Raw genomic sequence first — 57086 nt, forward strand, 5'->3', positions numbered from 1 at the left:
CCTGGATCGTGGTCGGGCCGGAGAAGCGGCCGGTGCCGGTGAGCTTGAGGGTGCCCGGTCCGGCCTTGGTCAGGCTGGTCGGGCTGGTGCTCTGCAGGATGGCGCCGGCATAGGCGGTGCTGGCCGAACCCGTGACCGTGAGGGCGCCGTTGGCGATCACGCCGGAGGCCGGACCGGAGAGGCTGGCGAGGGTGAGCGCGGTGCCGCCGAGGTCGAGCGGGCCGGCATTGGTCAGGCTGGTCAGCCCGGCGAGCGGCCCGGTGAACAGGAGGCTGCCGGCGTTGGTCAGCGCGCCGTCGAGCCGGCCGGCGAGGCGGGCGGTGCCGGTGTTGGTGAGATCGGTGGTGAGGCTGCCGTCGCTGATGAGCAGGCCGGCATTGCCGAGGCCGGCCGGCGCCGAGAGGCTGGCATTCTGGGCGAGCGCGACGGTGCCGGCATTGGCGAGCGGCCCGGCGAGGCTGTAGGCGCCGGTGACCGCCAGGGTTGCGCCGGCGGCGTTGGCGAGGGCGCCGTCGCTGGCGACCGTCCCGGAGACCGCGAGGGTACCGGCGTCGTTGCGGATGGCGCCGTCGATCCGGCCGGCGCTGGCGAGCACGGTGCCGGTGTTAATCAGCCCGCCCGAGACCGTACCGCGGGTGGTGAGGCTGCCGCTGTTCGACACGCCGCCGGTGATCGTGCCGGTATTCCGGGTCCAACCGGCGTTGGTCAGCCCGCCGGTGATCGTGCCGCTGTTGGTGATGCTGCCGGCATTGCCGAGGCCGGCGGGGGCCGTCAGGCTGGCGGTCCGGGCGATCGTGACGGTGCCGGCATTGGTGAGCGGCCCGCTGAGGCTGTAGGCGCCGGCGACCGCGAGCGTCGCGCCCGCGGCGTTGGCGAAGGTGCCGGTGCTGGCGACCGTCCCGGAGACCGCGACGAGCCCGGCGTCGTTGCGGATGGCGCCGTCGATGCGGCCGGCGCTGGCCGTCACGGTGCCGGTGTTGATCAGCCCGCCGCCGATCGTGCCGCGGGTGGTCAAGACGCCGGCATTGGTCACGCCGCCGGAGGCAAGCCCGGCATTGGCGAATGTGCCGTCCGGACCGACCGAGACCAAGGATACGAGGCGGCCGGTCGCCGTGAGCGCCAGCGTTCCGGCCGCCACCGTGGTGCCGCCGGTATAGGTGTTGGCCGCCGTCAGGACCGCCGTGCCGGCGCCGTCCTTCCGGAGGAAACCCGGCTGGGCCCCGTCCGCGATCACGCCCGCGAAGGACGAGCTGCCGGTATCGATGCGCAGGCCGCCGCGGCCATCGAGGGTGGCCGGACGCGCGGTGGAGAAGCCGTCCTGCCGCACCTCCAGCGTCCCGCCGTTCGCGAAGGAAAGGCCGCCGCCGGCCGCCCCGAGATTGGCGTCGCGGGTCACCGCCAGGGTGCCGACGAAGATCGTGGTGCCGCCCGTGTAGGTGTTGTCGGCCGTCAGATCGAGGGTGCCGTATCCGACCTTCATGAGCCGGCCGGATGTGGCCCCATCGGCGATCACGCCTCCGAAGACCGACGCGGTGCCGCGGTTGGAGCCCAGCACGCCCAGGCCGTCGAGGGTCACCGGCCGCGTCGTGGTGAAGCCGTCTTGCCTGATCTGAAGGAAGCCACCGTCACTGAGGGTCAGGCCGCCGCCGGCCGCACCGAGGTTGGCGTCCCGGGTCACCGCCAAGATGCTACCATGTACGGAGGTCCCGCCGGTGTATGTGTTGTCGGCGGTGAGCCGGAGGGTGCCACGCCCGGTCAGGGTCAGCGATCCGGGTTGCGCGCCGTCGGCGAGCACCCCGACGAAGGTCGAGAGCCCGGTATCGATGCGCAGGCCGCCGTGGCCGTCGAGGGTGACCGGCCGCGCGGTGGAGAAGTCGTCCGCCAGGACGCGCAGCCAGCCGCCGCCGCCGAGGGTGAGGCCGGTGCCGTCCGCGCCGAGATTGGCGTCGCGCCACACGGCCAGGTTGCCGCCATAGACGCTGGTGCCGCCCGCATAGGTGTTGGTGCCGGACAGTTCGAGGGTGCCCGCGCCGGTCTTGATCAGGCCGCCGACGCCGGAGATGTCGTTGGCGAAAGTGCCGTAATAGGCTTGGCCGTTATAGGTTGTGTCGACCGTCCACGCGTAGGTGAACTGCCCCGGACCGTCGATCGCCTTGCCGAGATTGAGCAGGCCCCAGCCGTAGACGTCATTCGGCTTGTCGGCCGGCCCGTCGCCGAGATGGGTGGCGGTGGTGAACAGCGTCTGGGCGATCTCAGGTGCCTTCAGGAACGGGAAAGCTTGGCGCAGCACCGCAGCCGCGCCCGCCACATGGGGCGCCGCCATCGAGGTGCCGGTCTCTTCGGCATATCGACCGCCGGGGATTGTCGACAGGATCGCCGTGCCGGGGGCAGACATGCACCAGTTGGCCGTGACGCCACATTGATTGCTGGACGCCTGGACCGCGCGGTTCCGATCGATGTTCACGACCGAAATGATGTACCCGTTCAAACTCGAAAAATCGGTGTCCGTCCGCACATTACCATTTCTGTCGATAAATCGATAGACGTTCGTGCCAGCGTTCTCCGGCCGAACGTACGGATATAGGGAGGCGCCGGAAGCGTTTTTCCAATTGTACTGATTTATAATTGAATGCTCATTGCCGGCGGCAAAAACCATAAGCACGTCGTGATCGGCTGCTCGCTTGAGCGAATCATATTCCTTCAAGGATTCTCTATAGCCATACTCTTGATAAACGGTCGTGGAGTAAGAAAAGCTCGGCCCATAGCTGCCGTTCAGGATCCGCGCGCCCTTCGCGGCTGCATAGTCGACGGCCCCGTTGACATCCGATCCGGTCGGCTGCTGTCCGTATTTCCGTTTGATGACCTCCGCATCGGACGGTGTGGTCGGATCGTCAGGATCACGGATGATCGATATGATGGCGCCAAGATTTAAAATCTTGCTGTCAAAGGCGACACCCATCATCCGGCCGCCGTCCGGAGACGCTCCGATCGTCCCCGACACATGCGTCCCGTGGACGTTGGGGTCGAACAGGATGGTACTGTCCAGCAGCCCGACCGGGGTCCAGAAGTTGCGGGATGCATCCAAGATCCGGCCGGCGAATTTCGGGTGATCCGGATCGATCCCGCTGTCGATGACCGCGACCGGAACGTCGAGGCCGGTAAAGCCACGCGCGTAGGCACCGGCGGCGTTGATAGCCCCGAGCCCCCAATCGCCGTTGTAGGCGTCCCACGCCCGGAAGTCCGCGGCTGTTAGTGGGTGACCTGCGGCGTCCAAAGTAGACGGTGAAGGCTGCGGCCGCACCCCGTCATCCTCTGCGAAGACCGGCCCCAGGGCAATCGTCAGCGCGGCAAGAGAGCATCCAAGCAGTAATCCGCCTCTGGACGACCCGAACCGGGTCGCGGCGCGATGTAAAACATGTCCCTTTTTCCCTGAGACGGCGCCATAAACTGCCCTGTCTTGCCGATGATCCATCGCGCAGCCCCCCGATAAGCTTGCAAGAAACACTGGCGGGCGCGTTATCAATGGCAACCATGCCATGCTGTAACCCATATGCTACGGTCTAACCTGGGATTTTCATTTGGAACTGCTTTGCTCTCTTCTGGGACGGAAAGTCCCGTGCCGTCGCTTCTGAACCGTCGGACGCCGGCTGGCTGGCAACATGACTCGGCCTCGTCCGCGCCGAATCGCACGTGGTCTAGGTCCTGCGATGGTCTAGAACATTCATCGCGATGGATCGGATCCGATGAGGCCTACATCGGCCCCAGTCGTTCCGGCCCCGAATCGGAGATTCGAGCGAACAGATTATCTGTCCCGTAGGCACAAGCACTTATCAACGAAAACAAAAATACGCGTTAGGCTTCACCGATGTATCTCGAAAACACAGATCCGGGCTCCGCAACACCGCGCTCCGGCGACTCCGTCCAGGGCGGCGGGATCGCCTGCCTGCGGTTCGAGCCGCCGCAGGATCCGCAGGATCTCGGCCGGGCGTGGCAGGACCACCTCGCCCCCATCTTCGCGGTGAGCTTCCGGCCCGAGACCGACCTGACGATCCCGATCGCGATGCGCAGCTATCACCTCGGCGACCTGCTGGTCGGCGACGTGATGGCGCCGGCCCACACCCTCGTGCGGTCGTGGGAGATGATCCGCCGGCAGGGCCTGGATCATCTCCTGCTGCAATTCTATCGCCGGGGGCAGAGCCGCGTGGAGGCCGGCCCGCGCACCGGCCCCGTCACCGAGGTCCAGGCCGTCGTGTTCGACCTCGGCCAGCCCGTGCGCATCGTCGCGGACGCGGTCGACGCCACCAACGTCCTGATTCCCCACGCCCTCCTGGAGCAGCAGGGCTGTCATCCGGAGGGCCTGCACGGTCGGTCCCTCGACCATGACGGCGACCCGTTCGGGCGCCTCGTCCATAGTTTCGTGGCCAACGTCGTCGCCTGCGGCGACCTCCTCGATCGGCGGGAGGCCCTGGCGGCCGCGGCGGCGATCACCCAGCTCTGCGCGACCTGGCTGCGCGGCAAGGCGGCCGACCGGCCCACCCACAATCCGGATGCCCGGATCCGGATCCGCCGCCTCGTCGAGGCAGAGCTCGGCAATCCGAAACTGACGCCGGCTCTGATCGCGGCGCGGCTCGGCCTGTCGCGCTCGGCGCTGTACCGGCTGTTCGCACCGCACGGCATCGTCGCCTATATCCGCGACCGCCGCCTGATGGCCGCCATGCGGATGCTGGTGCGGGACGACGGGCCGCAAGCCGCCCGCGTCGCGCAAGTCGCCTACGCAGTCGGCTTCTCGGATGAGCGGACGTTCCGGCGCGCCTTCAAGCGCCGGTTCGGCTTCGTGCCCAGCACCGTACCGCAGCACCCGGAGGTCGATCCGCAGCGCGCGCCGGGGGCGGTCCTGCGCGACTGGATCGAAAGTCTCTGAACACCCAGGCCAGGATCAGTCGCGCGGCGGACGAGCCGCACGCACCGCGGCCCGGCGGCAAACTTCGGCCGGCGGGTTCCTGTTGTCGCGACAGAGGGGCATGTGTCCAGCAAGCAGACACAGAGCGTCCGATTTCACGACACTTTCCCTGTCCTGTCCGGCGCCCCGGCGGCGATCACGAAAAATTAGGTTCCGCCCCGCCAAGCCTGCGGCCCGATTGCGGAACTCGGCGGCATCCGGGGCGTCGGGCCGTTCGCAACGTGTGCGGCCGCTTCATCGGGGCCCATCCGGAGGGCGCGATGGCGGGCGGGACAGGCGGATCGATCGGACGGGCGCACGCGGTTCCCCGCGGCGCGGCGGTGCCATGAGCGGAACCCCCGGCGTCTTCGCCTTCGCGCATATCGGCGACCTGCACCTGGAACAGCCGGGCGACCGGAACGCCGTCGATCTCAGGACGATCCTCGACGAGGTCGAGGGCCTCCACAACCACGGCCTCCTCGACTTCGCCTACCTGCCGGGCGACCTCGCCGAGGACGGGCGGGCGGCCCAGTACGACATCCTGACCGCGGCCCTGGCGGCCCATTCGGCGCTTCCGGTCCGCCTGATCGCCGGGGATCACGACCGCCAGCACGGCAGCATGACGGATTTCGATGCGCTGTTCGCGCAGGTGATGGGCAGCCGACAGGGTGGCCGTCACCAGCCCCGCGGGCACTACCTGCCCCGGCCGCAGACCCCGGTCTATATTCCGCACTACTACTACGCCGAGACGTTCGCCGGCGTGCGCTGCCTGTTCCTCGACATGATCAGCGCCGGCTACGGCCGGAAGGGATTCGGCCTCGATTTCCGGCTCGGTCCCTGCCAGGTCGATTGGTTCCGAAGCGAACTCGCGGCGGCCGACCGGGACGGCCTGCCCTGCGCGGTCTTCACCCACACCTATCCGGACGACCTCACCGGGCCGGACGAGAGGGCCACGCTGGCGGGCCTGATCCGCGGCCACAATGTCCGCCTCGTCGAGATGGGCCACACCCATTACAACGAGCTCGCCCATGACGGGCGCACCCTCTACGCCTCGGCCCGCTCGGTTGGCCAGAACGAGGACGGCTCGGTGGGCTACGCGGTGGCGGCGATCGACGGCGCCGTGACGAGCTGGCGGTTCAAGCCGCTGGACCGAAAGCTGCCCTTCGTGATGATCACGAGCCCGGCCGACCGGCGCCTCGCCACGGAGCCCCTGGCGGCAGGCGGGACGATCACGGTGCGCGCCCTCGTGCTCTCGAACGCCCCGCAGGCGGACTGGTCCTGCCACGCCCGCGTCGACGGCGGCCCGGCCCATCCGATGCGTCCGGTCGGTCCGCGCATCGTCGAGGCGCAGGTTCCGTGGCCGGGCGGCGCGCACCGTCTCTCGGTCACGGCGGCGGACGGCACGGGCGGCAGCGACACCGAGACGATCGAGCCCGTGTCGTGCGGATTCACCCCGCCGCCCGCCCCGGAGCGACCGGGCAGCGATGCGTTCCGCACGCAGGCCTGGCCCGGCAAGGGCATCCGCGGGGACCAGCTCGGCCCCAACCGCAACGGCCGGGACTGGTAGCCGGCCCCACCCGAAACGCTGCAGACATCCGTTTCCCAACTCACCCGATACAGGACCACCGGAACCGATGGGCGCGCTGACGCTGTCCCCCAACATCACGACCTGGGCGATCACCGCCCTCGCGACGCTCGGCGTCATCCTGCGGCCGTTCTCGTGGCCGGAGGCGATCTGGGCCGTGCTGGGCGCAGGCGCCCTCGTCGCCCTCGGGCTGCTCGCCCCCGCCACCGCCTGGGAGGGCGTGCTCAAGGGCACCGACGTCTACCTGTTCCTCATCGGCATGATGCTGATGTCGGAGGTCGCCCGGAAGGAGGGCCTGTTCGACTGGCTGGCCTCGATCGCGGTGCGCGCCGCCCGGGGCTCGGCGACCCGGCTGTTCACCCTGGTCTACCTCGTGGGCACCGTCGTCACGGTGTTCCTGTCGAACGACGCCTGCGCGGTGGTGCTGACGCCCGCCGTCTACGCCGCCACCAAGGCCGCCAAGGTGGAGAACCCGCTCCCCCACCTGTTCGTCTGCGCCTTCATCGCCAACGCGGCGAGCTTCGTGCTGCCGATCTCGAACCCCGCCAACCTCGTGGTCTTCGCCGACCACATGCCGCCGCTCATGCGCTGGCTCGGCCTGTTCGCGCTGCCCTCGGTGCTGGCCATCGCGACGACCTACGCGGTGCTGCGCCTGACCCAGGCCAAGACGCTGCGCGGCCAGAGCGTGGCGACCGATGTCGAGGCCGTGTCGCTCTCGCGCACCGGCCTCGTGGCGGGGATCGGCATCGTGGCGACCGGCGGCGTGCTGATCGGCGCCTCGGCGCTCGGCCTCGATCTCGGCCTGCCGACCTTCGTGGCGGGCCTCGCCACCACCGTGGTCGTGCTGCTGCTCAAGCGCGGCGGCCTCGTGGAGGTCGCCAAGGACGTGTCGTGGAGCGTGCTCCCGCTGGTGGCCGGCCTGTTCGTGCTGGTGGAGGCCCTGGAGAAGACCGGCGTCCTCGCCATGCTGGCCAACCTCCTCAAGGGCTACGCCCACGCCGCCCCGGAGGCCACCGCCTGGGGGGCGGGCGGGCTGATCGCGGTGCTGTGCAACCTCGTCAACAACCTGCCGGCCGGCCTGATCGCGGGCGCCGCCGTCCACACCGCCCAGGTGCCCGAGAAGGTCGCGGGCGCCATCCTGATCGGCGTCGATCTGGGGCCCAACCTCTCGGTGACGGGCTCGCTCGCCACGATCCTCTGGCTCACCGCCATCCGCCGCGAGGGCCAGGATGTCGGCGCCTGGACCTTCCTGAAGCTCGGCCTGCTGGTGATGCCATCGGCCCTCGTGCTGGCTCTGGCCGGCCTGCTGCTCATCTGAACCCCGAACCCAAGGTCCGCGCGCGTGACGGCTGCCCTCCTGTATCCCTTCATCCTGGTGGCCGGCGCGCTGCAGGCCATCGGCAACGCCATGAACGCGCAGCTGCGCGGCAAGCTGGTCAATCCCTGGCTCGCCGCGACGGTGTCGTTCCTGCCGATCGTCTTCGTGTTCGCGACCCTGTTCTTCACGATGCCGACGCCGCTGCCGAACCTCGCCTCCCTGAGCAAGATGCCCTGGTACGCGCCGCTCGGGGGCGTGGCCGGCGCGGTGGCGGTGTTCGGCGGGCTCGCCTTCATCGACAAGGTCGGCGCCGGGCCGTTCAATGGTCTGACGCTGACCGCCAACATCCTCACCTCGCTGGCGATGGACGCCTTTGGCCTGTTCGGCCTGCAGGCCTCGGGCTTCAAGCCGATGGCCTGGCTCGGCGGCCTGCTGATGGCGGTGGGCGTGACCTTCATCGCGCGCTCGGGCGGCAAGAAGGACGGCGGCGAGAAGGGCGTCGGCGGCAAGCTGCTCTACCCGTTCATCCTCGTGGCCGGCGCCCTCATGGCGATCGGCGTGGTCTGGAACGCGCAGCTGCGCGGCGCCCTGGAGAATCCCTGGCTCGCCGCCACGGTCTCGTTCGTGCCCGTGGTGTTCGTGTTCGCCCTGGTGTTCCTGCTCCGCCCCTCGCCGCTGCCGACCCGGGAGGACGTGGCGGGGGTCCGCTGGTGGATGCCGCTCGCCGGCATCACCGGGGCGGTGGCGGTGTTCGCCGGGCTGCTGTTCGTCGACAAGGTCGGGGCCGGCGCCTTCAACGGCCTCTTGATCACCGCCAACCTGATCACCTCGGTGGCGCTCGACCATTTCGGCTGGTTCGGCATGCGGCAGGTCAAGGCCGGGCCGCCGCGCCTGATTGGTGCCGCCCTGATGGTCGGTGGCATCGTCCTGATCTCGCTGTTCTGAGCGTCCGGGATGCCGGCCTTCCCCACCTGGCTGCTGCGCCGCGAGGTCCTGCTCCTGGCCGGCGCAGCCCTCCTGGGCGCGGGCGGCGTGGCGGCGTGGGTCCTGCTCCAGGCGACGGTTCTGACCATCGCGGTCGCCCCCCGGGACGGCACCGAGCCGGAGCTGATCAAGGCCTATGCCGATGCGCTGGATGCCGGCCACGCGGGCGTCCGCCTGAAGATCCTCCCCTTCGACGACGTGCGCGAGAGCGCCGCCGCCCTGCAGGACGGCCGGGCCGACCTCGCGGTGGTCCGCCCCGACGTGCTCCTGCCGACGAACGGGCTGACCCTGGCGATCCTGCGCGATCAGGCGATGATCATCGCCTCGCCGGAGCAGGCCGGGATCCGGAGCTTCCCGAAGCTCGCCGGCAAGCGAATCGGGATCGCGGCCCACCGGGACGCCGATCTCTGGCTGCTGCGCAACATCCTCGGCTATTACGGCCTCACCCTGGAGGAGGCGGCCGGCCTCGCGCGGGATTCCACGGTCCTGCTGGTCCCGGTCGACCAGGAGGCGGTGGCGGGCGCCTTCCGCGAGAAGCGGATCGACGCCTTCGTCAGCATCATCGCGCCCTCGGCGCCCAAGGCGCTCGCCCTGGTGGGGGCCGTGCAGGGGCTCGCCCGCGGCGGCAAGGTCGCGTTCGTCACTGTCGAGGACGACGACGCCGTGATCGAGCGCTTCCCACGGCTCCAGGCGGTGACGATCCCCGGGGGCCTGTTCGGCGGCCGCCCGAAGCTGCCGGCCGACGACGTGAAGACCGTGGGCGCCTCCTACCGGCTGATGGCCCGGGCCTCCCTGAGCCGCGTGGTGGTGGCCGACGTGACCCAGCAGCTCTTCGAGAAGCGCTCCGCGGCCGCCCAGACGACGGTCGCCGCCGAATATGTCCAGGCCCCGACCTACGACACGACCGTGGCGGCCACCAGCGCGCGCATCCCGATCCACCCCGGCGCGATCGACTATTACGAGCGCGAGCAGCACGGCTTCATCGAGCGCTACGGCGACACGCTCTACCTCCTCGGCGCGCTGGCGGGCGGCCTCGTCTCGATTCTGGCCTGGATCCGCCAGCGGCTCGCGGGCCTGCGCCGGGAGCGGATCGACGAGATCATCGACCGGCTCCTGGAGATCGCCGGCCAGGCCCGGGCCCTGCGCGACCCGGCGGCGATCGAGGCGCTGACCGTCGAGGTCGACGCGCTCGCCATGGACGTGGTCCGCTACACCCGGGAGCGGGCGCCCGACCCGCCGGTCCTCTCGGCGGCCTCGGTGGCCATCGACACGGCCCGGGCCACCATCGCGGATTGCCGGACCCGGGCCGAAGAGGCCGGCGCGCGCGTCGGGCGATCGGTGCGGCTGTACGGTTCGGCCGGGACTTGAGGACCGGCCGCGGGACCGTCTCCGGGAAGGAGATTCGCGCGTCGAGGGGTGTTGGGCGGGGGCGGGGGAAGAAGGTGTTTGCCGCGACCTCGGAAGGGAGAACAACTGTCTCTTCGCGCACAAAAATTCGAAAGACGCCTCCATTGCCGACGGGCAGGTCCGGGGCGACATTTCCACCATGCGCACGCGTTCCGAAATCCAGCCGACAGCCTTCGATCCGTTCGGCGAGCCCGTCACCGACGGCGTCGCGCGCGCCTGCCCGGAAGCCGCAGGCGACCGGACGGCCCGGCGCGTCGGCGGGGCCGTGTTCTGGACGCTCGCCCTCGTGATCCTGGCCGGGCGCGTCTACGCCTACGACATGCCGGCGGTGCAGGACGTTGCCGCGCACGCTGTGCAGATGCTGGCCCTGCGCTGAGGGCGACGAACAGACCTTTTGATTGCGCGCTTGCGAGCCCCGCAGGGCTAAGTCGATTTCACCTTCCCGAAGCGCTTGAGCAGACGCTCGCGCTTCAGGCGTGACAGGCGTTCGATCCAGAAGACGCCGTCGAGCTGATCGATCTCGTGCTGGATGACGGCGGCCTCGAAACCCTCCGCCGTCTCCGCGTGCTCCGCGCCATCGCGGTCGCGATAGCCGAACCGCACCTGCGCGGACCGGGTGATCCGCTCCCGCACCCCCGGCATGCTGACGCTGCCCTCGTCATGCGCCGCCGTCTCCGGTGAGGCCCAGAGGATCACAGGATTCACGTAGATGCGCCGCTCCACATCCGGAGAGAGGCGGATCACCACGACCCGCGCGGGCACGCCGATATGCGGGGCGGTGAGGCCGATGGCGCTGACGTCCAGGAGCGTGTCCCAGACATCCGCGACGAGCGCCGACAGGTCCGGCCCGAACGCCTCGACCGGGGCGGCCGGATGCGACAGGCGCGGATCCGGGAACAGAACGAGGGGGCGGGCCGGCATGGTTGGTTCGGGGATAGAGGCTTGCAGCCTTCTAGCGGAGTGGCGTGGGAGAGCAATCCGGGCATGCTCTGTGCTCGCGACCGATCGGTCTCGAGGACACGCAGGTTGGCCCGGACAAACCCGTCGCGAGTTTGGGGGATCGGTCAAGTGGCTCTGCAGAGGCGTTTCTGTAAGCCATCCTGATGGGGGCACAGGGAGAGTGTACCGCGAGTCCCCACAAGGATGGCAGCGCGCCGCGCCTGCATCACCTTGAATTCATGCGTAATGTCGCGCCTTGATAACAAATTTTTATCATTGTTGAAATGAAATAGTTTGTATCAAATTTCAATTTACAGTATTTAAATCGTCAGTTGCGGTATAATACACAAAATCGAACGCAGTCGACGGTAGACCATCTCGTTAAAACGCGATAGATCCGGACGCGTTCGATTTTATCGTCATGTGTGATGGCGAAAAACTTCCGGGGCGGGCATGGTTTACAGGTCGGTGCTTGTGGTCGGGGCTGGACTTGCCGGCGCAGTTCACGCGCGGCAGCTTGCGGAAACAGGATTGCACGTTCAAGTCATCGATGCCCGGTTGCACATCGCTGGGAACGCCTACGATGAGACCGGCCCGGATGGCATCCGGATCCATCGTTACGGGCCGCATCTGTTCCACACCGCCAACACCCGCGTGCTGGACTACGTTCGACGCTACGCGACGTGGGAACCGTACACGCATCGGGTCCGGGCGCTGCTGCCTTCGGGCGCGTTGGCGCCGCTACCGATCAACCTCGACACGATCAACGCCGTCACGGGCCTGAGGCTGGAGACGGAAGCGCAGGTGCGCGCGCATCTGGCCTCGGTTTCGGTGCCGATCGCAGAACCCGCGAACGCCGCCGAGTATCTCGCTTCAAAAATCGGAATCCAGCTGCGCGATCTTTTCTTCCGTCCCTACACGAAGAAGATGTGGAACCTGGACTTGGAGGATATGGACGCCGCCGTGGTGAAGCGCCTGCCCCTGCGCTACGATCGGCTCGACACGTATTTTCCTGAGGATCAGACGCAAATCCTGCCCCGGGATGGATATACGGCCTTCGTGGGGGAGATTCTCAATCATAGTGGGATCGAGATCGCACTTGAGACGCGATTTGAACATCGGTTGATGCGGGAATTCGACTTCTGCTTCGCATCCCTACCGATCGATGAATACTATGAATTCCGCGAGGGTGAGCTCCCGTATCGCTCGATCCGATTTCATCATCGCAGCGAAAACCGCGACGCGGCCGGCAGTGTCTGGGGGGGGCTGCACGGGACCGATTTCAGTGTCGTCAATTTCACAGATGGCGGGCCCTATACGCGCGAGACGGCTTGGCATCGCCTGCCCAACCATACCAGCCGCGAGACCAGACGTGTGACGTTCACGCGGGAGGAGCCCTGCGACTACCGGGCGAACAACTACGAGCGCTATTATCCCGTGCGGTCCGCGGATGGGGCGAACGCAGCCAATTATGAGCGTTACAGGGCTCTGGCCGAGCGTGATCGCGAGCATATTGCCTTCATCGGACGGTGCGGCACCTATCGATATCTCGATATGGATCAAGTCATCAATCAATCTCTGATGGGTGTGACGCATTGGCTGAGCGAGCGAGGGTTGGGTTAAGCAAGAAAATGCATAATCAGCATGCATGTTTCCTACATAAAAGATTTGAATGTTTTATTTGGTTATATTTATCTAGCTTGGAATTGTCTGATGGTGGGAGTGGATAAATCATTAAATCCATAATACGGCAAATACTGATTCGGCTGTAAACTCAAACTGGCCATCAGCTCACCGTCCGGACCCATAACGGTGGCTCGAACCGCTTGGGTGTGACTCACGGCTTCCGTGGGAGGAGCCGATGGATCCGTTCTGGCTGACGGACGAGCAGTTTGCGCGAATCGCACCGCATCTGCCGAACGATACGCGGGGCAAGGAGCGCGTGGACGACCGGCGGGTGATCAGCGGCATCGTCCCTATGCTGAAGTCCGGCGGTCGCTGGACGGAGGCGCCGCGGGACGTCTACAGGCCGAAGAAGACGCTCTACAACCGCTTCGTGCGCTGGGCGGCCAAGGGCGTCTGGGCCGGTCTGTTCGAGCCGCTGGCGCAAGCCGGCGGCGCGCCCTCCCAGGTACTGATCGACCTCACCGCCGCGAAAGCGCGCCGCTGCGCCGCCGGGGGTAAAGAGGGGGGAACAGAACCAAGCCATCGGCCGCTCGCGCGGCGGGCGCACGACCCAGATCCACGCCCTGACCGATCGCTTCTGCCGCCCGCTCGCCTTCCTGCTGACCGGTGGGCAGGCTGCCGACTGCAGGGCCGGCGCGCCGCTGCTCGAACGTCTGCCCACCTGCCGCATCGTGCTCGCCGACAAAGGCTACGACACCGACGCCATCCGCCGGCAGATCGAGGCGGCCGGGGCCGCACCCAACATCCCGCCCAAGATCAACCAACGCTGAAGCCGTGCTTCTCGCCCGTGCTCTATCGCGGGCGAAACGCCATCGAGCGCATGTTCGGCCGCCTCAAGGACTTCCGCCGCATGGATTGTGACAGATCGGTTCCCGGTGGCCCTCCCAGTAATTGCGATCGCTCCACCGCTCAGGTCCGCAGAACCTGAGCGGTGGAGCAGAGAACAAGGTGGATCTCAGCGGCATTCAAATGTTGAATGTAAGTAAAAATAACCGTACCGGCATAGAGTTTTAGCAGGATGGTTGCAGAAATTTGCTATGCGGGATTTCAACACAAAAAACCGAAATGGTTATAGCTGGGGCTTACCCCATAAGCTTGACATATGTTGCTGGCCTCCGCCAGTGCAGCGCTCATATCATAACTCGCTCCCACTGGACGTGTGTGATGAACCGCAACTGCATCGATAATACCAATTCTATGACGATGTCCGCCCATTAAAACCGGCCAAATATAATCGAGTCCCCACCCGCTATTTCCTAAATAAAACGTACCGGAGCAGCGCCGAAGTGCTTTTTTTGAAAACACGGGCGTCATAAGCTCTACGAAGTTTGTAAATCGCAAAATCTTCCCAGGTTGCTGGCGCGTGATAGGATGCGCAATGTAGCTCGCAGGTGTGAGAGACGGTTGTGATAATTCTAATTTATTTTCTTCCGCAATAATGAACGTCCTGTTGATATCGCGCCAAGTCATCATAAGATCATCGTCCGGGAATGCAACATATTCATAATCAAAAATAAAGCTTTCCTCGTAGCAAAGTTGATAAAGGCCATGCCATTTCGGGCCCTTCTGTAGCACCGCATATTCAGATGGCGGGCGATTTGTAAAAGATTCTTCATCGCCATACCAGCTTATACATAGATCCCAATTACGATCTCGATCTTCGATGTTTCGACTCCATAAAGTATGAAGTGAATTGCTCCCAGCCCGCAAGACGACGAGATTTTTCTTCCGGCTTGGAAGCCGGTCGACAAAACGATCTGGCGCAACCAAGGGACTGCGTGCAAATTTTTCGGTTTGAACGAGGTAATGGGTCGATTGTGTGTATCTGGGCAGACCGTTCTCAAGCACAATCTCGCCTGGCTTGCTGTTCGGGTTAACTACAAATTCAAGACTCATTGATCCGGCGTCATCGTAGAAAGTCAGACGCCCTTCTCGAATATCCCAATTTCTAAATTCACTATGATCAATGCCGCTGATCTCGCCGTCTTCGTTGAGGACGACCTGCGGGGAGATCACTTTTCGCCAGTGATCGAAAAATACAAAAGCGTAATCGCTTATGGGCTTGTGTGAAAAAAGAATGTTACTTTCATTCGACTGAGAACTTGATGTAGACAATTTAAGACTCTGAGAATCGATTGCTCCCCCAGCATTTTGCATCAAACCGTTCCTTAGACAAGAGCGGTTTGCTGCGATTGCATATGTCGCAAGTTTCTTACTATGCTAATTTATTAGATTTTTTTGTGTAAAAGCCGATCATATTTGAGATTCGATTGTATATATAAAAAATCAATACCTTATTTTCGAAATCTCTGGCCGATTGAGGTTGAATTGGTAGAAAATTCAGCTGGCTTTGAGATGGATACCCCAGGTATTGTCCTCCAACCATCCCGACCTCTGGCGGGTGTGCATTGGCGCAACGCATCCCCTCGCCGATGGCACAACACGCCCAGTGGCTGGGGCGGCCTCGACCGGCTGGAGCAGGAGGGCTGGATCGACGCGCAGCCGGACTTCGCCGAGAGCCATTTCCTCAACGGCTTCGGCCATCCGGACGGGCGCTTCCGCTTCGCCCCCGACTGGGCGGCGCTCGGTCCCCGGGCGGCCGGGATGCCGGCCCTGCCCGATCACTGGCCGGTGGCCGAGCCCGCCGACGCCGATCACCCGTTCCGGATGATCGCCCCGCCGGCCCGCCAGTTCCTCAACGCGACCTTCACCAACGTGCCGGAATCCCTCCGCCGCGAGGGGCGGCCGACCTGCCTGCTGCATCCGGAGGACGGCGCACGGCTCGGGATCGCCACGGGGGACGCCGTCGAGCTCGGCAATGCCCGGGGCCGGGTGCGGCTGCACGCCCGCCTCGCCGAGGGGCAGCAGCCGGGCGTCGTCGTGGTCGAGAGCCTGTGGCCGAGCGCATCGTTCGGCGGGGGCGCGGGGATCAACACCTTGATCGGATCCGCCCCGGCGGCGCCCAACGACGGCGCCGCCTTCCACGACACCGCGGTCTGGGTCCGCGCGGCGTGAGCCTGAGTCCTGGTTTCGAAAGGTTGAGACCTTTCGCGGGTCCAGGGCGGAGCCCTGGTGCCTTCAAGGGCTCCGCCCCTGAACCCCGCCAAAGGGCTCGCCCTTTGGAAACCCGGGTCGAACAGGCGCTCAGCCCTTCTTCACGTTCCAGAACACCGGCACGCCGTCGAGGACCCCCGTCAGGGACGGCCTGTACGAGGTCTGGTTGAAGTACTGGCCGAGCGGCAGGTAGGGCAGGTCGATGAAGGCCTGCCGCTGCAGATCGTCCGCGAGTTTCTTCCGGGCTGCGGTGTCGGGGGCGTCGAGCCATTGATCCCGCAGGACCTCGATCTTTTCGCTCGTCGGCCAGCCGATCGCGGCGCTCTGGCCCGTGCCGCGCAGGAAGGCGCTGACCGCCGGGTTGGCTTGGTCGAGCCCCGCCCAGAAGGTGCAGAACGCGCTCCAGCCGCCCTGGGCGACCGGCTCCTTCTTGGCCCGCCGCTGAACCACCGAGCCCCAGTCCATGATCTGGTAATCGACGTTGAAGCCCGTCCGGGTGAGCATGTCGGCCACGACATCGGCCATTGCCTTCAGGCTCGGGAAGTCGGAGGCGCCCATCAGCACCACCTTCTCGCCCTTGTAGCCGGCGGCCGCGAGCGCCTTCTTGGCGCCCTCGTAGTCGCGCTTGGCCGTCAGGACGTCGAGGCCGACGTCGCTCGCCATCGGCAGGCCGGGACAGAAGAAGCCGGTCGGCACGTGGATCAGCTTGGGGTCGGTGCCGGTTACCGCCTGCATGACGTCGGTCTGGTCGACGACCTTCAGCAGCACCTGCCGGATCGCCGGGTTGTCGAAGGGCGGCTGGAGCTCGTTCATCCGCAGGCAGCCGACCAGGCCGGTCGGGTCGATGATCCGCGTCGTCAGCCCGCCGAGCGTCGGCACGAGATCGGCCTGGGGCTGCTCCCACCAGTCCATCTCGCCCGTCTGCATGGCCGAGGCGGCGGTGGCCTGATCGGGGATGATGTTCCACTCGACCCGGTCCACGAACACGCGCTTCGGGCCCGACGTCCATTGCGGCTCCCCGCCCTCGCGGGGGACGTAGCCGGCAAACCGCTCGTACACGACCCGGGCCCCGACCACGCGCTCGTCGGCCTTGAAGCGGAACGGCCCGCTGCCGACCATCTCGGTCACCTGTGTGAACGGGTCGGTCTTGGCCAGCCGCTCCGGCATGATCGCGCAGATCGAGGAGCCGACCTTGCCGAGCGCGTCCGGCAGCAGCGCGAAGGGCTTCTTCAGGCGGAACTGGATCGTCCGGTCGTCGGGAGCCGTGAGTTCGTCCGTGTAGGCCATGAGCGTCTGGCCCATGGCGTCGCGCCGGCCCCACCGGGCGACGCTCGCCACGCAGTCCCGGGCGAGCACCGGGCTGCCGTCGTGGAAGGTCAGCCCGGGCCGGAGCGTCAGGCGCCAGAGCTTGCCGTCATTCTCCACCGTATGGCCGGCGACCATCTGGGGCTGGGCCGCATAGGTCGCATCCGTCCCGTAGAGCGTGTCGAACACCGCGAGCCCGTGGTTCCGGGTCACGTAGGCGGTCGTCCAGATCGGATCGAGCACCGTCAGGTCGGCCTGCGGGATGAACTTGAGGACCCGCGCGGCCGTGCCCTGCGCCAGCGCCGGGGCGGCGAGCGCCGCGCCCGACAGGGCCATGAAGGATCGTCTGTTGAGCATGCCAGCCTGTCCACCCTGTGACGTCGGCCGCAGCGTAGCACGGCCCGGGCCAAGGGAGGCAGGACGGCCCGCGCGCCCTGGTGGCCCGGGCCCGAGAAGCACTTTATTCGACGGACGATCAGCAAACTTCCTTCGCGGTCGGCGTCACGAACAAGGTTTTGTCAACAGAACGACTTTATTGCCGCTCATAGGGCGGCGCAGTCGCGACCAGCCGTCGAAGCGTCCCTCGGGCGTCGATCCGGCCAGCGCTGAACAGCGGCCGTCCGGTTCGCTGACCGCACGGACTTCTCAGGATCACGCAGCATCATGAACTTCACGGTCTCCGCGCGTGTCGCCGCGCGCCGGTTCGCCTATCAGCACGCCTCCATCCTCACCGCGCTGGACCAGGGCATGAGTCTGATCGCCGCCGGAATGGCCGATGTGACGATCACCGACGGAAGCGGCCGGACCCGGTCTCCGGCTTCGCTCTACCAGTCCATGTTCGGTGCCGGCCACGCTGGTGCGCTGCAGGGGCGGGGGACGTCCGGGGTGATGCAGGCCGCCTGATCGGCTAGAGATTGCGCTGATCGCCTGTGGTGGTCTCCGCTGACCTTGTGAACAAAGAAATTCTGCGGATACCGGATCGTGTTTCTGGACATTCTGCGAGATCACGCTTAACCTAAGAGTGTTCGCGTCGCCGACGTTCCGGTGCGAATGCTTCCAAGGATCATCGTACATGAAGCGCCGTAGCGCGCGGCCTTTTATGGTCGAAGTCAAGCACGCCCGGACCCCCCGCACAGCCCTGAGAGATGCCGAGCCGCAAGCGCGGCCCGACAAGGTGCTCTGGCCGGAGCTGACCCAGGCCGAGCCGAAGCCGGCACCGCCGGCCCTCGAAGCGGCGCCGGCACCGCGGCCGGGACCGAAGGAGCCGGAGGCCCCGGTCCGGCGCGTCCTGCCGAGCCTCGTTCCGATGTTCGAGAGCGCGGCCGAGCCCGAGCCCGAGCCGGCGATCGAGCCAACGCCGCGGCGTGGGCGCCCCCGGCGCGAACGAACCCAAGCGGTCGCGCAGCCGATCCAGAAGACGACGCCGGTCGAACCGATGCCGGAGATTCGTCCGATCGCGGTCCAGCCCGAGGCACTTCCGCCGAAGCCGGTCGCCAAGGGGCAGGTCGTCAAAGCGCAGGTCGCTAAGGCGCAGGTCGAACCCGGCGCGGCGGCGCGGCCCGTGACGTGGCGGCGGACAAAGGAGCTTCGGCTCGGCGAGCGCTGGAAGCGCCGTCTCCCGCCTTATCTCCGCTGACGCAGATCCAGGCTTGTGACGATTGCGGGCCGCTCTCGGGCGGCCACCGCCGGTTCCCGGGCTTGCCTGCGCGGTCGGTCGCTCACCGACGCCGGCGGGGCCGCGCCCGATGGCAGAGCACGCTGCACCGTCGATCGCCGGAGGCTTGAAACGCTCTCCGCCGAAGCGGTGACCGGCCCGGCGCAAGCGTGCGCGTCACAACAGAGCGCGTCACAACAGAGGCTTGAAGCCGCGCACGCTTGCAATGCGATCGGGCACGGCCCTAGGCCGCCGTCCGCTCGGGCATCACGCTGCCGGCCAAGCGCGAATTGCGGTACCGCGCGTCGCTCGTGACCTCGCGCCGGACCCAGGACGGCAGGGTCACCAGCTGATCCTCCCGCTCGAGTTCGATTTCCGCGAGGATCAGGCCCGCGAGCGTGCCGCCGAACACATCGACGTCCCAGCCCGCCCCGGCATGCAACACCCGGTAGCGCGTCTTCTCCAGGCGCCGACTGGCCGGCACCCGCGCCAGCAGCGCCCTGCCGTCCGCCGGGGAGATCGCGAACTCGATCTCCTCGCGGCAGCAGCCGCGCCGCGGGCTCTTCCACGTCACCAGCATGCACTCGCCCGCTTGGCGGATGCGGATCGTGTTGGCGTCATCGGTGTAGAGATAACCCTGAATCAGCTGCGTCCCGGACCGGCAATGCGCCAGCACGGCCGGATCCGCGATGAATTTGCGCTCGATTTCGACAGCCATGCGGCGACTCAGGGGCGTTGTACCCTTGAACTTTCGCCGACTAAGCGACGCGTGGCAAGCAGTCCGGCAGACGCGGAGGCGCGCGTGACAAGCATAGCTCTTTGCTCACGCGGACGGGATGTAACGACACATTTTTCAACTATATATCGGCATCAGGTGCTTTAAAGATTGCAGAATCGTCCCAGGCACATTCAACCCTTTTCAGTCGCGAGACCATCTCTGAAGACAGAATCGAAACGTCCGAGTTTGAAGAAGCGACTCCGGAAGGCGCAGGCCAAGCCGCTCAAGCAGGTCGCGGCGCTGCCGTTCCGGGTCGGCTCGGACGGACAGGTCGAAGTGTTGCTGATCACCTCCCGGGATACCGGCCGTTGGATCATCCCCAAGGGCTGGCCGATGATCGGCCGCAAGGCGCACCGGGCCGCCGAGCGGGAGGCCTTCGAAGAGGCGGGCCTGACGGGACAGATCGCGTCGGATCCGGTCGGCTGGTACCGTTACGAGAAACGCCTCGCCCAGGGGCGCGCGCTGCCCTGCAAGGTCCGCGTCTACCCGCTGCGGGTCGAGGTGCAGCACCCACGCTGGCCGGAGCAGGCGCAGCGGACACTCCGGTGGTTCACGCCGGCGGATGCGGCGCGCCTCGTTCAGGAGGACGACCTCCGGCATCTGCTCGCGGGCTTCGCCGCCGGGCCCGACCGCGGCGATATCTGAAGGCTCGTGACCTGGGCTGCGTGTCTTGCCGGCGAATATGCAACTTATGATTAGTATTCGCTGTGTAACTGTCCTGACCCTGATGCCGGTCGGGTCTGTTCGATGTATCGCGCCTTTGCCTGCCTCACCGAGGAGCACACCGCCTGGGTGGTGGCTCTCGCGGCCTGCGTGTGCTGGATCACCTGCTGGGTCGCGCTGAAGCTCGAGCAGCGGGTTCGAACCCGCGCCGATGGTCCCATGCTGATCTGGCCGCTGGCCGCCGGGTTCTCGATCGGCTCCGGTATCTGGAGCACGCATTTCATCGGCATGCTCGGCTACGACCCTGGCGTGGTCCTGGGCTACGAGTCCCGGACCACCGTGCTGTCGCTCGTCGTCGCCATTGCGGCCGCCACGTCAGCCTTCCTGTTCGCGCGATCGGGGCCGTCTGTGGCACCCTCGGCCTGGGTCGGCGCGGGGGCGGGCCTCGTCCTCGGCCTCGGCATCGCCTGCATGCACTTCCTCGGCATCGCGGGCGTGCGGCTGCCCGGGCACTTCACCTGGGATGCCGCCATCGCCGGCACGGCCATCGTGGCGGGCTGCCTGCTGGCGGCGGCCGGCATGGCGATTCACGTCCGCGGCACCGACGGCCGCACCCGGGCGGCGGCGGCCACGATCCTGACGCTCGCCATCGCGCTGCTCCACTTCCTGGCCATGGCGGCGGCCCGGGTGGTGCCGGATCCGGCCCTGGCGGTCCCGCAGCTCGGCCTCGACCGCGGCGTGCTGGCCGGCGGCATCGCGGCCGTGATGGCGGTGATCCTGGGCTTCGGCGCCCTGACGCTGATGCTGGACCGCCTGCACAGCATGAACGTGGCGCTCGCCCGCCAGGGCCGCATGCTCCAGGAGAAGACCCGGCTGCTCGACGACACCCTCGACAGCATGGACCAGGGCCTGATCAAGGTCGATGCGGGCGGCGTGGTGCGCGTGTGCAACGAGCGGGCGCTGGCGCTGCTCGACCTCCCCCGCGACATGATGCAGGCGCAGCCGAGCTACCGGGCGGTGCTGCGCTATCAGGCCAGCCAGCGCGAGCGGAACCCCACCGATCAGGCCTTCCGGGCCTGGGTCGCGCGCGGCAAGGCGGAGCGGACCCGGATCCACGCCCAGGATCAGGTCCAAGCCCAGGATCACGCCCAGGATCACGCCCAGGATCAGACCCGCGCCCATATCCACGAGCGCGCGCGGCCGAACGGCCTCGTGCTGGAGGTGCGCACCGTCCCGCTGGCGGATGGCGGCTTCGTGCGGACCTTCACCGACATCACCAAGCGCAAGGCCGCCGAGGCCGAGGTGGCGCGCCTCGCCCGTCACGACGTGCTCACCGGCCTGCCGAACCGGGCCCTGTTCCACGAGACCGTGACGCGCAGCCTCGCCGACATCGCCCAGCGCGGCGGTGCCTGCGCGGTCCTGTACCTCGACCTCGACGGGTTCAAGGGCGTGAACGACAGCCTCGGCCATCAGGCCGGGGACGAGCTCCTGCGGCATGTCGCGGGCGGCCTCGTGAGCGTGGCGGGCGCCGGGGCGGTGGCGCGCCTCGGCGGCGACGAGTTCGCCGTGCTGGTCCCCGGCGGGGCCGCAGAGGCCGGCCCCCTGGCCGAGCGCCTCATCGCGCTGTTCGACCATCCGCTCAGCGTGGGCGAGCACCGGATCGGCGTCGGCCTGAGCGCCGGCATCGCGCTCGCCCCCGAGCACGGCACCGCGGCGGAGTGCCTGTACCGGCGCGCCGACCTCGCGCTCTACCGGGCCAAGGCCGAGGGGCGCGGCACGTTCCGCGTCTTCACCCCCGCCATGGACGAGGAGGCCGAGGCACGCCGGGTGCTGGAGCGCGACCTGCGCCAGGCCATGGACGAGGACAAGCTCAGCCTCCACTACCAACCGCAGGTGGATGGCCGGACCGGCGCGCTCATCGGATTCGAGGCGCTCCTGCGCTGGGTCCACCCGGTGCGCGGCAACATCCCCCCGGACGTCTTCGTGCCGCTGGCCGAGGAGACCGGGCTGATCATCGCGCTCGGCGAGTGGGTGCTGCGCGCGGCCTGCCGGGAGGCGGCCGGGTGGGCGCAGCCCCTGAAGGTCGCCGTCAACCTCTCGCCCCGGCAGTTCCAGCGGCACGAACTCCCTGAGCGGGTCCTGGCCATCCTGGCGCAGACCGGCCTGGCGCCCGGCCGCCTGGAGCTCGAAGTCACCGAGAGCATCATCATCAACGACATGGCCCGAGCCGTCGGCATCCTCCGGCGCCTGAGGAATTACGGGATCCGGATCAGCATGGACGATTTCGGGACCGGCTATGCGTCGCTGGCCACCCTCCAGGCCTTCCCGTTCGACAAGCTCAAGATCGACCGTTCCTTCGTGGCGCGACTCGGCTCGGAGCCGCAGGCGGCCGTGATCGTGCGTGCGGTGCTCGGCCTCGGCCGCAGCCTGGGTATGGGGGTGGTGGCCGAGGGCGTCGAGACCGAGGCGCAGCGGGCCTTCCTCGCCGAGGAATCCTGCGGCGAGATGCAGGGCTACCTGTTCGGAAAGCCGCGCCCGATCGCCGACTACGCCGTCGCCCTCGACGCGCCGAGCGATGTGGCCGCCCGCGCCGCACCCGGTCTGGCGCTGGTCGGTTGAGCCGGCGGTCACCGTCGCGGGAGGGGCATGGATCCGCGCCGGGGGTGCACCGCCCCGTGCCGGTCGCCCGATCTGCTTCGGGACGGGAACCCGGGCAGCAGCCCGTCGTTGGTTCGACAGATTGGATCGTTTCTAATTCTACACGGTCTTCTGCAACCCAGTCCGGGTGGCCACGTGGCCACCGGTCCCACGGGAGCCTGAACATGAACGCGAAGTGCGAGACCTGCCGGTTCTTCGACGAGCACAAGGGCAACGGTGCCGTCGCCCAGAACGATGCCGGCCTGTGCCGCTTCAATCCGCCCGTCAGCCAGCCCGCGCCCGAATCGAAGGGCCTCTGGCCGGTGGTCGCCTCGAAGGATTGGTGCGGCCACTACACCCCCGAGATGACGGCGGCCGAGTAAGGGCGCCACGCGAACGCGGCATCGGGGCCGGCCTTCGGGTCGGCCCTTTCGTTTGCGGGGTGCCCCATGGCCGCGACGGATAGGCTCACCCGTGGACAAGCACCGACCCCTGATCATCGCGCGCTTGTCGCCTACCTTAGAGCCAATCCAGGCTTTCGGTGCTTGTCCGGGGGTTAGCCGATTCGGGTCGGCCCGCGTTCCGGCCCCGAGCGTGGAAGCCGGGAAGCACAGCCCGGACAGTTTTGATTCGAACCGGAGAGACTTGATCGTGGGAGCCACCGCCACAGCGGCCGCACGGACCAACGAGCCGGTCCTCGCCAGGGTCACCCTCACGGTGAACGGCCAGCGCCGCGACCTCGAACTCGACACCCGCACCAGCCTGCTCGACGCCGCGCGCGAGCATCTGCACCTGACCGGCTCCAAGAAGGGCTGCGACCACGGCCAGTGCGGCGCCTGCACGATGATCGTCGACGGCCGGCGCATCAACGCCTGCCTAACCCTCGCGATCATGCATCAGGGCGCCGAAATCACCACGATCGAGGGGCTCGGGCAGCCGGACCAGCTGCACCCGATGCAGGCCGCCTTCGTGAAGCACGATGGCTACCAGTGCGGCTACTGCACGCCGGGCCAGATCTGCTCGGGCGTCGCCGTGCTGGAGGAGATCAAGGCTGGCATCCCGAGCCACGTGACCGCCGATCTCGAGGCCGCGCCACAGATTACCGAGGCCGAGATCCGCGAGCGCATGAGCGGCAACATCTGCCGCTGCGGCGCCTATTCCAACATCGTCGAGGCGATGACCGAGGTGGCAGGAGCGCGGGCATGAAGTCCTTCACGTACGAGCGCCCGAGCACGCCCGCCGAGGCCGCGGCGGCCGTCGGCCGCACGCCGGAGGCGAAGTTCATCGCCGGCGGCACCAACCTGCTCGACCTGATGAAGCTCCAGATCGAGACCCCGCGCCACCTCGTGGACGTGAACGGCCTCGGCCTCGACGCGGTGGAGCCGACCGACGAGGGTGGCCTGCGCATCGGCGCCCTCGTTCGCAACACCGATCTCGCCGCCCATCCGCGGGTGCGCAAGGATTACGGGGTGCTCGCCCGGGCGCTGCTCGCCGGCGCGTCCGGCCAGCTGCGCAACAAGGCGACCACCGCCGGCAACCTGCTCCAGCGGACCCGCTGCCCGTATTTTTACGACACGGCCCAGGCCTGCAACAAGCGCCAGCCGGGCTCCGGCTGCTCGGCCCTCGATGGCGTGAGCCGCCAGCTCGCGGTGATCGGCGGCAGCGAGACCTGCATCGCCACCCATCCGGGCGACATGGCGGTGGCCATGCGCGTGCTCGACGCCACCGTCGAGACGGTCGATGGGCAGGGCGCGACGCGAAACATCCCGATCGCCGAGTTCCACCGGCTGCCCGGCGATGATCCGTCCCGCGACACGAACCTCAAGCCCGGCGAACTGATCACCGCGGTGACGCTGCCGAAGCCGGTGGCCGGCACGCATATCTACCGCAAGGTGCGCGACCGGGCCTCCTACGCCTACGCGCTGGTCTCGGTGGCGGCGATCCTGGGCAAGGACGGCAGCGGCCACGTCGCCTTCGGGGGCGTCGCCCCCAAGCCCTGGCGGGTGGAGGCGGCCGAGGCCGACCTGCCGAAGGGCGCGAAGGCGGTCACCGACCACGTCTTCGCCGACGCCAAGCCGACCCACGAGAACGCCTACAAGCTGAAGCTCGCCGAGCGGACCCTCGGCGCGGCGCTCAACCAAGCGAGGGCCTGAGCCATGAAGTTCGACACCGCTGCCGGCCCGAACCCGATCGATCGCCTCAAGGTCGTGGGCCAGCCCACCGACCGGATCGACGGCAAGTTCAAGACCACCGGCACCGCCCCCTACGCCTACGAGCGCCACGACGTGGTGCCGGACGCCGCCTACGGCTACGTGCTCGGCTCGACCATCGCCAAGGGCCGGGTGCGCAGCATCGACACGGCCTCGGCCCGGCAGGCCCCCGGCGTGATCGGCGTGGTCACCACCCTCGACACCCCGCGGATCGAGCGTGGCGTGATGAACGTCGCCTACCTGTTCGGCGGCGACGTGATCCAGCACTACCACCAGGCGGTCGCCGTCGTGGTGGCGGAGACCTTCGAGCAGGCGCGCGCCGCCTCCTTCCTGGTGAAGGTCGATTACGCTCCCGAAGACGGCAAGTTCGACCTCGCCACGGAGGCGAAGACCGCAGAACCCGTCCCCGCCGACAGCGGCGAGGGCAGCGGTGGCGACGGCGAGGAGCGCATCGGCGATTTCGAGGGCGCCTTCGCGCAGGCGCCGATCACGCTCGACGCGACCTACACCACCGCGGACGAGAGTCACGCCATGATGGAGCCGCACGCCACGGTGGCGGCCTGGGAGGGCGACCGGGTCACGCTGTGGACCTCGAACCAGATGATCGGCTGGGGCCATGGCAGCATCGCCAAGATGCTGGACTTGCCCAAGGACAAGGTCCGGCTCGACGCGCCCTATGTCGGCGGCGGCTTCGGCGGCAAGCTGTTCGTGCGCGCGGACGCGGTGCTGGCGGCGCTCGCCGCCAAGGCCACGGGGCGGCCCGTGAAGGTGGCGCTGACGCGTCCGCTGATCGCCAACAACACCACGCACCGCCCGGCCACGATCCAGCGGGTGCGCATCGGCGCCACGCAGGACGGCATCATCACGGCGATCGCGCATGAGAGCGTGTCGGGCAACCTGCCGGACGGCGATCCCGAGACGGCGGTGAACCAGACCAAGTATCTCTACGCGGGCCAGAACCGCCTGACCGCCATGAAGCTCGCCCGGCTCGACCTGCCCGAGGGCAACGCCATGCGGGCGCCCGGCGAGGCGCCGGGGCTGGCGGTGCTCGAAGTCGCCATGGACGAGATGGCCGAGAAGCTCGGCCTCGATCCGGTGGAGTTCCGCATCCGCAACGACACGCAGGTCGTCCCGACCCAGCCGGACCTGCGCTTCTCGCAGCGCGACCTCGCCGGCTGCCTCAAGCTCGGCGCGGAGAAGTTCGGCTGGGCCAAGCGCAACCCGAAGCCTGGGCAGGTCCGGGACGGGCAATGGCTCGTCGGCCTCGGCGTGGCGTCGGCCTTCCGCGACAACATGGTGATGAAGTCGGGCGCCCGGGTGCGGCTCGGCGGTGATGGTACGGTCACGGTCGAGACCGACATGACCGATATCGGCACCGGGAGCTACACGATCCTCGCGCAGACCGCGGCCGAGATGATGGGCCTGCCCCTCGATCGCGTGGTGGTCCGCCTCGGCGATTCCGACTTCCCGGTCTCGTCAGGCTCGGGCGGGCAGTTCGGCGCCAACTCCTCGACAGCGGGCGTCTACGCGGCCTGCGTGAAGCTGCGCGAATCGATCGCGCAGAAGCTCGGCTTCAACGCCACCGACGCGGTGTTCGAGGACGGCGAAGTCCGGGCGGGCAACCGCGCCATCCCGCTGGCCCAGGCCGCGTCCGACGGCGAGTTGGTCGCCGAGGACTCGATCGAGTTCGGCAAGTTCTCGAAGACGCAGCAAGTCTCGACCTTCGGGGCCCACTTCGTCGAGGTCGGCGTGGACCTGTACACCGCCGAGGTGCGGGTGCGGCGGATGCTGGCGGTCTGCGCGGCCGGGCGGATCCTCAACCCGAAATCGGCCCGCAGCCAGGTCATCGGCGGGATGGTGATGGGCACGGGCGCGGCCCTGATGGAGGAGCTGGCGGTCGACACCAAGCGCGGCTTCTTCGCCAACCACGATCTCGCGGGCTACGAGGTGCCGGTCCATGCCGACATCCCGCATCAGGAGGTGATCTTCCTCGACGAGACCGATCCGATGTCCTCGCCCATGAAGGCGAAGGGCGTGGGCGAGCTCGGCATCTCGGGGATCGCCGCCGCGGTGGCGAACGCGATCTACAACGCCACCGGGATCCGCGTGCGGGATTATCCGATCACCCTCGACAAGCTGATCGACCGCATGCCGGACGCGGCCTGATCGCGGGGGGGCGCCCTCTTCCTGCGGGGTACGCGGGTTCGCGGGAGGCGGGTCCTGCCATGCGCCCTCCCTCCCCCCTCTGCGGGGGAGGGAGGGCGCTTGGACAAATTGGGTCGCCAGACCTGTCAACTGGCCGATGATCTCCAACCGATGCGTGAAGATCGCAGTCCGCTTGGAAATGGGAACCCGCGCCCCTTCAAGCGGGCGCCCCTCCGGGACCACAAACCTATGTCGCTCGTCATCTTACGGGGTGGGCGAGGACGGGCACCGACATCGCTCAAGCCTGCATCACCTGCGCAAGCTAAAGGCGCCGATGCGGCTCCAAGAATGAACGACTAAATTTTATGTCACAAAAGATGAGCGCCACCAGATCGTGATCGGAGGGCGGCCAATACCTCCGCTTCTGCCGGGAATGTGAATGGAATTGGCGGTTCAACCGCGTCTGAACCGGAACGCTTTCGGCGGGCACCGGGTTTCCGGCCGCGCACGACTTGCGGTCCGTGCGGCCGCTGCGCTGTTCCTCCAGGGAGCCCGTCAATGGACAAGACAGTCGCTGGCCTCGTCGGGGCCGTCACCCTTCTGGCCGCCGTCGATCCGGCCCAGGCCGCCATGCCGGCTCCGGTCCGGCTGCAGGCCGCGATGCAGGCCGAGAGCTATGCCGACCTCCTGAAGCCGATCCCCGATGCCGTGGCGCTCCTCAAGGAGTCCGACGCGGCGGCCGCGCAGGCCCAGCCCCTCCCGGCCGCCTCAGAGGGCGATGCGACGGTCCAGCAGGCCCAGTACTACTATCACCACCATCACCACCATCGGTTCTACGGGCCGTACTACCACCACCATCACCACCATCACCGGTACTTCCGGCGGTACCATCACCACCACCACCATCACCACGGCTACTACGTCCCGTACGGGTACTGAGCCGCCCCGGCGGGGGCGCGTCCCCCGCCGCCTGCGCTGGCTCAGCCCGGGCTCAGCCCTGACTCTTGGCGGCCCCCAGGATGCGCCGGTAGGTGCCGTCGAACACCGTGTTGGTCGCCGAGGTCCATTGCGAATCCGCCGCCAGCGTCTGCCGGCTCGCGTAGATGCGCCGGGACTGCAATTCGCGCTCGGCGGCTTCCGCCTCGGGCATCGGCACGAGTTCGAACTCGGCGTCCACCGGCACGATCGTGACCTGCATGAACGGCTCGCCCTGCCGGAACACGTGGGTACGCCCCTCGTCGGGGGCCTTGAACACCATGAAGTACATCATCGGCCACCAGTGGCGCAGGAGCGCCGGCACCGCGACCGGCACGGTCCCGGTCCGATCGGTGTAGAAGCGCGGATGCGGCTCGGTCCGGATCGCCCAGCCCTCCTCCACCTTGAGGTCGAGGAGGATCTGATAGGTGTAGTAGGCCGCGCCGAAGCTCCGGAACGGCGGCCATTGCAGCCCGGGCTCGGGCGGCGGCCCGAAATCCCCCTCGAAGACGAGCTGGCCGTCCCGCGTGCTGACGCGCAGCTCGGGCTCGTAGGGATAGAACAGCTCGATCCCCGCCTTGGCGGCCTCCGAGAAGGGGATGCAGTGCCAAGCATATTCCTGCGCGCCATCGACCCGCGGCTCCGGATTGCCGGCCCAGCCCGGGATCTCGAGGCGCGTGCGCCGCGGGCGAAGACCCGGCTCGTTCAGCCTGTATTTGACCTGCCGCATGCTGAGACTCCCCGGCGACCCGGCTCCTCGGAGCCGTTCCGCAGCGGACCGGGCGGGGGCCCCGCCGACCGGGCGCTGCGCGAGGTGCTTCAACTCGCGATCCCCGGTTCCGGTTCGCCGGCCGGCGGGCTCATCGCAGCCCCGCCACGGCAACGTGACCGGGTGCCGACAGGCACACTCCGGGCCGAACCGCGTTGATGCGGCATCGATCGCTTGGAGATCTCAATGGCGGACGCGTTTGCGCCGCGGCCCGCGGTTCTGCTGGTCGAGGACGATACGGTGCAGCTCATGGAGGCGGCTGCGGCCCTGCGGGAGGCCGGCTACGCGGTGGCCGAGGCGTCCACCGTGGAGGCCGCGCAGGCGCACCTGGCCGCCCGGCCGGAACTCGTCGCCATGGTGGCGGATGTCGACCTCGCGGGGGCGCCGCTCACCGGCTTCACCCTCGCCAAGGCCGTGGCGGCACGCTGGCCCGAGCGCGCGATCCTGATCGTGTCGGGTCTGGTCTGGCCGGCCGAGGGCGACGTGCCGATGGGGGCTGGCTACCTGCGCAAGCCGTTCACCGCGGCCGGTCTCGTGAAGGCCCTGCGGGCGGTGCTCACGGCACGGGGCCTGGAGGAGCCCGGCGCCGAACCCGATCTCCCCACGGCGGGACACGGGCAGGGCTTCGGCTGACGCCGCTTCCCGGTCGAGCCGGCGGAGACGGGGGGCGGCCGATCAGGCGCCGCCCGCCCCCGTCTCCCCGTCGCCATCGTCGGACAGGAGCCAGTCGGGCAGGCCGGGAAGGACTTCGCCGGCGACCACGCCGGCGCTCTCGAGCGCCCGCCCCGCCTTCGCCTCGGGACTCTCGGCCCGAACCTCCGCGAACAGCTTGCGGGCCAGGCGGTCGAGCTCCTCGTCCGAGAGCTGTTGCCCGTTCGGATCCGCCATCGGATGTCTCCTGGACGCGTTCGGTTTCCCCTCCGCGGGGAACCCCTGGATAACCGGCCGGCGCCGTCCGTCACAGCGATCCGGTCGGCGAAATCACGCGCTGCGGTTAGCCGGCCGTATGCGGGCCTGCGGCGGTCCTGTCCCAAACCGGGAGCGCCCCGCCGGGTGGGATCGCGACGGACCCGGCGGCTGCCGGCAACGCGGATCGACCGTCGCGGGCCGGCTTCACCGGCGGCGGCTGACGATCGCCCGAGCGCCGCGCCTCAACCGGCGCGGCGGCCGCAACGGATGTAGGCGGACGTGCCCCACGCGCTCGTCCAGGTCAGGCGGTCGCCCTCGACGACGAGGCGGACATGGGACGACCAGCGGCGGTCCTGGCCCGCGCAATCGGCCGCCATGGTCCAGACGTTGCCGGACCGGTGCGTGTCGCGGAACGTGCAGAGCGTGTCGCCGGCCCTGGCGCGCTCCGGCGTGATGATGGCCGGCAGATAGCCGTGCCGGCGCGCCGCGGCGCCACAGGCCTCGGTCGTCGGACCCCAGGTCCCGACATACTCGGCGGTCGCGCGCGGGGTCGGGGCCGATCCGGCCGGCAGGGTGGTGAGGACGGCGGGCGGCGGCGCGGAGGCCGTCTCGACCGCGGGGGCCGCCGCAGGGGTCGGGGTGCTCGCTGTGGCGCGCGCCGTCTCCTCCGGCCTGGCCATCTCCAGCGCGCGGCGCGGCAGGTCCTCCGGCTGGTCGAAGGTCGGTTCCCCGACCGCCAGGGACGCCGACGTCCGGAACGGCATGTCCTCGGTCAGGTAGGTGACGCAATAGGCGAACAGGCCGATCCACCCCACGGCCAGGAGAATCTGCGGCCCGTAGGAGCGCCGGCGCTCGCGGTCACGCGGAGCTTTGCGCTGAGGTTCGACCACCGGCACCGCCAGAACGATCGCCGTCACCTTGACCCCCCTTCGCCGTCGTCGCGGGCCATCGCGGGTCCCCGGCCCCGAACACAGTTGTCGTCACCCAGAAGCGACACCGGGCGCCCGCGAGCGAGGATTTCTCAGTATCGGGCCATGGACTGGTTTATTAACGTCCGGTAAATCGTTAACGATGCGTTAATGGCTGAATCGACCTCGGCTCCGACCTGCGCGGCGTGCCCGCCGCCCCGTCGGCGGCGCCCCGCCGGGCAGGGTCGAGCGCACGCCACCTCGGCTAGGCGAACGGCACCGGACGGCGCGGCTCTGGCCTGCTGCGCGAAGTCCTCCGGACGCTCGAAAGCCGTGTTCAGAGCCGCCGGTAGTCTCATCCTGTGAACTGCGAAGTAGAGGGCAAAATATCGCTCGACAGTCATATAGGTTTAAGATTTAGTTAATTTGCCCGGATTGTGGGCGCGCGCGAGCTCGTTTCATGGCGTGGACGTCTTTCCGTAACATGCTCTCCTCGTCCGAGGGGGGATCCGAGTCGCATCCGCCGGCTCAGGGGCCGGCCCAGCCCGCCTCCCGGCCGGCGGCCGAGCCGGCCATGCCGCAGGCCCGGGCGCGCCTGAACGCCGAGGCGCCGGCCCAGCGCGCCGCCCCGCCGGACCGGAGCCACTCCTCCCTCGATGCGATCGGCAAGCGCGACGAGATGCTGCGGCAGCGCATCGACGCCATGGTCGACCGGCTGGAGGACATCCGCTCGCTGCAGGACGACTTCGTGTCGATCCTGGAGCCGATCGTCAGCATCAGCGACGAGCTCCCGCGGGCGAGCATGCGCATCGCCGAGCTGGAGACCTCGCTGGCCCAGGAATTCCAGACCGGCAAGGCGATCCGGCTGGAGGCCGCCGAACTCTCGGCCCGCATCTCCGTCCTGACCAACGAGTATTCCGAGGCGTCGGCGCGGGTGGCCCGGGCCGAGGAGCAGCTCCACGCCCGCGACGCCGCCCTGGCCGCGCAGGCGGTCGAGCTGCGCGACCGGGTGCTGGCCTTGGAGAACCTGGAGCGGCGGCTCGCCGCCGAGATCGAGCAGGGCAAGGCGCTGGTCGCCGAGGGCAAGGCGCTGCGGGCGGAGGCCCAGGCCGCCGACAGCGCGCTGACGCGGACCGAGCACGACCTGCTGGCGGCGCGGGAGAGCCTGGCGGCCTTCGAACAGGATAACCGGCGGCTGCGGTCCCAGAACGAGGAGCAGGTCCTGCGCCTCGACGAGCTGGAGGCCCGGTGCCGCACCGTCGAGGGCATGGTCGAGGCCGAGCGCCAGAAGGCGCGGACCGCCGAGGGCCAGCTCGCCGCCGAGGTCGCCAATCGCGTCCGGCTGGAGGCCCAGTTCGAGGCCGACACGGCCGCCCTGCGCACGGAGCGCTCGGCGCTCGCCATGAAGCTGGAGGCCGCCGTCAACCGGGCGGACACGAACGAGCAGCTCCTCGGCCAGGCCCGGACGCAGCTGCGCGACCGGGACGACGCCCACCGGCTCGCGGAGCGCAATTTCAAGGAGACCAACATCGCCCGCGTCACCGCGGAGCGGCGCCTGGAGACGGTCCAGGAGGATCTCGCCCGGCAGACCGAGCGCTTCGTGGAGATGCAGCGGGCCCGCGGCGACCTCGACGCGCGCTGCGACATGCTGGCCAAGGCGCTCGCCGCCAAGGACGCCGCCCTCGAGCAGGCGGGGACCCGCAACGCCGCCCTGACCGAGCGGATCGAGCAGCTGACCCACCGGCAGGAGGCTGCCCGGATCGAGTTTGAGGCGACCAACCGGCGCCTCTCCGAGGATCTCCAGAACGAGCGCTCGGAGCGGGCCCTGGTGCAGGGTGCCCTCGACATCGCCCGCGAGACCCGGGCGACGCTCCAGAAGCAGTACGAGGCGCTCAAGCGCTCGGGCCGCGGCTGGCGCAAGCCGGACGGCGCGGTCGAGGGCCTGCCGCACGAGCCGGCGCTGCCCGCCGAGCGCGACGCGCCGAGCAACGTGCACCCGTTCGCATCTCCCGGCACGGCCGGTTGATCCGATGCTGTTCTGTGAGGGGTTCCAACGATGAGCGACAGGGCTTCGATCGACGCCGCCTACAACGGCAGCCCGAACGTGATGATGCGCGCGTGGCAGGCGAAGGCGGATACGTCCCCCGAGAAGGTGGTCAGCTTCATGGGTCTCGAGAGCCGGAACGGCGCCTTCGCGACGAGCGAAAGCCCGAATGAGACCGGCCCGGTCGTCACCCGGGAATGGGCCTCGGCCGTCGACCTGATCCGGGAGGCCAGCGAGGCGATCCGGGTCGGCGAGGAGCGGGCGGCCGAGCTGGAGGCGCAGCTAGCCCAGGTGGTCGCGCAGGCCGACCTGGAGATCCGCCGCCTGGAGCAGGAGGTCGCCACGGGCGTGCAGAACTTGGCGCGGTCCGAGGAGCGGGTCCGGCTGGCGGAGGCGCGGGCCACGGAGGCCGAGGAGTGGCTCGTGCGCCTGCACGATGCGGCGATCGAGGCCTTCGGCAACCGCGCCAAGCCCGCCGCCGTGGCCATCGCCCCCGACGAGACCGAGTAACCCGCGGGTCCTCATGCGACGATGGCGCAGCCGACGACCATAGAGGCCACCGTGATCGCCGAGGCGCGGCCCCTCGCGCCGGATCCGCACGCCGCCTTCCGCGTGATCGATCCGCGCCTGACCCTGGCGCTCATCCGTCAGGCCGCGGAGGAGATCCGCGGGTTCCAGGGGTGGCGCGCGGTCATCCAGCAGCGGGCGAGCGGGCTGTTCCGGCGCGTCTACGAGGAACGCAGCGTCAAGGACGCGACGATCCAGGCGCTCGAGGCCGACCTGTCGCAGTTGGACCGCCGGAACGCCGACCTGGAGCGTGCCCTCGCGGAGATCTCGTCCGACTACGAGCGCGTCGTCATGCGCTGCATGGAGGCCGAGTTCCGGGTCATCCAGGCCGAGCACCGGGCCTTCGTGGCCGAGCGGTCGGTGTTCCGGCTGGAGGACCTGCTCGACCGGGTCGGGATCACGGATCGGACCTGATCCCGGCGACGTCCCGTCCCCGAACCTTTCACCAGGGTTGGGACTTATTGGGGGATGAGCGGATCAGTCCAGTCCCCGGCACCCTACGCCCTCGTCGTCGACGATGACGGCTTCATCCGCATGGACGCGATGGATATCCTGGCGGAGGCCGGGTTCCGCACCTTCGAGGCCAGCGACGGCGACAAGGCCATGAGCCTGCTCAGCCGGGAGCACGCCATGATCGTGCTGCTGTTCACCGACGTGCAGATGCCGGGCTCGCGGGACGGGTTCGCGGTCGCGCGCGAGACCGCCCGCCAGTGGCCGCACATCGCCATCGTGGTGGCGTCCGGGCACGTGCAGCCGGGGCCGGGCGACATGCCGGAGGGCGCCCGCTTCATCGGCAAGCCGTTCACCGCCGACATGGTGCACGATCACCTGCGGGAGATCCTGCCGGACGGGCAGAAGCCGGAGCCGCTGCGGCAATAGGGCAGCCCTATAGGTGCCGAGCAGCGATCCGACGCATCGCGTCGAACCCGTTTCGCGCCGGCCTTTTCCCGGGCGTGTGGAGCGGCAGCGGAATACGACCCGGGATCCGGCACGAGACTTCGCGAAGCGTCGGTCTGGAACGGCCTGTGCCGCTGGCGCGGCGCTTCCTATGCTGGGTCCCGGATCAGGTTCCGCTCACGCTCCACCTGTCCGGGAAAAGGGTGCTCGCGCACGAACGCCGGTGCGCCGATCCGACGCCAGGCCGCTCCAATCCGTCAATTCGCCCGGGAGACCTCGACCAGATTGTCGGAGAACGACGGTGCGTGGCCCATGTCGGTGAAGGCAGCGGACGAGATGCTGTTCACCGTGCCCTCGTTGAGCTGGCGCCAGTAGCCGAGCGTCGCCACCACGATGCCGGCCTTCACGTCGTCGGTGATCCGCGCCACGCCCTTGAAGGCGCCGCGGTCGTTGCCGACCTTCACCCGGTCGCCCTCCCTTATGCCGCGGGCATCGGCATCGTGCTGGCTGATCAGCACGAACTGCTCGCCCTGGCCCTTCTGCTTGTCCTCCATGTTGGCGTAGCAGGAGTTCAGGAAATAGTGGCTCTTCGGCGAGACGATGTTGAGCGGGTAGCGCTTGGCCAGTTCCGGGTCGTTCGCGTGGGATTCGCGCGGGCCCAGGTAGTCCGGCAGCGGGTCGAGGGCCTCGCCGGGCTGGAAGCCTTCGTACATCTGCCGGAACGGCGGGGCGACGAAGTTCGTGGCGCCCTCGACCTTCAGCATGCACTTGCCGGTCGGCGTCGGGAAGTTGCCGTCCTTGTGCGGGGCGCGGTCGTCCGGCGTGCCGACCTTCAGCCGGGCGAAGCCGTGCTCGCGCATGTAGGCGAGGTCGATCCCCTCGCAGGCCGGGGCGTTCCAGTCGACATAGTGCTCAAGGCACTCGCTGTCGCTCCACGTGAAGTTCTCCTCCTCGAAGCCGAGCCGGGCCGCGAGCCGCCGGAAGATCTCGTTGTTGGGGATCGCCTCGCCGGGCGCCTCGGCGCACTTGGTGTTGTAGGTGAGGTAGAGGTGGCCCCAGGACAGGATCATGTCCTCCATCTCGGCGCCCATCGTGGCGGGCAGCAGGATGTCGGCGTAGGAGGCCGTGTCCGAGATGAAGTGCTCGGCCGAGACCAGGAACAGGTCCTCGCGCATCAGGCCCTCGACGATCTTGTCGGTCTCGGGCGCCTGCGTGACCGGGTTCGAGTTCCAGCACATCATCGACAGGATCGGCGGGTCGAGCTGCAACTCGCCGGTCAGCGCCCGGCCGATCTGCAGGTTCGAGACGACCCGGGTCCCCTCCGGGATCAGGTCCGGGCGGCAGATGACGTCGAACCGGTAGGGGTGCTCCCAGACGCCGAACTGCGTGATGCCGCCGCCGACGTGGCGCCACGCGCCGGTCAGCGCCGGGATGCAGGCGACCGCCCGGATGGTCTGGCCGCCGCCGTAATGCCGCTCCAGCGCCACGCCGATGCGGATGCCCACCGGCTGCTCGGTCGCCATCTCACGGGCGAGCGTGCGGATGTCGTCGGCGGAAACGCCGGTGATCTCCGCGGCCCATTCCGGCGTGCGGGTGCTGGCGCGCTCCTTCAGCTCCTCGAAACCGACCGTGTGGTTGTCGACGTAGTCCTGATCGACGAGGCCCTGCGCGATGATCGAATTGATCAGCGCCATGGCGAGCGCGCCGTCGGTGCCGGGCTTCGGGGCGATGTGCCAGTCGGCGGCCTTGGCGGTGCGCGACGCGTAGGCGTCGATCACCACGACCTTGGCGCCCTTCTTCTGGGCGTCCTTCACGATCGCCCAGTGGTGCAGGTTCGTGCTGACCGAGTTGCAGGCCCAGATCACGATGTACTTGGAGTGGATGTAGCTGTCCGGGTCGAGGCCCGCGGTCGGGCCGACCGTCAGCAGCCACGCCGTGCAGGAGCCCTCACCGCAGAAGGTGCGCTCGGTCACGGTGGCGCCCAGGCGGTTGAAGAAGGCGTCGCCGCCGTTCAGCCCGTGCACCAGCCCCTGGTTGCCGAGGTAGCTGTAGGGCGCGATGGCCTGCGGGCCGTGACTGTCGATGATCGCCTTCCAGCGGGTGACGATCGTGTCGAGCGCCTCGTCCCAGGTGATCCGCGCGAACTGCTTCGACCCCTTCGGGCCGACCCGCTTCATCGGGTAGAGCAGCCGGTCCGGGTGGTAGTGGCGCTTCTCGTAATCCTTCAGCTTCACGCAGAGGCCGCCCCGGGTCATCGGGTGATCCGGGTTGCCGCGCACGCCCTGGAGCTGGCCGTCCTTGACGTCGAACAGCATGGAGCACGTGTCCGGACAGTCGTGCGGGCAGCCCCCGAAAAAGGTTTCGGTCAGGCTCTCGGCCTCGGCCACGATCAGGGAGTCCGGCTTGACGATCTCGTTCATGGTTCCTCCGCCCCCGAGCGTCCGGCCTTCTTGTTGTGCGATGGCGGCCCGGTGCGGATTTATAATGCACCGAATGCCGAACAATTCCAATCAAGGCTTCGGTAGACCCCTCAAGTACCGCTATCTCTCCCCGGGGCCTGCACTATCCTTGTATGGCCATCACGGGTGTGCCCGGCCGGGGGCGGGTGACGGGACGGATCGTCACCGGCGGGGGCCTCTCTGATCGCGGCCCCATGGCGTCGCAGGCCACCGCCCGCGGCACCATCTGGAGACGGCGCTTCCCATGCGCGGGCCCGGACCCGTGTCGCGGTTGCATCCCGCCCGCGGGCCTGATTCACATCGGCGAACCCGCCGGTCCCCTCCGTACCGTCACGAGACCCATCGGTTCATGCGACACGACACCCTGCGCCTCGGCGCCTTCTTCTACGCCACCGGGCACCACATCGCCGGCTGGCGCCATCCGTCAAGCGAGGCGGATGGCGGCCTCGTCCTCGAGCGCTACGTCGGCTGGGCGCAGAAGGCCGAGGCGGCGAAGTTCGACCTCGTGTTCCTGGAGGACGGGACCGGCATCCGCGACGGCAACCTGCGCTCCAGCGAGCGGACCGCGCGCTCGACCCATTTCGAGCCGGTGACGCTGCTCTCGGCGCTGGCGGCGGTGACCAGCCGGATCGGGCTGGTGGCGACCACCTCGACGAGCTTCAACGAGCCCTACAACGTCGCCCGCCGCTTCGCCTCCCTGGACCATCTGAGCGGCGGTCGCGCCGGCTGGAACCTCGTGACCTCGACCACGGATGCGGAGGCCGCCAATTTCGGGGCCGACGCGATCGCCCGGCACGCGGACCGCTACGAGCGCGCGGAGGAGTTCGTCGACATCGTCCTCGGCCTGTGGAACACCTGGGACGACGGGGCGGTGATCATCGACCAGGCCTCCGGCCAGTTCTCGAAGCCAGACGGCTTCCATCCCCTGAACCATCACGGCAAGCATTTCGCGGTGCGGGGGCCGCTCAACATCTCGCGCACGCCCCAGGGCCAGCCGGTGCTGGTGCAGGCCGGCGCCTCGGGCCCCGGCAAGGATCTGGCGGCGCGCACCGCCGAGATCGTGTTCACCGCCAACCAGACGCTCGACGAGGCGACCGAATTCTACGGCGACCTGAAGGACCGGATGGCCGGCTTCGGCCGGGAGCGCGACGACCTCAAGGTGATGCCCGGCCTGTTCCCCGTGGTGGGGCGCAGCGAGGCGGAGGCGCGGGCGAAGTTCGAAGAATTTCAGGACCTGATCGACCCCGTGGTCGGCCTCGCGCTGCTGGAGCGGATGGTCGGCAGCTTCGACCTCTCGGGCTACGATCCGGACGGGCCGGTGCCGGAACTGCCCGAGGCCAACGGTGCCAAGTCCCGCCAGCAGCTGATGTTCGACCTCGCCCGCCGGGAGGGGCTGACCCTGCGCCAGCTCTACCTGCGGATCGCGGGCGCGCGCGGCCATTCGCAGATCGTCGGGACGGCGGCCCAGATCGTGGACGAGATGGAGGAGCGCTTCCAAAAGCACGGCGCCGACGGCTTCAACATCATGCCGGCGACCCTGCCCGGGGGGCTCGACGACTTCATCGAACTGGTGCTGCCGGAACTGCGCCGCCGCGGTTTGGTCCGCACGGAGTACGAGGGCCGGACCCTGCGCGGGCATCTCGGCACCCGACCGCCTGCTGCTCACGCGCCGCGGCAGGGGTGAGCGGGCGAAGGCGTGCCGGTCGGAGGGGGCAGGCGGTCTCGGCTTCTCTCCCTCCCCAACAGAGGGGCTACGAACGACACGGGTGTGAGACACGCGGGTGATGACAGAGCGCGACAGGCCCCCTCTCCCGTGCGGGAGAGGGTTGGGGTGAGGGACGAGAGGGTTCAGGATCGAGAACGCGATTGATGCGCCGACAGGGCGCACCTCGTTCTGAAAGTTCTCAACCCTCACCCTGTCCCTCTCCCGCTCGGGAGAGGGGACTCGCGCCTCATCCTGCCGACGGATGAGATCGCCGAGACATCAAACCTGTGTAGTCCGTGGCCACCGGGAGAAGGGGTCCTGCGGCCCGCTCAGCCGACCTGCCGCGCCACTCCACCGAGTCCCAACGCCCCGCGAAACACATCCTCCATCGCGCGCCGGACGCGGATCGCCTCCTGGCCGTCATCGAACGCGACGTCGCTCCAGCGCACCGGATGCCCGGCCGGCACGTCGGTCTTGAGCACCATGTCGTGGGCGAGCCCGATCGGCAGGGCGTCCTGGGCCAGGGAATCCGCCGCCGGAACCAGCTTGCCGTAGACCGTGAAGCCGCCCTCGCCGTCGAGCCGCTCGCCGGCCTTGAGCGCGCGCTTGGCGGTGGCCACCACGTCGCCGCGCCAGTCGCCGGTGGCGCCCGTGGCCTCGCCGCGGACCGCGATGGAGGCCACCGAGATCCCGAGTTCCAGCCCGATCAGGTGATAGGGCTTGTAGGTGGCCGCGTATCGGCCGGACGCGTCGGTCTTCAGGCCGTACTGGGCGAAGCAGTCGCGCACGTAAGGGCTCGGCGCCTCGAACACCGCGTAGACGCCCCAGCGCAGGTCGCGGAAGACCGGCCGCCCGTCCCGCTCCACCGAGGAGACCACCTCGACGGTGCCGCGCTCGGTGAGGCAGCCGCCATCCGCCACCGGCCGCAGGACGCTCGGCAGGTCGTCGACGCCGCAGGGCGGGAAGGCGAGCCCGTCCCGCGGGGGGGTGAGCCCGCAGGCATTGGCCACCGCGGCCATCTCCAGCGCCGACTTGGTGCCGTCGAGGAAGGAGTTGAACATCTGCGGGTTGAAGTCGCCCCCCGCGACCTGGCTCTCGCTGAAGCCGTAATGGCCCCAGACCGTGTCGGGCGTGGAGGCGTGGTAGGCCGGCAGGTACTTGGTGCCCTTGCCGGCACAGATCACCTCCAGCCCGATGGTGCGCGCCCAGTCGACCAGTTCGGCGATCAGCGCCGGCTGGTCGCCCGAGGCCATGGAGTAGATCACCCCGGCCTCCGCGGCCTTGCGGGCGAGCAGGGGACCGGCGAGCACGTCGGCCTCGACGTTGACCATCACGATGTGTTTCCCCGCCGTGAAGGCCTTCAGCGCGTGGCGGATGCCGGCCGCCGGGCTGCCGGTGGCGTCGATCACGATGTCCACGAACGGGCTCGCGATCATCGCGTCGGCATCCTCGGTGACGAAGGTGGTGCCGCCTTGCGCGGCCGCCTCCATCCCGCGCGCCGCGAAGCGGGCCTCCTCCCAGCCCACCCGGCGCAGGGATTGGCGGGCCCGGTCCGGCGACAGGTCGGCGACCGCGATCAGGTGGATCCCCGGGGTCCGGGGTGCCTGCGACAGGTACATCGAGCCGAACTTGCCGGCGCCGATCAGGCCCACCCGGACGGGCCGGCCTTCCTGAGCGCGTCGCTGCAGCTTGGCGAAGAGGGACATGGGGCGTTCTCCCGGGGCGGCGTACGCGCCTTGTTGGTTGGGCCTGGATCTAGAGCGGTCCCCGATCCCGGTGAGACTTGGCGCATGACAAGATCGGCATCGTCCGGTCGGACGCTGCGACGCGCGCCCCGCCGCGGGGGAGGGCGCGTGTCAGTCCGCCCCGGCCCGGCTCGCCGCCTCCGCGTCGAGCAGCCAGCGGCGGAAGGCCTGGATCTTCGCCAGCGCCCCGTCCCGCTCGCGGTAGCAGATGAAGTGGAGGTCGCGGGTCAGGCTCTTGAGCCGCCCGCCGCCCAGCCGCACGAGCTGGCCGGCGGCGAGCTCGTCCGCCGCGAACCGCAGGCTCTCCAGCGCCACGCCGAGCCCCTGGACCGCCGCCGAGATGACGAGCGAGCCCCGGTCGAAGGCCGCCCCCGCCGCCCCGTCCGGCGCGGGCAGGCCGTTCTGCGCGAACCAGTCCGGCCAGCGGACCGGGCTGAACGACGAGTCCAGCCGCGTGAAGCGTCCCGCCATGCCGGCCTCGACCGGCCCCACCGCCCGGGCGACCTCCGGCGTGCAGAGGGCGGCGATCTCCTCGGGTCCGAGGGATTCGACGGTCAGGCCCGCCCCCCGCGGGGGCCGGCCGTAGGTGATCAGGATGTCGATCTCCCCGTGCCGGCCGAGATCCACCGGGTCGGCGCTGGTGGAGAGGCGGATGACGAGGCCGGGATGCGCCTCCACGAAGGCCGGCAGCCGCGGCCCGAGCCACTTGGCCGCGAAGCTCGGCGTGCAATGGACGGCGAGCGACGCCGCCAGGGACGCGGCCGGCGGCGGGTTCAGTTCGGCACAGGCCGCCTCGATGGCGTCGAAGGCGTGTCCCAGGCCGGCGAGCAGGCGCTCGCCGTCGGCGGTCAGGGTCGCCTGACGGTTCGCCCGCCGGAACAGGGGCCGCTCGAACCAGCGCTCCAGCGCCCGGACCTGGTGGCTCACCGCCGAGGGGGTGAGGTGCAGCTCCTCGCTCGCCCGGGCGAAGCTGCCGAGGCGGGCCGCCGCCTCGAAGGCCCGCAGGGCGGGGAAGCTCGGGATCCGGCGCATGGCTCAATCCATGAATCGAATTCACGGAACGCGTGAAAAATCGTCGTTTGTCAACGCGGCCGAGCGGCAAGATAGTGCAGATCCTGCTGCCGAGGGGGTTGCGCCCTTGCGCGACCGCCCCGACGAAAGGACCGATCATGCTCGACGATCACGCCCACGACGCCGTCATCCTCGACCTGCCGGACGACGATGCCGGCCGCAAGCGGACCTCGATCTACCAGCCCGAGCAGGCCGGCCTGATCTTCCCGGAGATCCCGGAATTCGCCAACCACGCCGAGGCGCGCGACTACCGCAAGAAGCACCTCGTGGCCGCCTGCCGCGCCTTCGCGATGCACGGCTTCGATTACGGCTTCGCCGGGCACCTGACGATCCGCGATCCCGAGCGTCCGGAGCTGTACTGGACCAACCCGATGTGCGTGCACTTCTCGCAGGTGCGGATGTCGAACCTGATCCTGGCCGACCACACGGGCCGGGTGGTCGAGGGGCGCCACGCGATCAACCGGGCGGGCTTCGTGCTGCACGCCGCCGTGCATGAGGCGTACCCGGAGGTCATGGCGATGTGCCACGCGCACACCACCTACGGCACCGCGTGGTGCGCCACGGGCCGGCCGCTCGACATGATCAGCCAGGACGCGGCGGCCTTCTACAACAGCCACGCGGTGATCGGCGCCTCGGCGGGGGCCGTGGCGGTGGAGAAGGAGAGCGGCCTCTCGGTCGCCCAGCAGATCGGCCGCAACCGCGGCGTGCTGCACCAGAACCACGGCCTGCTGACCTGCTCGCAGCACAGCATCGACGACGCGGCCTTCTGGTTCATCGCCCTGGAGCGGGCCTGCCAGCAGCAGCTCCTGGTCGAGGCCACCGGCATCAAGCCGCAGCGCCTCTCGGAGAAGACCGCCCGCTACAGCCGCGAGCACGTCGGCAGCGACTATATCGGCTGGCTGCACTTCCAGACGCTCTACAGCCACATCGCCGAGACCCAGCCCGACATGTTCGCGTAACGCGCGGACGCGATCCCGGGGCCCGTCGGTTGCGGCGGGTCCGGGCTTCAGTTCGGCCGCGTCACGGGAGGCCGTGCGTCCCGGCCCGGCGTGCTCGTCCTGCTCACTCCGCCGCGGTTTTCATCGTCATCAGCTTGGACCGATAGGTGACCGTGTCCGCGTCCTGCGGGTCGGCGGACCAGGAGAGGTCGCGGGGTGGTCCCGTCGGCCTCAGGGGCTTGGCGTCCGCGGTGTCGCGGTTGGCCGTGGCGATCATCGTCGCCAGGACATCGGGGCCTTCGAGCGACGCGAATGGTACGGCGGCCCGAGGCGCCTGGTCGAGGGACGTCGCGAAGGCGACGTCGCCGCCCGGCCGCGTGACCCGGCTGACCTCGGCGACGAGGCGCGCCGGGTCCGGCACGCAATCGAGCACGTTCAGCGCGACGACGAGGCGGAACGTATTCGCCGCGAAGGGGAGGGCCTGGGCGTCGGCGATCCAGAAATCCACCCGGTCGGCCTCGGGCGGAAAGTGGTAGGTTTCCCGGCGCTCATAGGCGTCGCCGCTGTGCCGGAGCGGGTACCGCAGCAGGCCCCGGTCGAGGATGCCCCGGCCGATCCGCAGCAGGGGCCAGCTCAGGTCCACGCCGAGCACGGGCGCCTCGTAGCTGGCCGCGAGATCGAAGCTGGTCCCACCGGCCGCGCAGCCGATATCGAGCCGCGGGCCGCGCCCGACGCCGAGGTGCCTCAGGGCCTCCGTCAGGCAGTGCCGGGCACGGCCGGGCGGCGGTTCCGCACCGTCCGGCGCGCCTTCGAACAGATCGCCGTAATGATCGTGGGCGTAGCGCGATTGCTGCGCGCGGGTGATGTTGTGGACCGAATCCGGCCCGAGCGCCGCCGTGATCACCGCCTCCACCGCGGCATCCTCGACATCGCCCGCCAGGACGAGCGGAAGATTCTCCGACAGCCAGCCACGGACGTCCGGGACCAGGATCGGGACCCCCGCGATGATCGGGAAGCGCTCACCGCACTCAGCATCGCGGCAGCGCAGGACCCCGGACACGATCGCGTTGCTGGTCGCCTGCGCGCCGGGCTCCAGCACCAGCGCGCTGCGGCGGCAGGTCGGGCAGATGGGCTTCAGGGCCTCGAAATGCAGGCGCCGCATCGGGTCAACCGCCGATCATCACGGTGGCGGTCTGCCGGCGGGGGGGCGCCAGAATAGACACGTTGAGGTTGCCTCGCCGCCCGACGCGCGGCAAGCTGGCTCGCCGCGGCACATCAACCCCCGTCATTCCATCGGTTCCTGCAAACACTTCTACTCCTCCATAAGCGATATCTCGCGGTATGGCCAGAGTTCATAGTGGATCAATGCCGCTTTAGAAAATGAACGGAAAAGTAATTTCCCAAAATAAAGATCCGGGCATCTTATCTATCTTCCTGAAAAACGACATGATGAATATGATTCAGTGCACGAAATACGTAATTTCAAGACCACAATCTTTCTAGCAGAAGTTCTCACGATTCTCATTTTGATAGCGTGTGGTTGCCTCGCCGACGCTCAGGTTTCCTGGGCGCCACGGCAGCGCGGTTCGCGCGCGTATCGACCCTTCCGCAACGGACGCCGGGGCGGGTCGAGCGCCCTGCGGAGCGGCCCCGACACGCCGCCATTTCCGCCGGTCGGCAGATTCGAAAGGACCGCCCGGTGCGGCCCGATCGGCCCAACCCGCACGGTCCGCCCGGCAGGGCTGCGGGCCGCGATGCAAGCGAGCGAGTCGGGTGCGGAGCCCATGTCCTTACGGCAGGCCGTCACCGTCCTCAGGCGGCCGCCACCCCGGGCTCTGCCCCGGTGGCATCCCCGGTAACGTCCCAAGTGGCGTCCCAAGTGGCATCCCACGCCTGCACGCTGTGGCCGGGCGAGACCTCCCGGTACAGCCGCTCCGGCGGCTCGTAATCCGGGGGGCGGATCGGGCTGCGGATCTCGTCGTCCGGCAGGGCGTGCCGCGCCCGGCGCCGGGCCGGATCGGGGACCGGGACGGCCGCCAGCAGCTTCCTCGTGTAGGGGTGCTGCGGGTTCCCGAACACGGCATCCCGCGGGCCGATCTCGACGATCTCGCCGAGATACATCACCGCCACCCGGTGGCTCACCCGCTCCACCACCGCCATGTCGTGCGAAATGAACAGGTAGGCGAGCCCCAGCTCGGCCTGCAGGTCGAGCATCAGGTTCACGACCTGCGCCTTGACCGAGACGTCGAGCGCCGAGACCGCCTCGTCGGCGACGATCAGCCTCGGGTTCAGGGCGAGCGCCCGGGCGATGGCGACGCGCTGACGCTGGCCGCCGGAGAACTCGTGCGGGAAGCGCGTCGCCATGTCGGGGGACAGCCCGACCCGGGCGAGCAGATCCGCGGCGCGGCGCAGGGCCTCCGCGCGGGAGGCGAGGCGGTTGATCAGCAGCGGCTCGGCCACCGCGGCGCCGACGCTCATGCGCGGATCGAGGCTCGCGAACGGATCCTGGAAGATCATCTGCATCCGGCGGCGGCGGGTGCGCAGGGCGCCGGCATCGAGACCCGTGATGTCCTCGCCGTCGAGCACGACCGAACCCGACAGGGGCTCGACGAGCCGCAGGATCGAGCGGCCGGTGGTGGACTTGCCGCAGCCGGATTCGCCCACCAGCGCCAGGGTCTCGCCGGCCCCGAGGCTGAACGAGACCCGCTCCACCGCATGGACCCGGCCGGTCACGCGGCCGAACAGGCCGGAGCGGATCTCGAACCGGGTGGTCAGGTCGCGCACCTCCAGCAGGGGGCGCTCGGCGGCCGTGACGGTGTCGGGCAGGGGTTCGGGCGAGGCGTCAGGCGCATCGGGCGCGTCGGGCGGTGCCGCCGCCATGCCGGTCGCCCGGTCGATCACGGGGAAGCGCATCGGCCGGGTGCGGCCCGCCATGGCGCCGAGCCGCGGGACCGCGGCGAGCAGCGCCCGCGTGTAGGGCTCGGCGGGTTCGGAGAAGATCCGCGCGGTCGGCCCGGTCTCCACGGCCCGGCCCCGGAGCATCACCACCGTCCGGTCGGCGATCTCGGCCACCACGCCCATGTCGTGCGTGATGAACAGGACCGACATCCCCGTCTCGTCCTGGAGGCTCTTGATCAGGTCGAGGATCTGGGCCTGGATGGTGACGTCCAGCGCCGTGGTCGGCTCATCGGCGATCAGGAGCTTGGGCCGACAGGCCAGCGCCATGGCGATCATCACCCGCTGGCGCATGCCGCCGGAGAAGCGGTGCGGGTACTCGTGCAGCCGCGCGCGGGCCGCCGGGATCCGCACCGTATCGAGGAGCCGGAGCGCCTCCGCCTCGGCGGCGGCGCGCGACAGGCCCCGGTGCCGGATCAGCGCCTCGGCGATCTGGAAGCCGATGGTCAGCACCGGGTTCAGGGAGGTCATCGGCTCCTGGAAGATCATGGCGATGGAATCGCCGCGCACCCGCCGCATCTCGGCCTCGGGGGCGGTCAGCAGCTCGCGGCCCGCGAAGCGCACGCTGCCGCCGATCCGGCTGGCGTCCCGGGGCAGGAGGCGCAGGACCGACAGGGCGCTGACGCTCTTGCCGGAGCCGGATTCGCCGACGAGCGCCACGGTCTCGCGGGGGGCGACATCGAAGGAGACCCCGTGCACGACCTCCCGCCAGCGCCCGTCCGAGCGGAAGGCGACCGTGAGGTCGCGGACGGCGAGGATCGGGTCCGTCATGGCCTGTCTCCCGGAACAATCACGAAAGCGGAGGGCGTCGCGCCCGGTGAGCGAGGGCAGGGGATCCCGCCGCCGGCGTGTCGCAAGCACGGGGCGGTCCACCCTCAGACCGCAGGATGGCCGGCGCCCCTGTCGATGTCATCGCCGCCCGCCGATCCGCGCCGTCCAGAGACCCCATCGCGCCGGGACGATCAATCCGTCGCCCTGAATTCATAACGCAATTTCGGTGCAGCTGGCGCGGGGTTTGCGAGGTGCCGGCCGTGACCGCGATGACCGCACGGCCCGTCAGCCTCCGCAGCCTGCCCGCCGCCGATCCGGCGGTTGCAGGCGCACGTGTCCCGTCCCCGTTGTCACGCCGGGCCATTGCGTCCCTGCCTAAGAATTGTTCAAACTCGCCCGCAAGGTGTGGGCCGGCGATCAGTGCCTGAGACACGCACCGCCAGGGAGATCACGATGGATCGCAGGACCTTCCTCAAGGGCTCGGCCGCGCTCGGGCTGGCTGCGCCGCAGATCGCGATGCCCGCGGTCGCTCAAGGGGCAAAAGTCCTCCGCTTCGTGCCCCAGGCGAACCTCGCCAATTTCGACCCAATCTGGGGGACGCAGTACGTGGTGCGCAACGCCGGCACCCTCGTGTGGGACATGCTGTACGGCGTCGACGAGCAACTGAAGCCGCAGCGCCAGATGGTCGAGTCCGAGGAGGTCTCGGGCGACAAGCTGACCTGGACCTTCCGGCTGCGCCCCGGCCTCACGTGGCATGACGGCGAGCCGGTCCAGGCGAAGGATGTCGTGGCGAGCCTGACCCGCTGGATGGCCCGGGACCCGATCGGCATCATGATCCGCGGCATCCAGGATGAACTCGCCGCCACCGACGACCGGACCTTCCGCTGGCGCCTCAAGAAGCCGTTCCCGAAGCTGCTCTACGCCCTCGGCAAGACCAACGCCCCGATGGCGCTGATCATGCCGGAGCGGATCGCCAAGACCGACCCGTTCACGCAGATCACCGAATATGTCGGCTCCGGGCCGATGAAGTTCGTCCGCAACGAGTGGGTTCCGGGCGCCCGGGCGGTGTTCGAGAAGTTCGCCGGCTACAAGCCCCGCGAGGAGCCGAATTCCTGGCTCGCGGGCGGCAAGCGGATCCTCGTCGACCGGGTCGAGTGGGTGATCATGCCGGACGCCGCCACCGCCTCGGCGGCGCTGCAGAACGGCGAGGTCGACTGGTGGGAGAACCCGATCTCGGACCTCGTGCCGCTCCTGCGCAAGAACAGCAGCCTCAACGTCGATATCGCCGATCCGCTGGGCAATATCGGGTCGTTCCGGATGAACCACCTGCATCCGCCCTTCGACAACCCGAAGATCCGCCAGGCCGTCCTGACCGCCATGAGCCAGGAGGATTACATGCGGGCGATCGTCGGCGACGACGACAGCCTCTGGAAGAAACTGCCGGGCTTCTTCACCCCGGGCACGGCGCTCTACAGCGAGGCGGGCGGCGGCCAGGTCGGCAAGGGCGACATCAAGCTCGGCCAGAAATTGCTCAAGGAGGCCGGCTACAAGGGTGAGCCCGTCACCTGCATCGTGGCGCAGGACCAGTCGATCACCAAGGCGCAGGGCGACATCACCGCCGACCTCCTGAAGCAGATGGGCTTCAACGTCGATTTCGTCGCCACCGACTGGGGCACCACCGGCACCCGCCGGGCCTCGAAGGCGCCGCCTGCCCAAGGCGGCTGGAACATGTTCCACACGTGGCACGCGGGCGCCGACTGCATCAATCCGGCGGGCTATCCGGCGGTGCGGGCCAACGGCGACAAGGCGTGGTTCGGCTGGCCCAACATCCCGCCCGTGGAGGCGGCGATCTCCGAGTGGTTCGACGCCGCCGACCCGGCCTCCGAGAAGGCCGCCATCGACAAGGTCAACGCCGCCGCCTGCGAGGGCGTGGTCTACGTGCCGACCGGATTCTTCCTCGGCTACCAGGCGTGGCGGAAGAACGTCTCGGGCATCGTGAAGGGGCCGATCCCGTTCACCTGGGGCGTGTCGAAGGCGTGATGATGCAAGGCTTCGCCATGTCGGGTCGCCCGACCCGCCCGGTTTCTCGTGCCGGTGACCAGCTTCGGGCCTCGCACTCGGCAACGCGGCGGCAGGATAAGGCGCGGGTCCCCTCTCCCGTGCGGGAGAGGTCTGCTTTCGCAGAAAGCCGGGTGAGGGATGAGAACTCTCAGAAAGCGGCGCGACCTGTCGGCGCGTCGGTGGCGCGCTCTGTCCTGAACCTCCTCGTCCCTCACCCCAACCCTCTCCCGCCCGGGAGAGGGGGCACGTCGCGCTCTGTCGCCAGCGTCGGCGCCCGACCCCGACGTGTGAATGTCGGTACCCGCAGAGGGGAGAGGGAGTCACGCGGCGCCCGCCGCGCCCTCGGCCCGGCACGATAGCGAGGACCCATGCTCGGCTATATCGGCAGGCGCATCCTCGCCACCATCCCCGTCATGGCGGTGGTCGGGCTGTTCGTCTTCAGCCTCCTCTACTTCGCCCCCGGCGATCCGGCCGCCATCATCGCGGGCGATCAGGCGAGCCCCGAGGATATCGTCCGCATCCGCGCCACGCTCGGCCTCGACCGGCCCTTCCTGGTGCGGTTCGGGGAATGGTCCTGGCACATCCTGCACGGGGATCTCGGCACCTCGATCTTCACCAACCTGCCGGTCACCACCATGATCGGCCAGCGGGTGCAGCCCACCGTCTCGCTGATGCTCGTCACCCTGGTCTTCGCGATCGCGGTGGCGGTGCCGCTCGGCGTCGTCGCCGCCTGGAAGGCCGGCAGCCTGATCGACCGCCTCGTCATGGGGCTCGCCGTGACGGGCTTCTCGGTGCCGGTCTTCGTGGTCGGCTACATCCTGGCCTACGTCTTCGCCCTCCAGCTCGGCTGGCTGCCCGTCCAGGGCTACACGCCGATCGAGCAGGGGCTCTGGCCCTGGCTGGCGAACCTGATCCTGCCGGCGGTGACGCTGGGCCTCGTCTACATCGCGCTGATCGCCCGGGTGACCCGGGCCACCATGCTCGACGTGCTGAGCCAGGATTACGTGCGCACCGCCCGGGCCAAGGGGCTGGCGCAGGGCCCGGTCCTGTTCGTCCACGCCCTCAAGAACGCCGCGGTGCCGATCGTCACGGTGATCGGCATCGGCATTGCGTTGCTGATCGGCGGCGCGGTGGTGACCGAGACGGTCTTCGCGATCCCCGGCCTCGGGCGCCTCACGGTCGATGCGATCCTGCGGCGCGACTACCCGGTCATCCAGGGCGTCGTGCTGCTGTTCAGCTTCGTCTACGTGCTCGTGAACCTCGCCATCGACCTCTTCTACACCGTGCTCGACCCGAGGATCCGCTATTGACCGCGACCGTCGCGCCCTTCCCCGATCACGCCCCGCAGGCGGGCGCCCCGCCCGGGGGCACGCTCCCCAAGGCACCGCCGCCGCCCGGCCTCGCCGTCGCGGCGCCGCTGCCCGACGTCATCCCGGTGCGCAAGCGCCGGGGCCGGGTCTGGTCCTATGTGCGCCGCAACCCGACCATCGTGGTCGGCGGCGTGCTGCTGCTGGTCGTCTTCCTGATGGCCGTGCTTGCGCCCTACCTCGGCACGGTCGATCCGACCGCCCTGGCGCCCGCCAAGCGCACCCGGATGCCCTCGGCGCAGCACTGGTTCGGCACCGACATGCTGGGCCGCGACGTCTACTCGCGGGTGGTCTACGGGGCGCGGGTCTCGCTGCTGGTCGGCTTCGCGGTGGCGTTCCTCGCCTCGGTCGCGGGGCTCGCGGTCGGGCTCGTCTCCGGCATGGTGCGCTGGCTCGACGGGATCGTCATGCGGATCGTCGACGGCATGATGTCGATCCCGCCGATCCTGCTCGCCATCGCGCTGATGGCGCTGACCCGCGGCTCGATCCAGAACGTGATCATCGCCATCACCATCGCGGAGATCCCCCGCGTCGCGCGCCTCGTGCGCGGCGTGGTGCTGTCCCTGCGCGAGCAGCCCTACGTCGAGGCGGCGGTGACCACGGGCACCCGGATGCCGGCGATCATCTGGCGCCACATCCTGCCCAACACCCTGGCGCCCATGACCGTGCAGGCGACCTATATCTGCGCCTCCGCGATGATCACCGAGGCGATCCTGTCGTTCATCGGCGCGGGTGTGCCGCCGGCCACCCCCTCCTGGGGCAACATCATGGCCGAGGGCCGGGCGCTCTGGCAGGTGAAGTTCTACATCATCCTGTTCCCGGCGGTCTTCCTCTCGATGACCGTGCTCGCCGTGAACCTCGTCGGCGACGGCCTGCGCGATGCCCTCGACCCCCGCATGGCGAAGGACGTCTGATGAGCGGCAGCATGAGCGCCACACCCCTCCTGTCGATCGAGAACCTGCAGGTCCATTTCCGCACCCCCGACGGGGTGAACCGGGCGGTGGACGGGGTCTCGTTCGCGATTCAGTCGGGCGAAACCCTGGCGATCGTGGGCGAATCCGGCTGCGGCAAGTCGGTGACCTCGATGTCGATCCTGCGGCTCCTGCCCGAGCCGCCGGCCCGCATCGCCGGCGCGATCAAGTTCGAAGGCAAGAACCTCCTCGATCTGCCCAACAGCGCCATGCGCAAGATCCGCGGCAACGACATCAGCGTGATCTTCCAGGAGCCGATGACCTCGCTGAACCCGGTGCTGACGGTCGGCCGCCAGATCGGCGAGACGCTCCGCCTGCACCAGGGCCTCAGCCGGCGCGCCGCCGAGGACCGGGCCGTGGAGATGCTGACGCTGGTCGGCATCCCCGAGCCGAAGCGCCGGGTGCGGGAATACCCGCACCAGCTCTCGGGCGGCATGCGCCAGCGGGTGATGATCGCCATCGCGCTCGCCTGCTCGCCGAAGCTGCTCATCGCCGACGAGCCCACCACGGCCCTCGACGTCACCATCCAGGCCCAGATCCTCGACCTGATGCGCGACCTGAAGGCCCGGGTCGGGGCCGCCATCATGCTGATCACCCACGATCTCGGGGTGGTGGCCGAGGTCGCCGACCGGGTGGTGGTGATGTATGCCGGCCGCAAGGTCGAGGAGGCGTCGGTCCGCGACCTGTTCCGGGCGCCGCGCCACCCCTACACCCGGGGCCTGATGGGGGCGGTGCCCAAGCTCGGCGCCGTGGAGCACGGCGGCGACGAACGGCTCGCCGAGATCCCCGGCATGGTGCCGAGCCTCAAGGGCCGGATCGAGGGCTGCGTCTTCGCCGGCCGCTGCCCGGACGTCACCGACCTGTGTCGCGCCTACGCCCCGGCCCTGGAGCCGAAGGCGCCGGGCCACCTCGCCGCCTGCCACTACGCGCCGAAGGACGCGCTGGCGGCATGATTCTTTTTTCTGATCAGACCGGCACCTGCACGCGCCCTCCCTCCCCCCTCTGCGGGGGAGGGTACCCTGCGCAGCAGGGGGGGAGAGGGGAGCGCGGCTTCAGAGAAAGGCGCGGCCGTCATGCCGGCCGAGGCTTCGTTCTGCACCGTCGCTCCCCTCTCCCGACCCTCGCTGACGCGAGGCCCACCCTCCCCCGCAGAGGGGGGAGGGAATGCGCGGCTGTCGGCGCGCTTCACCTTGATCGGGAGCCCCGTCCATGAATCCGGCTTCTCGCACCCTGCTGGAGGTCAACGACCTCAAGAAGCACTTCGCCCTCGGCGGCGGCCTGTTCGGCCGGTCCAAGCGCGTGCTCAAGGCGGTGGACGGCCTGTCCTTCACGGTGGCCCGCGGCGAGACCCTGTCACTCGTCGGCGAATCCGGCTGCGGCAAGTCCACGGTCGCCAAGGCGCTGATGCGCCTCTACGCGCCCACCGCCGGCCAGGTGGTGCTCGACGGGCGACGCATCGACGATCTTTCGGCCGGGACGCTGCGGCCCCTGCGGCGCCACATCCAGATGGTGTTCCAGGACCCGTTCTCGTCGCTCAACCCGCGGATGCGGGTGCGGGCGATCCTGGCCGAACCGATCCGCAATTTCGGGCTGGCCCGCAACGGCGCCGACCTCGAGAGCCGGCTCGCCAGCCTGATGGAGCGGGTCGGCCTGCCGCGCGAGGCGCTGGGGCGCTTTCCCCACGAGTTCTCGGGCGGCCAGCGCCAGCGCATCGGCATCGCCCGGGCGCTCGCCGCCGAGCCGGACCTGATCATCTGCGACGAGGCGGTCTCGGCGCTCGACGTCTCCGTGAAGGCGCAGATCGTCAACCTGCTGCGCGATCTCCAGCGCGAGCTCGACCTCGCCATGCTGTTCATCTCGCACGACCTCGCCATCGTCGAGCACATGACCCACCGGGTGGCGGTGATGTATCTCGGCAAGATCGTCGAGATCGGCCCGCGCCGGGACATCTTCCTGGCGCCCAAGCACCCCTACACCCAGGCGCTGCTCTCGGCGGTGCCGATCCCCGAGCCCGGGGCCGGGCGCACCCGGATCGTGCTCAAGGGCGACGTGCCGAGCCCGATCAACCCGCCGTCGGGCTGCCGCTTCCACACCCGCTGCCCGCACGCCTTCGACCGCTGCCGGACCGAGGTGCCGGGCCTCGATGCCGTCGGCTCGGGCCACTTCGCCGCCTGCCATCTCAACGACATGGCCGCCCCCGCCCAGGCAGCCTGACATGTCAGAGAAGGTCGTGGTTTCAAAAGGTCCGGGACCTTTTGCGGGTGCAGGGCGGAGCCCTGCTGTCGGGACGCGCCCGATCGTCGGGCTGCGCCCGATCGTCGGGCTGCGCCCGATCGTCGGGCCCTGCCCGATCTGTCAGGACTTCGCCCTGACGACCCACCAAAGGGCCGCGCCCTTTGGAAACCCCGGACCGCGTCGCGCACCAGGACGGTTCGGCGTCCCGTAGAAGCATCTGGAGTCTCACGTGCAGCACGACCTCATCCTGAAGGGCGCGCGGGTCATCGACCCGTCGCAGAACCATGACGGGATCTGCGATGTCGCCTTCGCGGACGGCCGGGTCTCGGGCTTCGGCCGGGACCTCCAGGCCGGACCGGGCACGCAGGTGCGCGACATGGCCGGCGCGATCGTCACGCCGGGCCTGATCGACCTGCACACCCACGTCTACTGGGGCGGCACCTCGATCGGCATCGACGCCGACGAGTTCTGCCGCACCTCCGGGGTCACCACGTCGGTCGATACCGGCAGCGCCGGGCCCGGCAACTTCGCGGGCTTCCGCAAGCACGTGATCGACCGCTCCGAGGCGCGGATCCTCGCCTATCTCCACGTCTCCTTCGCGGGCATCTATGCCTTCTCGAAGACCATCATGGTCGGCGAGAGCCAGGATCCGCGGCTCATGGCGCCCCGGGAGGCGGTCGAGGTCGCCGAGGCCAACCGGGACGTGATCATCGGCATCAAGGTCCGGGTCGGGCGCAATTCCTCCGGGGACCAGGGCACCGCGCCCCTCAACATCGCCCTGCAGGTGGCGGAAGAGACCGGCCTGCCGCTGATGGCCCATATCGACGAGCCGCCGCCGAGCTACGAGGAGGTGCTGGCGATGCTGCGCCCCGGCGACGTGCTGACCCACGCGTTCCGGCCCTTCCCGAATTCCCCCGTGACCGCGCAAGGCGCGGTGAAGCCGGCCGTGCGCGAGGCCCGGGCGCGGGGCGTGCTGTTCGACATCGGCCACGGCAAGGGCTCGTTCGCGTTCAAGACGGCGCGGGCCATGATGGCGGGCGGCTTCCTGCCCGACACGATCTCGTCGGACGTGCACCAGCTCTGCATCGACGGGCCGGCCTTCGATCAGGTCACCACCATGTCGAAGATGCTCTGCCTCGGCATGAGCCTCACCGACGTCATCGCGGCCTCCACGGTGAACGCCGCCGTGGCGGTCAAGCGGATGGAGTACGGCACCCTGAAGGTCGGCGCGCTGGGCGACGCCACCGTGCTGGCGCTCCGGGACGGGGCATTCGACTACGTCGACACCCGCGGCGAGCACATGACGGGCGCCCAGCGGATCACCGCGGAGGGCGTGGTGCTCAAGGGCCGATGGTGGCACCCGGCGTGACGGGCCGGGATGGAGTCCTGGGGATATTAATCCCGCCACATACAAAATAACGGCCTTTACAGCCTCTTCGGCGCACCGATACACTTTCCCGTGAGGGCCGGACCATCGTGGAGCCCTCAGCGAAACGCGCATCAAGCCGCGGCGCCCGGGAGGATGGATGGATACGGATCAACCTCTTCTGGAGGTGGACGGGGTCACGCTGCGGTACAAGACGCGCGACCATCTGGTGACGGCCACCTACCGGGTGAGCTTCCGGGTCTTTCCCGGGGACCGATTCGTGCTCCTGGGTCCCTCGGGCTGCGGGAAGTCGACGCTGCTCAAGGCGGTGGGCGGCTACATGGCGCCGACCGAGGGCGAGATCCGCCTCAAGGGCCGGCCCGTCACCCAGCCCGGGCCCGACCGCATGATGGTGTTCCAGGAGTTCGACCAGCTCCTGCCCTGGAAGACGGTCCGCCAGAACGTCGTGTTCGCGCTCGAAGCCTCCGGCCGCCTGAAGGGCCGGGAAGCGCGCGAGCGGGCGGATCTGTACATCGACAAGGTCCACCTGACGCGCTTCGCCGACAGCTACCCGCACACGCTCTCGGGCGGCATGAAGCAGCGCGTCGCCATCGCCCGCGGCATGGCGATGGAGCCCGACATCCTGCTGATGGACGAGCCGTTCGCGGCGCTCGACGCGCTCACGCGCCGGCGCATGCAGGACGAGCTGCTGGCCCTGTGGGAGGGCACGCGCTTCACCGTGCTGTTCGTCACCCACTCGATCCCCGAGGCGATCAAGGTCGGCGCACGCATCCTGCTGCTGTCGCCGCACCCGGGCGAGGTCAAGGCCGAGCTCAACAGCGCCGCCACGCCGGAGGCCGCGCTGGCCCTGGAGAGCCGCATCCAGCAGATGCTGTTTGCCGAGGAAATCCCGGAGGCCGAGAATGTCTAGCGCCCCAGTCCTCGATCCGGTCCGCGCCGTACCGCCGGCCGTGTCCCCGGTCCTGTCATCCCGCCCGGCCCCGTCGGCCCGGCCCGAGATCGAGCACGCGCTGGGCCCGGCCCGGGGCGGGGCGGGCGCCCCGGTGGTGGAGAAGCCGCTGTCGGTCTTCGAGCGGCTGTTCAACCAGGGCTGGCTGCGCAAGCTGGTGATCCTGGCGGTGCTGGCGGGGATCTGGGAGGCCTACGGGCGCTATCTCGACAACGACCTCCTGTTCCCGACCTTCACGGCGACCGTGGAGGCGTTCGCCCGGGGCATCATGGACGGCACGCTGCCGGCGCGCGCCTGGTCGTCGCTCAAGGTGCTGCTGATGGGCTACGCGGCGGGCGTCGCCCTGGCGAGCCTGCTCACCGGCCTCGCCATCGCGTCGCGGATCGGCACGGATGTGCTGGAGACGCTGACCGCCATGTTCAACCCGCTGCCGGCGATCGCGCTGCTGCCGCTGGCGCTGATCTGGTTCGGCCTGGGCAACGGCAGCCTCGTGTTCGTGCTGGTCCACTCGGTCACCTGGGCGATCGCGCTCAACACCCATTCGGGCTTCCTGTCGGTGAGCCGGACGCTGACCATGGTGGGGCGCAATTACGGGCTGTCGGGTCCGCGGCTGATCGGCAAGATCCTGATCCCGGCGGCCTTCCCGGCGATCCTGACCGGCCTGAAGGTCGGCTGGGCCTTCGCGTGGCGGACCTTGATCGCGGCCGAGCTGGTGTTCGGGGTGTCGTCGGGCTCGGGGGGGCTCGGCTGGTTCATCTTCGAGAACAAGAACATGCTCGACATCCCCAACGTGTTCGCCGGGCTGCTCACCGTGATCCTGATCGGCCTCGTGGTCGAGAACCTGATCTTCCAGACCATCGAGGCCCGCACGATCCGGCGCTGGGGCATGCAGGCCTGAGCCGACGCGGTCTCCCCAGGCCGCGCCCGTCGGAACGAAGCCGGTGCGCAGCGGGCGCGCCGTATCGCATCGGGTTTCGGCGCCGCGCACCGATGCGGCCCGCGGCGGCGATCCCGGTCTGCGCCGACGCGAGACCGGCGCTGTTCAGGAGATCCGAGAGGCTGTGCGCGGGGATCCCCCCCCCGGATGGGGCCCGGGTGAGCCTGATTCGCAATCCACAGGCCCGCAATTCATCGCGGCCGCGCACGGTCTTGCAGCCTACAAAACCGTGCACGGATCGTACGCTGCAGTCATGCCCTTCAGGGAATCCTATGTTGCTGTAGATGTCGGCGACTTGCCGCGGAACGTTCCGTAGATCGAATCATCCGTCGCAGGACTTCCAGCCAACTGTATCGAAGTGCGGTTTCCTCGGCGCGCAAACGGTCGAGGGGAGCTTGACACATGCCTGGTTTTTGCTTTTGGAACCTGGGACGTCGCCCTCGAAAGCTTTGATCGGACTTTCACCGTGCCCGAAAAAAATCCGGAAACCGCCCTCGAGCGCGTCAAGCTCGCGGCGGAAATCGTCGCGGCCTATGTCGCGAACAATTCCGTCCCGCCGTCCGCACTGCCCGACCTGATGGCCGGCGTGCATGCGGCGCTGAACAATCTCGGCGGACAGCCCGTCGCCGAGGCCGCGCCGCCGGTCGAGCAGCCGACGCCCGCGCAGATCCGCAAGTCGGTCCAGCAGGACGGCATCACCAGCTTCATCGACGGGCGGTCCTACAAGACCCTGAAGCGCCATCTCACCGCCCACGGTCTGACGCCCGAGCTCTACCGCGAGCGCTACGGCCTGCCGGAGGATTATCCGATGACCGCGCCCGGCTACGCCGCGCAGCGCTCGGCGCTCGCGAAGGCGATCGGCCTCGGCGTTCCCGGCGGCCGGGTCGATCAGCGCAGGACCGGCACGGACGGCTGATCGCCGCCGCAGGGCGCCGTATCCTGACGATCCGACCGGCGCTGGAACGGCAGCACCTGTGCCGTGATCGGATGGGACCGGAACCCCTGGCCCGGGTCGGGGCGGGCGGGCCGACCGAACGTGTCGGCCCAGCTCAGCTTGATGACCTGACCCGGCATGGCCTGGACGATCGTGCCCGCGGGCTCGGCACCGGGCTGCGCCGGCTTGCGATGACCCGCGCCGATCCAGCGCGTGACCCGTTTGTCG

General features: G+C 69.0%; 47 protein-coding genes and 1 pseudogene (1 of these 48 running past the window's edge). 34 read left to right on the top strand and 14 right to left on the bottom strand.

The genetic code is table 11. The features are described 5' to 3' along the window. Nucleotides 1-3550 (bottom strand): S8 family serine peptidase (locus AAHG09_RS25860; protein ID WP_342110370.1); only part of this gene is annotated, 3550 nt, incomplete at its 3' end. 315 nt (nucleotides 3551-3865) lie between these two features. Between AAHG09_RS25860 and AAHG09_RS25865 the strand changes: the two genes are divergently transcribed. From AAHG09_RS25865 to AAHG09_RS25890, 6 genes are all read left to right on the top strand, one after another. Next, nucleotides 3866-4921 carry a helix-turn-helix domain-containing protein gene (locus AAHG09_RS25865; RefSeq protein ID WP_342110371.1) on the top strand — a complete coding sequence of 352 codons (1056 nt, stop codon included), beginning with the start codon at nucleotides 3866-3868 and terminating at the stop codon, nucleotides 4919-4921. Nucleotides 4922-5285: 364 nt separating this feature from the next. Beyond that, nucleotides 5286-6506, top strand: coding sequence for a metallophosphoesterase family protein (locus AAHG09_RS25870; protein ID WP_342110372.1), 1221 nt, complete (start codon nucleotides 5286-5288; stop codon nucleotides 6504-6506). Nucleotides 6507-6573: 67 nt separating this feature from the next. Further along, nucleotides 6574-7842 (top strand): arsenic transporter, encoded by a 1269-nt coding sequence (locus AAHG09_RS25875; RefSeq protein ID WP_342110373.1) that lies wholly within the window; start codon nucleotides 6574-6576, stop codon nucleotides 7840-7842. Nucleotides 7843-7866: 24 nt separating this feature from the next. Then, on the top strand, nucleotides 7867-8787 hold the full coding sequence (locus AAHG09_RS25880) for a DMT family transporter (RefSeq protein ID WP_342110374.1): 921 nt from the start codon (nucleotides 7867-7869) through the stop codon (nucleotides 8785-8787). 9 nt (nucleotides 8788-8796) lie between these two features. After that, a complete protein-coding gene (locus AAHG09_RS25885; RefSeq protein WP_342110375.1) occupies nucleotides 8797-10194 on the top strand; it encodes a TAXI family TRAP transporter solute-binding subunit in 1398 nt (465 codons plus the stop codon). Between the two features lie 178 nt (nucleotides 10195-10372). Further along, the gene (locus AAHG09_RS25890) at nucleotides 10373-10609 is read left to right on the top strand and encodes a hypothetical protein (RefSeq protein ID WP_342110376.1); all 237 of its coding nucleotides are present in this window, start codon (nucleotides 10373-10375) and stop codon (nucleotides 10607-10609) included. Nucleotides 10610-10656: 47 nt separating this feature from the next. Here the strand turns inward: AAHG09_RS25890 and AAHG09_RS25895 are convergent, their stop codons facing one another. Further along, entirely contained in the window at nucleotides 10657-11154 is a 498-nt protein-coding gene (locus AAHG09_RS25895) for a peptide deformylase (RefSeq protein ID WP_342110377.1), read from the bottom strand. A gap of 471 nt (nucleotides 11155-11625) precedes the next feature. On the opposite strand from AAHG09_RS25895, the gene AAHG09_RS25900 reads away from it, so the two are divergent. Together AAHG09_RS25900 and AAHG09_RS25905 are read left to right on the top strand one after the other, a co-directional pair. Beyond that, nucleotides 11626-12795, top strand: coding sequence for a UDP-galactopyranose mutase (locus AAHG09_RS25900; RefSeq protein ID WP_342110378.1), 1170 nt, complete (start codon nucleotides 11626-11628; stop codon nucleotides 12793-12795). Between the two features lie 238 nt (nucleotides 12796-13033). Beyond that, nucleotides 13034-13711: pseudogene (locus AAHG09_RS25905) on the top strand (IS5 family transposase); the annotation flags it as partial. Between the two features lie 194 nt (nucleotides 13712-13905). Here AAHG09_RS25905 and AAHG09_RS25910 read toward each other — a convergent pair. Beyond that, a complete protein-coding gene (locus tag AAHG09_RS25910; protein ID WP_342110379.1) occupies nucleotides 13906-15015 on the bottom strand; it encodes a DUF707 domain-containing protein in 1110 nt (369 codons plus the stop codon). 246 nt (nucleotides 15016-15261) lie between these two features. Here AAHG09_RS25910 and AAHG09_RS25915 point away from each other — a divergent pair, with 246 nt between their 5' ends. Then, nucleotides 15262-15873, top strand: coding sequence for a molybdopterin dinucleotide binding domain-containing protein (locus AAHG09_RS25915; RefSeq protein ID WP_342110380.1), 612 nt, complete (start codon nucleotides 15262-15264; stop codon nucleotides 15871-15873). Between the two features lie 129 nt (nucleotides 15874-16002). On the opposite strand, the gene AAHG09_RS25920 is transcribed toward AAHG09_RS25915, so the two are convergent. After that, nucleotides 16003-17574 carry an ABC transporter substrate-binding protein gene (locus tag AAHG09_RS25920; protein ID WP_342110381.1) on the bottom strand — a complete coding sequence of 524 codons (1572 nt, stop codon included), beginning with the start codon at nucleotides 17572-17574 and terminating at the stop codon, nucleotides 16003-16005. Nucleotides 17575-17880: 306 nt separating this feature from the next. Here AAHG09_RS25920 and AAHG09_RS25925 point away from each other — a divergent pair, with 306 nt between their 5' ends. Beyond that, nucleotides 17881-18120 carry a hypothetical protein gene (locus AAHG09_RS25925; protein ID WP_342110382.1) on the top strand — a complete coding sequence of 80 codons (240 nt, stop codon included), beginning with the start codon at nucleotides 17881-17883 and terminating at the stop codon, nucleotides 18118-18120. 169 nt (nucleotides 18121-18289) lie between these two features. Continuing rightward, on the top strand, nucleotides 18290-18853 hold the full coding sequence (locus AAHG09_RS25930; RefSeq protein ID WP_342110383.1) for a hypothetical protein: 564 nt from the start codon (nucleotides 18290-18292) through the stop codon (nucleotides 18851-18853). A gap of 262 nt (nucleotides 18854-19115) precedes the next feature. Here AAHG09_RS25930 and AAHG09_RS25935 read toward each other — a convergent pair whose 3' ends face one another. After that, complete coding sequence (locus AAHG09_RS25935) at nucleotides 19116-19589, bottom strand: CYTH domain-containing protein (protein WP_342110384.1); 474 nt, start codon at nucleotides 19587-19589, stop codon at nucleotides 19116-19118. A 246-nt stretch (nucleotides 19590-19835) separates the two neighbouring features. On the opposite strand from AAHG09_RS25935, the gene AAHG09_RS25940 reads away from it, so the two are divergent. The 7 genes from AAHG09_RS25940 to AAHG09_RS25970 all read left to right on the top strand — a co-directional run bounded on the left by AAHG09_RS25940 (nucleotide 19836) and on the right by AAHG09_RS25970 (nucleotide 28243). Continuing rightward, complete coding sequence (locus AAHG09_RS25940) at nucleotides 19836-20294, top strand: NUDIX hydrolase (protein ID WP_342110385.1); 459 nt, start codon at nucleotides 19836-19838, stop codon at nucleotides 20292-20294. A 102-nt stretch (nucleotides 20295-20396) separates the two neighbouring features. Continuing rightward, nucleotides 20397-22931 (top strand): bifunctional diguanylate cyclase/phosphodiesterase, encoded by a 2535-nt coding sequence (locus tag AAHG09_RS25945; protein WP_342110386.1) that lies wholly within the window; start codon nucleotides 20397-20399, stop codon nucleotides 22929-22931. Between the two features lie 203 nt (nucleotides 22932-23134). Continuing rightward, nucleotides 23135-23332 (top strand): hypothetical protein, encoded by a 198-nt coding sequence (locus tag AAHG09_RS25950; RefSeq protein WP_243998730.1) that lies wholly within the window; start codon nucleotides 23135-23137, stop codon nucleotides 23330-23332. 265 nt (nucleotides 23333-23597) lie between these two features. After that, nucleotides 23598-24155 (top strand): aldehyde dehydrogenase iron-sulfur subunit PaoA, encoded by a 558-nt coding sequence (gene paoA, locus AAHG09_RS25955; protein ID WP_342110445.1) that lies wholly within the window; start codon nucleotides 23598-23600, stop codon nucleotides 24153-24155. Further along, complete coding sequence (locus AAHG09_RS25960) at nucleotides 24152-25102, top strand: FAD binding domain-containing protein (protein WP_342110387.1); 951 nt, start codon at nucleotides 24152-24154, stop codon at nucleotides 25100-25102. Before paoA ends, AAHG09_RS25960 begins: the two co-directional genes overlap by 4 nt. A 3-nt stretch (nucleotides 25103-25105) precedes the next feature. Further along, nucleotides 25106-27325 (top strand): aldehyde oxidoreductase molybdenum-binding subunit PaoC, encoded by a 2220-nt coding sequence (gene paoC / locus AAHG09_RS25965; RefSeq protein ID WP_342110388.1) that lies wholly within the window; start codon nucleotides 25106-25108, stop codon nucleotides 27323-27325. 537 nt (nucleotides 27326-27862) lie between these two features. Next, nucleotides 27863-28243, top strand: coding sequence for a hypothetical protein (locus tag AAHG09_RS25970; protein ID WP_342110389.1), 381 nt, complete (start codon nucleotides 27863-27865; stop codon nucleotides 28241-28243). 52 nt (nucleotides 28244-28295) lie between these two features. Here the strand turns inward: AAHG09_RS25970 and AAHG09_RS25975 are convergent, their stop codons facing one another. Continuing rightward, entirely contained in the window at nucleotides 28296-29009 is a 714-nt protein-coding gene (locus AAHG09_RS25975; RefSeq protein WP_342110390.1) for a hypothetical protein, read from the bottom strand. Nucleotides 29010-29234: 225 nt separating this feature from the next. On the opposite strand from AAHG09_RS25975, the gene AAHG09_RS25980 reads away from it, so the two are divergent. After that, nucleotides 29235-29681: a response regulator gene (locus tag AAHG09_RS25980; RefSeq protein WP_342110391.1), complete on the top strand. Its 447-nt coding sequence runs from the start codon at nucleotides 29235-29237 to the stop codon at nucleotides 29679-29681. A gap of 42 nt (nucleotides 29682-29723) precedes the next feature. Here AAHG09_RS25980 and AAHG09_RS25985 read toward each other — a convergent pair whose 3' ends face one another. Together AAHG09_RS25985 and AAHG09_RS25990 are read right to left on the bottom strand one after the other, a co-directional pair. Continuing rightward, entirely contained in the window at nucleotides 29724-29936 is a 213-nt protein-coding gene (locus tag AAHG09_RS25985; protein WP_342110392.1) for a hypothetical protein, read from the bottom strand. 263 nt (nucleotides 29937-30199) lie between these two features. Next, nucleotides 30200-30874: a peptidase inhibitor family I36 protein gene (locus AAHG09_RS25990; RefSeq protein ID WP_342110393.1), complete on the bottom strand. Its 675-nt coding sequence runs from the start codon at nucleotides 30872-30874 to the stop codon at nucleotides 30200-30202. Nucleotides 30875-31325: 451 nt separating this feature from the next. Between AAHG09_RS25990 and AAHG09_RS25995 the strand changes: the two genes are divergently transcribed. Genes AAHG09_RS25995 through AAHG09_RS26010 form a run of 4 tightly spaced genes read left to right on the top strand, consistent with a single transcriptional unit; the run spans nucleotide 31326 to nucleotide 34355 of the window. Next, nucleotides 31326-32891 carry a chromosome partitioning protein ParA gene (locus tag AAHG09_RS25995; protein ID WP_342110394.1) on the top strand — a complete coding sequence of 522 codons (1566 nt, stop codon included), beginning with the start codon at nucleotides 31326-31328 and terminating at the stop codon, nucleotides 32889-32891. A 30-nt stretch (nucleotides 32892-32921) separates the two neighbouring features. Beyond that, the gene (locus tag AAHG09_RS26000) at nucleotides 32922-33419 is read left to right on the top strand and encodes a hypothetical protein (protein WP_342110395.1); all 498 of its coding nucleotides are present in this window, start codon (nucleotides 32922-32924) and stop codon (nucleotides 33417-33419) included. A 21-nt stretch (nucleotides 33420-33440) separates the two neighbouring features. Next, nucleotides 33441-33890 carry a hypothetical protein gene (locus tag AAHG09_RS26005; RefSeq protein ID WP_342110396.1) on the top strand — a complete coding sequence of 150 codons (450 nt, stop codon included), beginning with the start codon at nucleotides 33441-33443 and terminating at the stop codon, nucleotides 33888-33890. A gap of 54 nt (nucleotides 33891-33944) precedes the next feature. Beyond that, entirely contained in the window at nucleotides 33945-34355 is a 411-nt protein-coding gene (locus AAHG09_RS26010; protein ID WP_342110397.1) for a response regulator, read from the top strand. Between the two features lie 275 nt (nucleotides 34356-34630). On the opposite strand, the gene AAHG09_RS26015 is transcribed toward AAHG09_RS26010, so the two are convergent. After that, nucleotides 34631-36793 (bottom strand): molybdopterin-containing oxidoreductase family protein, encoded by a 2163-nt coding sequence (locus tag AAHG09_RS26015; protein ID WP_342110398.1) that lies wholly within the window; start codon nucleotides 36791-36793, stop codon nucleotides 34631-34633. Nucleotides 36794-37181: 388 nt separating this feature from the next. On the opposite strand from AAHG09_RS26015, the gene AAHG09_RS26020 reads away from it, so the two are divergent. After that, nucleotides 37182-38516 carry an LLM class flavin-dependent oxidoreductase gene (locus AAHG09_RS26020; RefSeq protein WP_342110399.1) on the top strand — a complete coding sequence of 445 codons (1335 nt, stop codon included), beginning with the start codon at nucleotides 37182-37184 and terminating at the stop codon, nucleotides 38514-38516. Nucleotides 38517-38866: 350 nt separating this feature from the next. Here AAHG09_RS26020 and AAHG09_RS26025 read toward each other — a convergent pair whose 3' ends face one another. Together AAHG09_RS26025 and AAHG09_RS26030 are read right to left on the bottom strand one after the other, a co-directional pair. Next, the gene (locus AAHG09_RS26025) at nucleotides 38867-40243 is read right to left on the bottom strand and encodes an NAD(P)H-dependent oxidoreductase (protein ID WP_342110400.1); all 1377 of its coding nucleotides are present in this window, start codon (nucleotides 40241-40243) and stop codon (nucleotides 38867-38869) included. 150 nt (nucleotides 40244-40393) lie between these two features. Next, nucleotides 40394-41314 (bottom strand): LysR substrate-binding domain-containing protein, encoded by a 921-nt coding sequence (locus tag AAHG09_RS26030; protein ID WP_342110401.1) that lies wholly within the window; start codon nucleotides 41312-41314, stop codon nucleotides 40394-40396. A gap of 137 nt (nucleotides 41315-41451) precedes the next feature. On the opposite strand from AAHG09_RS26030, the gene AAHG09_RS26035 reads away from it, so the two are divergent. Beyond that, on the top strand, nucleotides 41452-42312 hold the full coding sequence (locus AAHG09_RS26035) for a class II aldolase/adducin family protein (RefSeq protein WP_342110402.1): 861 nt from the start codon (nucleotides 41452-41454) through the stop codon (nucleotides 42310-42312). Nucleotides 42313-42415: 103 nt separating this feature from the next. Here AAHG09_RS26035 and AAHG09_RS26040 read toward each other — a convergent pair whose 3' ends face one another. Then, a complete protein-coding gene (locus AAHG09_RS26040) occupies nucleotides 42416-43453 on the bottom strand; it encodes a methyltransferase domain-containing protein (RefSeq protein ID WP_342110403.1) in 1038 nt (345 codons plus the stop codon). Nucleotides 43454-44103: 650 nt separating this feature from the next. Then, a complete protein-coding gene (locus AAHG09_RS26045) occupies nucleotides 44104-46017 on the bottom strand; it encodes an ABC transporter ATP-binding protein (protein ID WP_342110404.1) in 1914 nt (637 codons plus the stop codon). A gap of 453 nt (nucleotides 46018-46470) precedes the next feature. On the opposite strand from AAHG09_RS26045, the gene AAHG09_RS26050 reads away from it, so the two are divergent. From AAHG09_RS26050 to AAHG09_RS26090, 9 genes are all read left to right on the top strand, one after another. Next, nucleotides 46471-48057 carry an ABC transporter substrate-binding protein gene (locus AAHG09_RS26050; RefSeq protein ID WP_342110405.1) on the top strand — a complete coding sequence of 529 codons (1587 nt, stop codon included), beginning with the start codon at nucleotides 46471-46473 and terminating at the stop codon, nucleotides 48055-48057. A 389-nt stretch (nucleotides 48058-48446) separates the two neighbouring features. Beyond that, nucleotides 48447-49388: an ABC transporter permease gene (locus AAHG09_RS26055; RefSeq protein WP_342110406.1), complete on the top strand. Its 942-nt coding sequence runs from the start codon at nucleotides 48447-48449 to the stop codon at nucleotides 49386-49388. Beyond that, nucleotides 49385-50359 (top strand): ABC transporter permease, encoded by a 975-nt coding sequence (locus AAHG09_RS26060; RefSeq protein WP_412760095.1) that lies wholly within the window; start codon nucleotides 49385-49387, stop codon nucleotides 50357-50359. Before AAHG09_RS26055 ends, AAHG09_RS26060 begins: the two co-directional genes overlap by 4 nt. Further along, nucleotides 50359-51369 (top strand): ABC transporter ATP-binding protein, encoded by a 1011-nt coding sequence (locus AAHG09_RS26065; RefSeq protein WP_342110407.1) that lies wholly within the window; start codon nucleotides 50359-50361, stop codon nucleotides 51367-51369. The genes AAHG09_RS26060 and AAHG09_RS26065 overlap by 1 nt, the downstream gene beginning before the upstream one ends. Nucleotides 51370-51625: 256 nt before the next feature. Further along, nucleotides 51626-52630 carry an ABC transporter ATP-binding protein gene (locus AAHG09_RS26070; protein WP_342110408.1) on the top strand — a complete coding sequence of 335 codons (1005 nt, stop codon included), beginning with the start codon at nucleotides 51626-51628 and terminating at the stop codon, nucleotides 52628-52630. Nucleotides 52631-52880: 250 nt separating this feature from the next. Next, nucleotides 52881-54020: an amidohydrolase/deacetylase family metallohydrolase gene (locus tag AAHG09_RS26075; RefSeq protein WP_342110409.1), complete on the top strand. Its 1140-nt coding sequence runs from the start codon at nucleotides 52881-52883 to the stop codon at nucleotides 54018-54020. A 157-nt stretch (nucleotides 54021-54177) separates the two neighbouring features. Further along, complete coding sequence (locus AAHG09_RS26080; RefSeq protein ID WP_244004117.1) at nucleotides 54178-54948, top strand: ABC transporter ATP-binding protein; 771 nt, start codon at nucleotides 54178-54180, stop codon at nucleotides 54946-54948. Then, nucleotides 54941-55885 (top strand): ABC transporter permease, encoded by a 945-nt coding sequence (locus AAHG09_RS26085; RefSeq protein ID WP_342110410.1) that lies wholly within the window; start codon nucleotides 54941-54943, stop codon nucleotides 55883-55885. Before AAHG09_RS26080 ends, AAHG09_RS26085 begins: the two co-directional genes overlap by 8 nt. A 505-nt stretch (nucleotides 55886-56390) precedes the next feature. Beyond that, a complete protein-coding gene (locus AAHG09_RS26090) occupies nucleotides 56391-56840 on the top strand; it encodes a Ros/MucR family transcriptional regulator (RefSeq protein ID WP_342110411.1) in 450 nt (149 codons plus the stop codon). Here the strand turns inward: AAHG09_RS26090 and AAHG09_RS26095 are convergent. Next, nucleotides 56813-57086: the 3' portion of a hypothetical protein gene (locus AAHG09_RS26095; protein WP_342110412.1), read on the bottom strand. The gene runs 86 nt beyond the window's last position; 274 of the gene's 360 nt are visible here — the last part of the coding sequence; its start codon lies beyond the right edge, outside the window; its stop codon occupies nucleotides 56813-56815. The two genes, AAHG09_RS26090 and AAHG09_RS26095, sit on opposite strands and share 28 nt — an antisense overlap.

Source organism: Methylobacterium guangdongense, from assembly GCF_038442355.1.
In the GTDB taxonomy this organism is placed as follows: Bacteria; Pseudomonadota; Alphaproteobacteria; order Rhizobiales; family Beijerinckiaceae; genus Methylobacterium; species Methylobacterium guangdongense.

Excerpts from the sequence above, each read along its gene's own strand:
- AAHG09_RS25890 (WP_342110376.1), top strand. The coding sequence starts at position 10,373 with ATGCGCACGCGTTCCGAAATCCAGCCGACAGCCTTCGATCCGTTCGGC.
- AAHG09_RS26020 (WP_342110399.1), top strand. The coding sequence starts at position 37,182 with ATGCGACACGACACCCTGCGCCTCGGCGCCTTCTTCTACGCCACCGGG.
- AAHG09_RS26045 (WP_342110404.1), bottom strand. The coding sequence starts at position 46,017 with ATGACGGACCCGATCCTCGCCGTCCGCGACCTCACGGTCGCCTTCCGC.
- AAHG09_RS25950 (WP_243998730.1), top strand. The coding sequence starts at position 23,135 with ATGAACGCGAAGTGCGAGACCTGCCGGTTCTTCGACGAGCACAAGGGC.
- AAHG09_RS25920 (WP_342110381.1), bottom strand. The coding sequence starts at position 17,574 with ATGCTCAACAGACGATCCTTCATGGCCCTGTCGGGCGCGGCGCTCGCC.
- AAHG09_RS26085 (WP_342110410.1), top strand. The coding sequence starts at position 54,941 with ATGTCTAGCGCCCCAGTCCTCGATCCGGTCCGCGCCGTACCGCCGGCC.
- AAHG09_RS25945 (WP_342110386.1), top strand. The coding sequence starts at position 20,397 with ATGTATCGCGCCTTTGCCTGCCTCACCGAGGAGCACACCGCCTGGGTG.
- AAHG09_RS26040 (WP_342110403.1), bottom strand. The coding sequence starts at position 43,453 with ATGCGGCGCCTGCATTTCGAGGCCCTGAAGCCCATCTGCCCGACCTGC.
- AAHG09_RS25895 (WP_342110377.1), bottom strand. The coding sequence starts at position 11,154 with ATGCCGGCCCGCCCCCTCGTTCTGTTCCCGGATCCGCGCCTGTCGCAT.
- AAHG09_RS26050 (WP_342110405.1), top strand. The coding sequence starts at position 46,471 with ATGGATCGCAGGACCTTCCTCAAGGGCTCGGCCGCGCTCGGGCTGGCT.
- AAHG09_RS25930 (WP_342110383.1), top strand. The coding sequence starts at position 18,290 with ATGAAGCGCCGTAGCGCGCGGCCTTTTATGGTCGAAGTCAAGCACGCC.
- paoC (WP_342110388.1), top strand. The coding sequence starts at position 25,106 with ATGAAGTTCGACACCGCTGCCGGCCCGAACCCGATCGATCGCCTCAAG.
- AAHG09_RS26065 (WP_342110407.1), top strand. The coding sequence starts at position 50,359 with ATGAGCGGCAGCATGAGCGCCACACCCCTCCTGTCGATCGAGAACCTG.
- AAHG09_RS25870 (WP_342110372.1), top strand. The coding sequence starts at position 5,286 with ATGAGCGGAACCCCCGGCGTCTTCGCCTTCGCGCATATCGGCGACCTG.
- AAHG09_RS25995 (WP_342110394.1), top strand. The coding sequence starts at position 31,326 with ATGGCGTGGACGTCTTTCCGTAACATGCTCTCCTCGTCCGAGGGGGGA.
- AAHG09_RS25900 (WP_342110378.1), top strand. The coding sequence starts at position 11,626 with ATGGTTTACAGGTCGGTGCTTGTGGTCGGGGCTGGACTTGCCGGCGCA.
- AAHG09_RS26070 (WP_342110408.1), top strand. The coding sequence starts at position 51,626 with ATGAATCCGGCTTCTCGCACCCTGCTGGAGGTCAACGACCTCAAGAAG.
- AAHG09_RS26015 (WP_342110398.1), bottom strand. The coding sequence starts at position 36,793 with ATGAACGAGATCGTCAAGCCGGACTCCCTGATCGTGGCCGAGGCCGAG.
- AAHG09_RS26055 (WP_342110406.1), top strand. The coding sequence starts at position 48,447 with ATGCTCGGCTATATCGGCAGGCGCATCCTCGCCACCATCCCCGTCATG.
- AAHG09_RS25970 (WP_342110389.1), top strand. The coding sequence starts at position 27,863 with ATGGACAAGACAGTCGCTGGCCTCGTCGGGGCCGTCACCCTTCTGGCC.
- AAHG09_RS25885 (WP_342110375.1), top strand. The coding sequence starts at position 8,797 with ATGCCGGCCTTCCCCACCTGGCTGCTGCGCCGCGAGGTCCTGCTCCTG.
- AAHG09_RS25975 (WP_342110390.1), bottom strand. The coding sequence starts at position 29,009 with ATGCGGCAGGTCAAATACAGGCTGAACGAGCCGGGTCTTCGCCCGCGG.
- AAHG09_RS25925 (WP_342110382.1), top strand. The coding sequence starts at position 17,881 with ATGAACTTCACGGTCTCCGCGCGTGTCGCCGCGCGCCGGTTCGCCTAT.
- AAHG09_RS26000 (WP_342110395.1), top strand. The coding sequence starts at position 32,922 with ATGAGCGACAGGGCTTCGATCGACGCCGCCTACAACGGCAGCCCGAAC.
- AAHG09_RS26010 (WP_342110397.1), top strand. The coding sequence starts at position 33,945 with ATGAGCGGATCAGTCCAGTCCCCGGCACCCTACGCCCTCGTCGTCGAC.
- AAHG09_RS25910 (WP_342110379.1), bottom strand. The coding sequence starts at position 15,015 with ATGCAAAATGCTGGGGGAGCAATCGATTCTCAGAGTCTTAAATTGTCT.
- AAHG09_RS26080 (WP_244004117.1), top strand. The coding sequence starts at position 54,178 with ATGGATACGGATCAACCTCTTCTGGAGGTGGACGGGGTCACGCTGCGG.
- AAHG09_RS25875 (WP_342110373.1), top strand. The coding sequence starts at position 6,574 with ATGGGCGCGCTGACGCTGTCCCCCAACATCACGACCTGGGCGATCACC.
- AAHG09_RS25865 (WP_342110371.1), top strand. The coding sequence starts at position 3,866 with ATGTATCTCGAAAACACAGATCCGGGCTCCGCAACACCGCGCTCCGGC.
- AAHG09_RS26025 (WP_342110400.1), bottom strand. The coding sequence starts at position 40,243 with ATGTCCCTCTTCGCCAAGCTGCAGCGACGCGCTCAGGAAGGCCGGCCC.
- AAHG09_RS26005 (WP_342110396.1), top strand. The coding sequence starts at position 33,441 with ATGGCGCAGCCGACGACCATAGAGGCCACCGTGATCGCCGAGGCGCGG.
- AAHG09_RS26035 (WP_342110402.1), top strand. The coding sequence starts at position 41,452 with ATGCTCGACGATCACGCCCACGACGCCGTCATCCTCGACCTGCCGGAC.
- AAHG09_RS25960 (WP_342110387.1), top strand. The coding sequence starts at position 24,152 with ATGAAGTCCTTCACGTACGAGCGCCCGAGCACGCCCGCCGAGGCCGCG.
- AAHG09_RS25985 (WP_342110392.1), bottom strand. The coding sequence starts at position 29,936 with ATGGCGGATCCGAACGGGCAACAGCTCTCGGACGAGGAGCTCGACCGC.
- AAHG09_RS25935 (WP_342110384.1), bottom strand. The coding sequence starts at position 19,589 with ATGGCTGTCGAAATCGAGCGCAAATTCATCGCGGATCCGGCCGTGCTG.
- AAHG09_RS25980 (WP_342110391.1), top strand. The coding sequence starts at position 29,235 with ATGGCGGACGCGTTTGCGCCGCGGCCCGCGGTTCTGCTGGTCGAGGAC.
- AAHG09_RS26030 (WP_342110401.1), bottom strand. The coding sequence starts at position 41,314 with ATGCGCCGGATCCCGAGCTTCCCCGCCCTGCGGGCCTTCGAGGCGGCG.